42 protein-coding genes and 1 other RNA gene (1 of these 43 cut by a window edge) are annotated in these 47,500 nt (G+C 56.1%); 10 read left to right on the top strand and 33 right to left on the bottom strand.

Annotated elements, in window-relative coordinates:
- The 19 genes from tyrS to BUE18_RS08760 all read right to left on the bottom strand — a co-directional run.
- On the bottom strand, positions 1–423 hold the beginning of the coding sequence (tyrS, locus tag BUE18_RS08850) for a tyrosine--tRNA ligase (RefSeq protein WP_073474975.1). It extends 864 nt beyond the left edge of the window; only the first 423 of its 1,287 coding nucleotides appear in the window; it begins with the start codon at positions 421–423; the stop codon falls past the left edge of the window.
- Positions 424–450: 27 nt separating this feature from the next.
- The gene (gene rny / locus BUE18_RS08845) at positions 451–2,022 is read right to left on the bottom strand and encodes a ribonuclease Y (protein ID WP_073474973.1); all 1,572 of its coding nucleotides are present in this window, start codon (positions 2,020–2,022) and stop codon (positions 451–453) included.
- Positions 2,023–2,257: 235 nt separating this feature from the next.
- Positions 2,258–2,444: non-coding RNA, 6S RNA (gene ssrS / locus BUE18_RS08840), on the bottom strand.
- An 87-nt stretch (positions 2,445–2,531) separates the two neighbouring features.
- On the bottom strand, positions 2,532–2,837 hold the full coding sequence (locus BUE18_RS28755; protein ID WP_073474971.1) for a cell division protein ZapA: 306 nt from the start codon (positions 2,835–2,837) through the stop codon (positions 2,532–2,534).
- A gap of 28 nt (positions 2,838–2,865) precedes the next feature.
- Positions 2,866–3,138, bottom strand: a complete 273-nt coding sequence (locus BUE18_RS08830) for a cell division protein ZapB (protein WP_073474970.1) — start codon at positions 3,136–3,138, stop codon at positions 2,866–2,868.
- A gap of 177 nt (positions 3,139–3,315) precedes the next feature.
- Complete coding sequence (locus BUE18_RS08825; protein WP_073474968.1) at positions 3,316–3,741, bottom strand: F0F1 ATP synthase subunit epsilon; 426 nt, start codon at positions 3,739–3,741, stop codon at positions 3,316–3,318.
- Positions 3,742–3,770: 29 nt separating this feature from the next.
- Complete coding sequence (gene atpD, locus BUE18_RS08820) at positions 3,771–5,189, bottom strand: F0F1 ATP synthase subunit beta (protein ID WP_073474966.1); 1,419 nt, start codon at positions 5,187–5,189, stop codon at positions 3,771–3,773.
- A 51-nt stretch (positions 5,190–5,240) separates the two neighbouring features.
- A complete protein-coding gene (atpG, locus tag BUE18_RS08815; protein WP_073474964.1) occupies positions 5,241–6,128 on the bottom strand; it encodes an ATP synthase F1 subunit gamma in 888 nt (295 codons plus the stop codon).
- Between the two features lie 51 nt (positions 6,129–6,179).
- On the bottom strand, positions 6,180–7,697 hold the full coding sequence (atpA, locus tag BUE18_RS08810; RefSeq protein ID WP_073474962.1) for a F0F1 ATP synthase subunit alpha: 1,518 nt from the start codon (positions 7,695–7,697) through the stop codon (positions 6,180–6,182).
- On the bottom strand, positions 7,697–8,248 hold the full coding sequence (atpH, locus tag BUE18_RS08805; RefSeq protein WP_073474960.1) for an ATP synthase F1 subunit delta: 552 nt from the start codon (positions 8,246–8,248) through the stop codon (positions 7,697–7,699). Before atpH ends, atpA begins: the two co-directional genes overlap by 1 nt.
- Positions 8,245–8,946, bottom strand: a complete 702-nt coding sequence (gene atpF / locus BUE18_RS08800; protein WP_073474958.1) for a F0F1 ATP synthase subunit B — start codon at positions 8,944–8,946, stop codon at positions 8,245–8,247. The genes atpH and atpF overlap by 4 nt, the downstream gene beginning before the upstream one ends.
- Complete coding sequence (locus BUE18_RS08795; protein ID WP_073474956.1) at positions 8,943–9,377, bottom strand: F0F1 ATP synthase subunit B; 435 nt, start codon at positions 9,375–9,377, stop codon at positions 8,943–8,945. The genes atpF and BUE18_RS08795 overlap by 4 nt, the downstream gene beginning before the upstream one ends.
- 181 nt (positions 9,378–9,558) lie before the next feature.
- On the bottom strand, positions 9,559–9,954 hold the full coding sequence (locus BUE18_RS08790; protein ID WP_073474955.1) for a bactofilin family protein: 396 nt from the start codon (positions 9,952–9,954) through the stop codon (positions 9,559–9,561).
- 25 nt (positions 9,955–9,979) lie between these two features.
- Complete coding sequence (rodA, locus tag BUE18_RS08785) at positions 9,980–11,086, bottom strand: rod shape-determining protein RodA (protein WP_073474953.1); 1,107 nt, start codon at positions 11,084–11,086, stop codon at positions 9,980–9,982.
- 8 nt (positions 11,087–11,094) lie between these two features.
- Positions 11,095–12,990, bottom strand: coding sequence for a penicillin-binding protein 2 (mrdA, locus tag BUE18_RS08780; protein WP_073474952.1), 1,896 nt, complete (start codon positions 12,988–12,990; stop codon positions 11,095–11,097).
- Positions 12,983–13,495, bottom strand: a complete 513-nt coding sequence (locus BUE18_RS08775) for a hypothetical protein (protein ID WP_073474950.1) — start codon at positions 13,493–13,495, stop codon at positions 12,983–12,985. Before BUE18_RS08775 ends, mrdA begins: the two co-directional genes overlap by 8 nt.
- Entirely contained in the window at positions 13,492–14,328 is an 837-nt protein-coding gene (gene mreC / locus BUE18_RS08770; protein ID WP_073474949.1) for a rod shape-determining protein MreC, read from the bottom strand. The genes BUE18_RS08775 and mreC overlap by 4 nt, the downstream gene beginning before the upstream one ends.
- A 14-nt stretch (positions 14,329–14,342) precedes the next feature.
- Positions 14,343–15,389: a rod shape-determining protein gene (locus tag BUE18_RS08765; RefSeq protein ID WP_015948382.1), complete on the bottom strand. Its 1,047-nt coding sequence runs from the start codon at positions 15,387–15,389 to the stop codon at positions 14,343–14,345.
- Between the two features lie 116 nt (positions 15,390–15,505).
- Positions 15,506–17,407: a ribonuclease catalytic domain-containing protein gene (locus BUE18_RS08760; protein WP_244549299.1), complete on the bottom strand. Its 1,902-nt coding sequence runs from the start codon at positions 17,405–17,407 to the stop codon at positions 15,506–15,508.
- A gap of 320 nt (positions 17,408–17,727) precedes the next feature.
- Between BUE18_RS08760 and BUE18_RS08755 the strand changes: the two genes are divergently transcribed.
- Together BUE18_RS08755 and BUE18_RS08750 are read left to right on the top strand one after the other, a co-directional pair.
- Entirely contained in the window at positions 17,728–19,491 is a 1,764-nt protein-coding gene (locus BUE18_RS08755) for a formate--tetrahydrofolate ligase (protein ID WP_073474947.1), read from the top strand.
- Between the two features lie 125 nt (positions 19,492–19,616).
- Positions 19,617–20,735 carry a radical SAM protein gene (locus BUE18_RS08750; protein WP_073474946.1) on the top strand — a complete coding sequence of 373 codons (1,119 nt, stop codon included), beginning with the start codon at positions 19,617–19,619 and terminating at the stop codon, positions 20,733–20,735.
- Between the two features lie 141 nt (positions 20,736–20,876).
- On the opposite strand, the gene BUE18_RS08745 is transcribed toward BUE18_RS08750, so the two are convergent.
- The 7 genes from BUE18_RS08745 to modA form a co-directional block, all read right to left on the bottom strand.
- Positions 20,877–22,796 carry a propionyl-CoA synthetase gene (locus BUE18_RS08745; RefSeq protein WP_073474944.1) on the bottom strand — a complete coding sequence of 640 codons (1,920 nt, stop codon included), beginning with the start codon at positions 22,794–22,796 and terminating at the stop codon, positions 20,877–20,879.
- Positions 22,780–23,448 (bottom strand): acetate uptake transporter, encoded by a 669-nt coding sequence (locus BUE18_RS08740; protein ID WP_073474942.1) that lies wholly within the window; start codon positions 23,446–23,448, stop codon positions 22,780–22,782. Before BUE18_RS08740 ends, BUE18_RS08745 begins: the two co-directional genes overlap by 17 nt.
- Positions 23,449–23,700: 252 nt before the next feature.
- On the bottom strand, positions 23,701–25,998 hold the full coding sequence (locus BUE18_RS08735) for a sigma 54-interacting transcriptional regulator (RefSeq protein ID WP_170868306.1): 2,298 nt from the start codon (positions 25,996–25,998) through the stop codon (positions 23,701–23,703).
- 176 nt (positions 25,999–26,174) lie between these two features.
- Positions 26,175–27,209, bottom strand: coding sequence for a TRAP transporter substrate-binding protein (locus BUE18_RS08730; protein ID WP_073474939.1), 1,035 nt, complete (start codon positions 27,207–27,209; stop codon positions 26,175–26,177).
- A gap of 279 nt (positions 27,210–27,488) precedes the next feature.
- Positions 27,489–28,235, bottom strand: coding sequence for a molybdenum ABC transporter ATP-binding protein (gene modC / locus BUE18_RS08725; RefSeq protein ID WP_073474937.1), 747 nt, complete (start codon positions 28,233–28,235; stop codon positions 27,489–27,491).
- Positions 28,236–28,239: 4 nt separating this feature from the next.
- Positions 28,240–28,941, bottom strand: a complete 702-nt coding sequence (gene modB, locus BUE18_RS08720) for a molybdate ABC transporter permease subunit (RefSeq protein ID WP_139264658.1) — start codon at positions 28,939–28,941, stop codon at positions 28,240–28,242.
- The gene (gene modA, locus BUE18_RS08715) at positions 28,938–29,735 is read right to left on the bottom strand and encodes a molybdate ABC transporter substrate-binding protein (protein WP_083610880.1); all 798 of its coding nucleotides are present in this window, start codon (positions 29,733–29,735) and stop codon (positions 28,938–28,940) included. The genes modB and modA overlap by 4 nt, the downstream gene beginning before the upstream one ends.
- 157 nt (positions 29,736–29,892) lie before the next feature.
- On the opposite strand from modA, the gene BUE18_RS08710 reads away from it, so the two are divergent.
- The gene (locus BUE18_RS08710; RefSeq protein WP_073474935.1) at positions 29,893–31,011 is read left to right on the top strand and encodes a substrate-binding domain-containing protein; all 1,119 of its coding nucleotides are present in this window, start codon (positions 29,893–29,895) and stop codon (positions 31,009–31,011) included.
- Here the strand turns inward: BUE18_RS08710 and BUE18_RS08705 are convergent.
- Positions 31,008–31,583, bottom strand: coding sequence for an L-2-amino-thiazoline-4-carboxylic acid hydrolase (locus BUE18_RS08705; protein ID WP_073474933.1), 576 nt, complete (start codon positions 31,581–31,583; stop codon positions 31,008–31,010). The genes BUE18_RS08710 and BUE18_RS08705 overlap by 4 nt on opposite strands.
- A gap of 181 nt (positions 31,584–31,764) precedes the next feature.
- Here BUE18_RS08705 and BUE18_RS08700 point away from each other — a divergent pair, with 181 nt between their 5' ends.
- From BUE18_RS08700 to hisH, 3 genes are read left to right on the top strand one after another with little or no spacing between them, the layout of a single operon-like run.
- Entirely contained in the window at positions 31,765–32,298 is a 534-nt protein-coding gene (locus BUE18_RS08700; RefSeq protein WP_073474931.1) for a CvpA family protein, read from the top strand.
- 3 nt (positions 32,299–32,301) lie between these two features.
- Positions 32,302–33,102 (top strand): nucleoside triphosphate pyrophosphohydrolase, encoded by an 801-nt coding sequence (gene mazG / locus BUE18_RS08695; protein WP_073474929.1) that lies wholly within the window; start codon positions 32,302–32,304, stop codon positions 33,100–33,102.
- Positions 33,099–33,728 carry an imidazole glycerol phosphate synthase subunit HisH gene (gene hisH, locus BUE18_RS08690; protein ID WP_073474927.1) on the top strand — a complete coding sequence of 210 codons (630 nt, stop codon included), beginning with the start codon at positions 33,099–33,101 and terminating at the stop codon, positions 33,726–33,728. The genes mazG and hisH overlap by 4 nt, the downstream gene beginning before the upstream one ends.
- A gap of 101 nt (positions 33,729–33,829) precedes the next feature.
- Here the strand turns inward: hisH and BUE18_RS08685 are convergent, their stop codons facing one another.
- The 3 genes from BUE18_RS08685 to BUE18_RS08675 all read right to left on the bottom strand — a co-directional run bounded on the left by BUE18_RS08685 (position 33,830) and on the right by BUE18_RS08675 (position 37,324).
- On the bottom strand, positions 33,830–35,140 hold the full coding sequence (locus BUE18_RS08685) for an ammonium transporter (protein ID WP_073474926.1): 1,311 nt from the start codon (positions 35,138–35,140) through the stop codon (positions 33,830–33,832).
- 598 nt (positions 35,141–35,738) lie between these two features.
- Complete coding sequence (locus tag BUE18_RS08680; protein WP_073474924.1) at positions 35,739–36,482, bottom strand: TFIIB-type zinc ribbon-containing protein; 744 nt, start codon at positions 36,480–36,482, stop codon at positions 35,739–35,741.
- Entirely contained in the window at positions 36,479–37,324 is an 846-nt protein-coding gene (locus BUE18_RS08675; RefSeq protein WP_073474923.1) for an amidohydrolase family protein, read from the bottom strand. Before BUE18_RS08675 ends, BUE18_RS08680 begins: the two co-directional genes overlap by 4 nt.
- A 305-nt stretch (positions 37,325–37,629) precedes the next feature.
- On the opposite strand from BUE18_RS08675, the gene BUE18_RS08670 reads away from it, so the two are divergent.
- Both BUE18_RS08670 and BUE18_RS08665 read left to right on the top strand, forming a co-directional pair.
- Positions 37,630–37,839, top strand: a complete 210-nt coding sequence (locus tag BUE18_RS08670; RefSeq protein WP_073474921.1) for a hypothetical protein — start codon at positions 37,630–37,632, stop codon at positions 37,837–37,839.
- Positions 37,840–37,842: 3 nt separating this feature from the next.
- Positions 37,843–41,103 (top strand): ATP-binding protein, encoded by a 3,261-nt coding sequence (locus BUE18_RS08665; protein WP_073474919.1) that lies wholly within the window; start codon positions 37,843–37,845, stop codon positions 41,101–41,103.
- 7 nt (positions 41,104–41,110) lie between these two features.
- Here BUE18_RS08665 and BUE18_RS08660 read toward each other — a convergent pair whose 3' ends face one another.
- Entirely contained in the window at positions 41,111–41,470 is a 360-nt protein-coding gene (locus tag BUE18_RS08660) for a cupin domain-containing protein (protein ID WP_083610879.1), read from the bottom strand.
- 109 nt (positions 41,471–41,579) lie between these two features.
- Positions 41,580–42,377 (bottom strand): hypothetical protein, encoded by a 798-nt coding sequence (locus BUE18_RS08655; protein WP_139264657.1) that lies wholly within the window; start codon positions 42,375–42,377, stop codon positions 41,580–41,582.
- A 447-nt stretch (positions 42,378–42,824) separates the two neighbouring features.
- Here BUE18_RS08655 and BUE18_RS08650 point away from each other — a divergent pair, with 447 nt between their 5' ends.
- Both BUE18_RS08650 and BUE18_RS08645 read left to right on the top strand, forming a co-directional pair.
- Complete coding sequence (locus tag BUE18_RS08650; protein WP_073474916.1) at positions 42,825–45,233, top strand: 3-hydroxyacyl-CoA dehydrogenase/enoyl-CoA hydratase family protein; 2,409 nt, start codon at positions 42,825–42,827, stop codon at positions 45,231–45,233.
- Positions 45,234–45,269: 36 nt separating this feature from the next.
- Positions 45,270–46,457 carry a thiolase family protein gene (locus tag BUE18_RS08645; RefSeq protein ID WP_073474914.1) on the top strand — a complete coding sequence of 396 codons (1,188 nt, stop codon included), beginning with the start codon at positions 45,270–45,272 and terminating at the stop codon, positions 46,455–46,457.
- An 845-nt stretch (positions 46,458–47,302) separates the two neighbouring features.
- On the opposite strand, the gene BUE18_RS28260 is transcribed toward BUE18_RS08645, so the two are convergent.
- Positions 47,303–47,500, bottom strand: a 198-nt coding sequence (locus BUE18_RS28260) for a hypothetical protein (protein WP_211482793.1), incomplete at its 5' end; no start/stop codon positions are given.

The raw sequence follows: 47,500 nt of genomic DNA, 5'->3' as shown, positions 1-47,500 counted from the left end.
CGAAAAATGGCGTCCAAAGTCCCGGAGGAATTCTATGTACTTGAGGCCTACCAGCCAATTGGCGTTGTTCTCCTGAACAGCGCCTTTATCAAAATCGATGAACCGGGCCAGTTGAGCCCGGATGCCCTCTGCGTTATTGTTTACGTCTTCCAGGGTGAGCAGCTGGCGCATTTCGGTCTTGCCGCTTGGATCGCCGACAAGGCCGGTCCCGCCGCCGACCAACGCAATCGGCCTGTGCCCCGCCCTTTGCATATGAGCCAGGGACATGATGGGCACCAGACTTCCCACATGGAGGGAGGAGGCCGTAGGATCGAACCCGATGTAGCAGGAGACCTGTTCTCCGGAAAGGAGATCCTCCAGTTCCTGGTCATGGGTGGTTTGCTCTATAAAGCCCCGTTCTTTCAGGGTTTGTAAAACATTCATTTTTATACCTTCGCCTTGATTAAAGCCTTACTTGCTGGCGTAGCTGACCGCTCTGGTCTCCCGAATGACGCAGACCTTGATTTGCCCCGGGAAAGTAAGGCTGTCTTCAATTTTTTTGGCAACATCCCTGGCAAGAAGAACCGACTGCTCATCGGTGATTTTTTCCCCCTGCACGATAATGCGCAACTCCCTGCCCGCCTGAATGGCAAAGGTGTTGCCGACGCCTTCAAAGGAATTGGCGATCTTTTCCAGATCCTCCAACCTTTTAATGTAGCTTTCAAACATCTCGCGGCGCGCGCCGGGTCTGGCGCCGGAGAGTCCGTCCGCGGCCTGGACGAGCACGGCCAGGACCGAACTGGGCGGAATATCCTCGTGGTGAGCGCCCACGGCATGGATAATTTTGGGAGACTCCCCGCATTTCTTACAGAGTCTCTGGCCAATCAGGGCATGGGGCCCTTCTTCTTCATGGTCCACGGCCTTGCCGATGTCATGAAGCAGCCCGGCCCTGCGGGCCTGCTTGACGTTCAGGTTCAGCTCGGAGGCCATGATTCCGCACAGGAACCCCACCTCTATGGAGTGCTGCAGCATATTCTGCGCATAGCTGGTGCGGTATTTCAGCCGGCCGAGATATTTGATCAACTCCGGGTGGATCCCGTGTACGCCAAGGTCGAAAGTGGCCTGTTCGCCGGATTCGCGGATCGTGTTTTCCACCTCGTTTTCGACCTTTTTCACCACTTCCTCTATGCGGGCGGGATGGATGCGGCCGTCCGCAATTAGGCGCAAAAGGGACAAACGGGCGACTTCGCGGCGAACGGGATTGAATCCCGACAAAATAACCGCTTCCGGGGTGTCGTCCACGATCAGGTCTATACCGGTGGCGGCTTCAAGAGCCCTGATGTTGCGCCCTTCCCGGCCGATGATCCTTCCTTTCATTTCCTCAGAGGGAAGATCCACGACGGACACCGTCTTTTCGGCCACATAATCGCCTGCGTATCTTTGGATTGCCGTAGAAATGATTTCCTTGGCTTTTTTATCGGCAATCTCATTGGTTTCCATCTCAATGCGCTTAATGAGCTTGGCCCCTTCGTGTCGGGCTTCGCTTTCCATGGCCTGGACCAATGTGTCTTTGGCCTGCTCGGCGGTGAGTCCGGCGATTCTCTCCAATTCCTGGGTCCTGGCTTCCAAAAGCTGTTGCGCCTGTTCCTCCTGGGCAGCCATTTTTTGTTCTCGTTTTACCAGTCCTTTTTCCCTGCCGGCGACGTCGCCTTCCTTTTTATCAAGCTGCTCCGCCTTACGGTCCAGATTTTCTTCTTTTTGAACCAGACGGGCTTCCAGTTGCTTGATTTCCTTGCGTGCTTCTTTGGCCTCGGCCTCAAAATCCGCTTTTGCCTGAAGAATTACATCCTTTGCTTCGACCTGGGCGGCCTTTAGAGTGTTTTCCGCGGCAATCCGCGCTTCATCCAGTATTTGCTCCGATTTGGCTTTCGCCCTGCCCAACTTATCTGCTGCGGCTTTTTTCCTGATAAGGGCATACACAATGATGCCCACAGCCACCCCGCCAAGGGCGACTAACAACACAACAATTGTATTTCCATCCATATGGTTTCCTCCCAAGCAGGCCGCAGCGTGAAATGTTGCGCAAATATCTAATGCGCCGTAAATCCATAAGATTTACGCCCCCAGCACGCGCGCCTGCCGGCGATTAAGTTGTTGAGGCTCCGGTAATGATTGGGAAGAGTCTGGAAATGAAACAGGCGAGACGACTTTGTATAAGTCAGCCGTAAAGTTGCCCTTATGGGCCTGCAAGAGAAGAAAGAACCCGTTTAAAAAGAGAAAAGCCCCCGCACATTGCCGTGTCCGGCAAAATCCTTGAACCTGTTTTGCACAGGTGGGAGCCTCCCAACATCATTAGGCTTTTCCGTACATTGCGGAACTTGCACACAGAGTACTGGATACCGGCTCCCTTTCGATAAAATGTTGGAGCAAGGGATTTTTGCCGATCACGCACACGGCAGGGGCTCTTCTCCTATAAAATTTCATAGAACCGACTGCGCCCATGCCTAAGACGCGGCTTATACGCCGCCGCTTTTAGGCGTACTCGACCCCCCTCATTCTTCCCCTCCGGGTCCCTTATTTTCCATTCGTTGCAACAGTTTTTCTGACCGGGACCCTATTTGATCCAGAAACCCTTCATGGGACTCTTTAAGTTCCAAATAAGAGTGCGCAAGGTCCAACGCTGCAAGCACCAGGACGCCCATTTTATTAGCAGCCGTATTCGGTCCGTCCAGCGCTTTGCTTGCCGCCTGGACTTTATGGGCCAAAAATTCTGCGGCTCTTTTGGCTTTTTCCCGGTCACCCTGAGTTTCAAAGGTAAAGTTTTGTCCCAGGATCTCTATGTGTAGCTGTCCATCCAACGACGTTTACAGCTCCCTTATGTCTCGCCTACTCGATGTTATACTCTTCTTCCTGTTCCTGTTCCGTGCCTATTGACTCGTTAACCCGGGCCAGAAGGCCGTCAATACGGGACCGCACCAAATTCCGTTCTTCTACGAGCTTTTGTTCAGCTTCAGACTTTTGCAACAACTCCTCGGCCAGAGAATTATTGCTGGCCTCCAGTTGGGCATTGTGCCGTTTTAACGTCTCGCACTGCTGAATGAGTCCGTTAATTTTGCTCTCTAACCTATCGAATTCTTGAAAGATGCTTGCCTCGTCCAAAATACCTCCTATTCTCCCGAGCATGGGCGGAGTATAACGACCCCTGCAAATATAAGTCAAGCGGTTTTTCTCTATGCGTTAATGCGAGCCTATAAACGCAAAAAGGGGGCGGTCACGCGGCGGCAACCAACCCCCTGATTTTTGGTCCGCTCAAGCAAAGAGATTGAGCGGATGTTTTTATTGAAAGCCGTCCATTTTTCTGGATTCGGCAAGGCTCATGCGGGCTTGAGCCCTGGCAAGAGCGCGCTTGGCCCTTTCAAAGTCCACTGCGGTCTCCTTGGATTCGAGCCTTTTCTGGGCTCTCTCCAAAGCCAATCTGCAGCGATCCGCATCAATGTCGCAGCGACGTTCCGCGGATTCGGCCAAGACAGTGACTTTGTTGGGCAAAGTTTCTGCAAAACCGCCGTTGATAAAGACCGCACGCACCTTTCCCGTCTCGTCCTTGAAGTTCAAGGTACCCAGCTTCAAGGTGGCGAGAAAAGGGGTATGACCGACCAGGACGCCGAACTCGCCTTCGCTGCCTGGGGCGGTTACGGTCTGAACAGTCTCACTTACCACGATCTTCTCGGGCGTGACTACTTCGAGTAAAATATTGCCAGCCATAATATCCTCTTTTTTATGCGGTCATGCCGCTAGGCGGCTTCTGCCATGGCCTTGGCGTTTTCGATAGCTTCTTCGATACCGCCGACCATGTAGAAAGCGCGTTCCGGCAGGTCATCATGTTTTCCTTCCACGATTTCCTTGAAGCCGCGAACGGTGTCTTCCAGCTTTACGTATTTGCCGGGCTTGCCAGTGAAGTTCTCGGCCACGAAGAAAGGCTGGGACAGGAATCTCTGGATCTTACGCGCCCTGGCGACGGTGATCTTGTCTTCGTCAGACAGTTCGTCCATACCCAGAATGGCGATGATGTCCTGGAGTTCCTTGTATTTCTGCAGCATCTGCTGCACGGTGCGAGCGACTCCGTAATGTTCGTCGCCCAAGTAACCCGGGTCGAGGATGCGGGACGAGGAGTCCAGGGGATCCACGGCGGGGTAGATGCCCAACTCCACGATTTGACGGGAAAGAACGACGGTTCCGTCCAAGTGAGCAAATGTGGTTGCGGGCGCGGGGTCCGTCAAGTCGTCAGCAGGCACGTACACGCACTGGACAGCCGTAATGGAGCCCTTGTCCGTGGAGGTGATGCGTTCCTGGAGTTCGCCAAGGTCGACGGCCAGAGTAGGTTGGTAACCAACCGCGGAAGGCATACGGCCGAGCAGAGCGGAAACCTCGGAGCCGGCCTGGGTGAACCGGAAAATGTTATCAATGAAGATCAGCACGTCCTGACCTTCCTGATCCCGGAAATATTCGGCGGAAGTCAGAGCGGACAGAGCCACGCGGGCGCGGGCTCCGGGGGGCTCAGTCATCTGGCCGTAAACCAGAGAAGCCTTGGGAAGAACGCCGCCTTCCTTCATTTCGTGGTAAAGGTCGTTTCCTTCACGGGTTCTTTCACCAACGCCCGCGAACACGGAGATACCGCCGTGCTGCATGGCGATGTTATGGACCATTTCCATCATGATAACGGTCTTGCCGACGCCAGCGCCGCCGAACATGCCCATTTTGCCGCCGCGCGGGAAGGGCACCAGCAGGTCGATAACCTTAACGCCGGTTTCAAGAACGCGAACCGTGGTGTCCTGTTCGGTGAACTTGGGAGCTTCCCTATGGATGGGCAGCATTTTTTCCTGGCTGACAGGACCCAAGCCGTCCACGGGGCGGCCCACAACGTTCAGCACGCGGCCGAGAACGGCCTCGCCGACGGGCATCATGATAGGATCGCCGGTGTCCTTTACGGGCATGCCGCGAACCAGACCGTCGGTAACGTCCATAGCAATGGTGCGGACCACGTTATCGCCAAGATGCTGAGCCACTTCGACAACCAGGTTGTCGGGTTCGTCGTTGATGGTCGGGTTGGTGATAAGAAGCGCGGTCAGGATGTTGGGCAGGTTGCCCTGCTCAAACTCCACGTCAACCACCGGTCCCATAACCTGTGTGATTTTTCCTATGTTCTCTCCCATCAAAAGACCTCCTAAAGTCTATTGGAAAACCGTTTGGTATTATTTTATGTGTTAACCCTTGAGGGCCTCAGCGCCGCCCACGATATCCATAAGCTCCGTGGTGACGGCGGCCTGCCTGGCCTTGTTGTACATCAGCGTCAACTCGTCCAGCATGTCGTTGCAAGCCTTGGTGGCGTTGTCCATAGCTGTCATACGAGCGGCTTGCTCACTGGTGGAGGTTTCCAACAGCGCCTTGTAGATCTGAACGTACACGTTGCGAGGCAGCAGGTCTGCCAAAAGAGCGTCTGCAGAAGGTTCGCAAATGTGCTCAGGGAGGTAGCCCTGATCTTCTTCTTCAACCACTTCCTCAGCCTCGATAGGCGGAATGGGGATGATTTGCTGCAGAGTCGGCACTTGCTTGCCCATGCTGACAAATTCGGAGTAGACGATGTGCACTTCGTCATACTCTCCGTCCAGGAACTTTTGGATATAGACGGCGCCGGAGTCGGAAGCCACGCTGAAACCGAACTTTGCACCCACCACTCCCAGGTGTTCCTGAATTCTGTTATATCCTTCCTTTTTGGCCCAGTCGCGTCCCCTCTTGCCGAAGTTGACCAAGTCAAATTCCACGTCCGAGTCCAGCCCGGCCAGGAAGTCTTCAGCCTTTTCGATCAGGTTGATGTTGAACCCGCCGCAGAGGCCGCGGTCAGACGTGCACAAGACCAGAAGGATTTTCTTCACCTTATCCCTAGGCGTAAGAAGAGGACTTGCGTCTTCCCCCGCCCGTTCAGCCAGGCTGCCCAGCACCTGTCCGAACTTGTCGGCGTAAGGCCTGAAGGCTTCCATTTTCAGCTGGGCGCCGCGGAGCCTGGAAGCAGCCACCATGTTCATAGCCTTGGTGATCTGCCTGGTCTTTTTAACGCCGGATATTTTGTTTTGAACATCCTTTAAGCTTGGCATATTTACACCTTCTTCCCGTTCCGGGGCTCAGGGCCCCGGCGAGAGTCATTTTTACTGGATGGTATCCTGAAATTCCTTGCCATACTCTTCCAAAGCCTTCTTGAGCAACGCGTCGGTTTCGTCGGAAATCTTGCGTTCCTTGGCTATGGCGCCCATGGCGTCAGGGTACTTGCTTTCCAGGAAGGAATACATGCCGGCTTCGTATTTAGCCATGCTGTCCGCAGGGAAAGCATCCAGGAAGCCATTTGCGCCGGCAAACAGGATAGCGACCTGTTTTTCCAACGGAAGAGGAGCGTACTGGGGCTGCTTCAGGATCTGCACCAGGCGCTCGCCGCGCTTCAGCTGCTTCTGGGTTGCTGCGTCCAGGTCGGACCCGAAAGCGGCGAAGGCTTCCAGTTCACGGAACTGGGCCAGGTCCATACGCAGGGTGCCGGCCACTTGCTTCATGGCCTTTTCCTGGGCGGCGCCGCCGACGCGGGAGACGGACAGACCAACGTTGATGGCCGGGCGAACACCGGCGAAGAACAGGCCGGGTTCCAGGTAAATCTGGCCATCCGTAATGGAAATAACGTTGGTGGGAATGTAAGCGGACACGTCGCCGGCCTGGGTTTCAATGATAGGCAGGGCGGTCAGAGAACCGGCGCCCAATTCATCGCTCACCTTGGCGGCGCGTTCCAGCAGCCTGGAGTGATTGTAGAAAATGTCGCCGGGGTAGGCTTCACGTCCGGGCGGACGACGGAGCAGCAGGGAGATCTGACGATAAGCGACAGCCTGCTTGGAAAGGTCGTCGTAGATGATGAGGGCGTGTTTGCCCTTATCGCGGAAGTATTCGCCCATGGCGCAACCGGCGTAAGGCGCCAGGTACTGGAGGGTTGCAGGGTCGGAGGCGCAAGCGGAGACCACGGTGGTGTATTCCATGGCGCCGTATTTTTCCAAAACCGCCACAACCTGGGCGACCGTGGACTTTTTCTGTCCGCAGGCCACGTAGATGCAGTAGATGTCCGTGTCTTTCTGGGCGAGAATGGCGTCGACCGCAACCGCGGTTTTGCCAATCTGACGGTCGCCAATGATGAGTTCGCGCTGACCGCGTCCCACCGGGGTCATGGCGTCGACAGCCTTGAGGCCGGTGTAGCAGGGTTCGTGCACGGACTTCCTGGCGATAACGCCGGGAGCCACCATTTCCACCATACGGGTTTCGGTGGCGTCCAGAGGACCTTTGCCGTCGATGGGAGCGCCCACGCCGTCAACAACACGGCCAAGCACGGCTTCACCAACGGGCACCTGGGCGATTTTCCCGGTCCGTTTGACCATGTCGCCCTCTTTGATGTGGATGGTTTCGCCCATAATGGCGACACCCACGTTGTCCTCTTCCAGGTTCAACACTAAACCAAGGATGCCCCCGGGGAATTCCACCAACTCCAGGGCCATGGCCTTTTCAAGGCCGTAGACGCGAGCAATGCCGTCACCGACGGAAAGCACGGTCCCGGTCTCGCTAAGATCCACTTTCTTGTCGTAATCCTTGATCTGCTCCTTGATAATCTGACTGATTTCCTCGGCTCTAATTTCCATCAGACCGCCTCACTCCTTTTTAAAGTTTCTTTTAAGTTGAGTAACTGTGTCCGGATACTCCCATCAAGGACCAAGTCCCCTATTTTGGTCACTATGCCGCCGATGAGAGCGGGGTCTTGCGAGACCGTAAGCACGACCTCTTTGCCCGTGAGCCGGCCCAGTCCCGAACGTATCTTCTCTATGGTTTCGTTCGACAGCTCAGTAGCCGCCGAGACGCTGGCGCGAGCGATTCCCTTGAGTTCGTCGGCCATTTCTTTGTACTCACTCGTAATGACGTCTAAAAACCCGATCCGCCCCTTATCGAAGAGGAGCAGCAGATAGGATGCTGTTACAGCTGAAACCCCGGATTTCTCAACCACGGAGCGCAATAAGGCCTGACGCCCCTTGGCTTCGTAAATGGGGTTGCTGATGGCGGCTTCCAAATCCGGGTTGGCCTTGAGCAAGGAGGAGAACGCCTCAAGTTCCTCGCGATAGACCTCTGCCTGCCCGTCCTCCTTGCCAATCAGGAGCAGAGCCTTTGCGTAACGTCTTGCCACCTTTAGATTTTTCACTGAGTCACCACCTTATCTAAGTATTCACCCACGAGCCGGTCCTGATCCTGCTCGGTAATGTTTTTGGCAATAAGCTGCTCGCCCATGGCAATGGCTTTTTCCAGGATTTCCGCCCGGAGCCTTTTCTTGGCGTCGGCTACTTCGTGCTCCATGTGGCGCTGCGCCTGATCGGTCAGCCTGTCGGCGGCCTTTCTGGCCTCGGCCAGGATCTTTTCCCTGGCGGCTTCGCCCTGGGCTACGTAGTCATCCACGATCTTTTGGGCTTCGCCCTCAAGATTCTGCAGCCTTGCATTGATGGCGGCGACTTCCTCGCTGGCGGCTTTCCGCCGGGCTTCCAGGTCGTCCAGTTCTTTCTGGATGTCCTCGATGCGCCCGGTCAGAGCGGCGCCGGCGGGCTTACGAACAACCCAAAACAAAAACCCGAAAAGAATCGCGAAGTTCAGAACCTTCTGATAATCGATGGCTTTCCAGGTTTTCCAATCGGAGGCGCCGTGTCCGCCTTCTCCTCCGTGAGCGGCTTCGCCATGGGCAGCGTCTGCATGCACTGCTTCCGCATGAGCGGTTTCACCATGGGCGGCGGCCTCTCCATGGGCTGTAGTCTCACCGGCCATTGTCCACGGAGCGAAAATCAACACGGCTGCGAGGCAAAGCCCCAGCCATGCTGTCTTCTTCCGAGGTAAAGCCTTTAACAACTTCATGATAAAGCCCTCCCTAAAATCTTTTCCCCAATGGTTGCAGCAAAGGCGTCAACCTCCTTTTCCAAGGCGGTTTCCGCATTCTTTACCTCACCGGCAATTTTTGCCCGCAATTCTTCCAGATCCTTGGCAGCTTTATCATTAATTTCGTTAATGATGCCTTGTTCCTGTTCCGTTGCCTCGGCGACGATGGCTTCCTTTTTGGCCGCCCCCTCGTTTTTGGCTTTCAACAGGCTGGTGGACAGGGTTTGCTCCTGCTCCGCAGCCTTTGTTTTGTCCGTTTCAATTCCCCTAGCCAGGCCGGAGAACTTGGTCTTCCGTTCCTGGAGCCCCTTACGAATGGGTTTGAAAAGGACCATGTTGAGAACCACTACCAAGACCAGGAAATTGATAATCTGCCATACGACAGTGATGTCTGGGATAACTTTAATCATACGAATTTCCTTCTTGCCCCGCAGATAGTTAAAAATAAAATAAAATTCAAGAACTTATCTACCGCGGCGTCCCGCGCAGGCTAAGCTCGTGAAATTTTCCACTACCCAATTAAAGACGCGGATGTATACCACCGTAAGTCGGGAATTGTCAAAAAGTTTTTTTCGAAACCCGACTTTGCGTCTAGAGTGCATTCTTTTTCAGAGGGAGTTCCACCGTCTTTTCCGATTTGGATTCTTTGTTTTTCATGGAGCAATTTCCATGAAAAAGGGCGCCGCTTTCAATGGTCACCACCGGGGCGACGATATCGCCTTCCACTCTTCCGCTTTTTTGAATTTCCACACACGTGGAGGCTTGGATCATTCCGCGCAGGGTTCCGGCGACCACCACCTTGCCCACTTCCAGATCGCCTTCCACAACCGCTTTTTCCCCCACCACGATTTCTCCGTTCGTGCTCTTGACCCGACCATTGATTTCCCCATCCACCCGGATGGTTCCGTCAAAGGTCAACTCCCCTTCGAATTTGAACCCCTCTCCGATAAAGGTGTTCATGGGCACGTTGACTTTCTTCTGTTTCATGCAACTCTCCTTCGTGTCCTACTTGTTATTCGAACAGGAACCTGCGCATGCTTATGTTCAGCAGCAGGCCTAACCCCATCATGATCGTGAGCACGGACGATCCTCCATAGCTTACCAGAGGCAAGGGCACCCCCACCACCGGCATGAGGCCCATGACCATTCCCACATTAATGAAGACCTGCCAGAAAATCATGGCGGTCACGCCTGTGGCCAGGAGGGCTCCGAAAGGATCCCGGGAGCGGTACGCGATGTTCAGCCCCCAGATCATCAGCATCAAAAACAGGAATAAAAGAACCAGGGAGCCTGCCAAGCCCCATTCTTCGGCGAAAACCGAAAATATAAAATCCGTGTGCTGCTCCGGCAGAAAAGCCAGGGACTTTTGGCTGCCCTGAAGATATCCCTTGCCGGTGAGCATGCCCGAACCAATGGCGATCTTGGACTGTATAATATGATATCCAGCCCCCAACGGGTCCCGGTCCGGGTCCAAAAAGGTGAAAATGCGCTCCTTTTGATAGGGCTTGAGGCCGTAAATCCAGGCGATCGGGCCGATGGCCGCGCAAAACGCGGCCAGCCAGGCCATGGTTCGCTTTCGGATGCCCACAAAAAGCGTCATGGCCCCTCCCACTAGCATAACCAAAAGCCCGGTTCCCAGGTCCGGCTCCATAAAAATGAGCACAAAGGGAATCAGCATATATATAAACGGTTTTATGAGATCCACAAAACCGAGGCCGCCGGTGCGGATGTTCTGCGAATAATGATGGGCCAGAACCACCATGATAGCCAATTTTGCGAACTCGGACGGCTGGTAGGTAAAAGGCCCCAGGCTCAGCCATCTGACCGAGCCGGAAATCTTCTTCCCGACCACCAATACCAGAATCAGCAGAAAAAGGCTAATGGCGTAAACGACCCACACCCAACGATCCAGTACATTATAATGAGGCAAAAAGCAAATGATCATCGCGCCCAGGCCAATGCCGAACCATGTCAACTGCTTGTAATAAATTCGAATTTCAGCCGGATTGGCGCTGGAGGCTACGGCGCTGTACAAGGTCATGAGCCCCACCCCCATTATAATGAGGATGAGGAGCAAAAGCCCCCAATCAAAATACTGCAGCAGTCTTCTATCAAACATGGGCGGCGTCACTCCCTGTCTTGCAAGTCGGTTTCATCGAGATTTTCCGGCGTTTCCGCCGGGGCGGAGGCGTCTTTTGCGCCGGGGGGATTCTTTCCGTCCAAATACTCCTTGATTATATCCCTGGCCAGGGGGGCGCAGGCCGTTCCGTGCCCGCCGTGCTTGATAAAAACCGCCACGGCTATTTTGCAGTCTTCCCTGGGCGCATAGGCGATGAACCATGCATGGTCCTGGTACTTGATTTTGTCGGTCAACTCGTTCAGGAATTTATCCCGATCCTTCCGCCCCACCACCTGGGCCGTTCCGGTCTTTCCCGATATGGCCAGCGACTCGGAGCAGATGCCCCGGGCCGTCCCGCGGGAGCCGTTGACCGCCCCCCACATGCCATCTCGGATCAGTTCCAGGTTGGCCTTGCTTGCCGGCAGCTTTCTTCTTACGGCCGGCGAAAAGGTCTGGATGACGTCCCCTTCCGGGCTTTCCACCCGATCCACCATGATCGGGCTGTACAGAGACCCTCCGTTGCCGATGGCGGCGGCGAACAGGGCCATTTGCAATGGGGTGGTCAGGTTTGCGCCCTGGCCTATGGCTACGGACAGGGTTTCGCCCTGGTACCAGGGTTTGTTGTAAACGCGGCGCTTCCACGCCTTATCCGGGACCACGCCCGGCGACTCGTTGCCCAGGCCCAGGCCCGTAACCTGGCCCAGGCCGCATCCCCTGGCGTATTCGGCTATCTTATCCACGCCCACTTCCAGGCCGACCTTGTAAAAGAAGACGTCGCAAGACTGGGCGATGGCCTCCGTAACCTCCAAAGTCCCATGCCCCCAGTGCCTCCAGCATCTGAAATAGCGATCTCCGAATTTCAGGCGGCCCGAGCAGTTATATTCCGTATGGCTGTCGATTTTCCCTTCTTCCAGGCCGGCCATGGCAGTGATCATCTTGAAGGTGGAGCCGGGGGCATAGCCTCCGTGGATGGCCTTGTTTTCCAGCGGATGATCCGGATCCCTGATCAGCTCATTCCACTGCTTTTGGGTCATGCCGTCCACAAACAGGTTCGGGTCGTACGTGGGGCTGGACACCATGGCCAAAATTCTTCCGGTGTCGGCCTCCACTGCCACGATAGCCCCGGGACGGCCGTCCAGAAGCGCTTCCGCCTTTTTCTGGAGGCGCATGTCCAGGGTGAGGAAAACATTGGCGCCCGGCTTCGGGGGGACGGTGTCCATAATCCGCACGGTCCGGCCCCTGGCGTCGGCTTCCACCTGGCGGCCTCCGTGCCTGCCGGCCAGGTAGGACTCGAATTCCTTTTCCACGCCGTATTTGCCGATAAAGTCGCCGGGCTTCCGGTTGGGATACGAACCGCTGCGCAATTCATCCAAGGAAATCTCGCTCAGGTAGCCCACAATATGGGCTGTGGTGCCCTGGCCGGGAAAATGCCGCTGGGGCTTGACCCGCACCACCACGCCCGGCAGTTCGTACCGCCTGGCTTCCACGATTCCCAAGACGTCCCGGCCCACGTCCCCTTTTATAAGGACCGGCTTGAATGAGGCTGCTTTGCCGATCTTCTTTTCGATTTCCGCCTGATCCATTTCAAGGAGAGAGGCCAAAAGAGGCAGAATGGCGTCCCGGGGTTTGGCGTCCCGGGGAATCAGGCAAATGTCAAAGCGCGGGCGATTGTCCGCCAGGATCTCCCCGCGGGAGTCCATGATCCGCCCCCGGGTCGGATCCAGGCTTTCCAGGCGGATGGCGTTGTTTTCCGAAAGCTGGTGAAGCCGCTCCCCCTGAAAGACCTGAAGATACACCAGCCGAAGGCCGAGCACGCCAAAAGCGACGGCGATGAGGAGCATGGCGTAGGTCACTCTTTGCCTGCACCACTCCGTCCAAACCTCCCTGGAGGTGATATCATACAAAGCGCTCTCTCCTGTCCTGGCGCTTGGTTTCCCGTTCTACAATCGAATTGTGCACCCAGATGACCAGCGGCCCGGTGACAGCCCCGGAGAGCGCCGCCGCTCCCGATTGTTTAAGGCTTTCGATCAGGACGTCCGGCCGGGATTTTAAAAGGAACACGCATAAATGCAAGAAAGACTCCTGGAAAAGCACCCCGCCTCCGCAAAAAAGAGCCATAAAGATTATATTGTCCGCGTGGAGAAAGGAAGGGAGCCAGCGTGCGGCGACGTAGACCCAGCAGTAGGTTACGAAGTAGTACCAGGGCGGCGCTCCTGAGTATACGTCCATGGCCAGGCCGCAGACGACGGCGATGATGACGCCTTCTTTGAGGGGCCTGAAAAGCCCCAGGCCCAGCACGAAAACAACCATCATGTCGTATGAGGATAAAAGCGGGACCGCCTGGCCCGGCGACGTGGTTTGAAAGACCACGATGAACAGCCCCATCATTATTTGCAGAAAGTAAATCATGGCATCTCCTGCTCCGGAGGAGGCTCGGAGTTCAGCAGGACCAGCACCTCCTCAAGCCGGGAAAAGTCCACAAAGGGAGTGACCACAATTCCCTGAAACATTCCCTGCTCCGCTTTTCGCACGCGGGAGACCACGCCCACGGAGATCCCCGGAGGGAAAACCTTGTCCATCCCGGAGGTGACGACCATATCCCCCAGGTTCACGTCCTCCTGCTGCATGACGTATTTAAACTGGCAGGGCCCGTCGGCGGCGCCCTCCAATATGCCCCTGGCGCGGGTGCGGGCCACTCTGGCGTCCATGGCGAAGTTGGGGTCCGTAATCAGCAGGACTTTGCTTTGGTATGGGGAGACGTCAATGATTCGGCCCACCACGCCTGCGGGCGCGGCCACGGCCAGCCCCGGCTCCACGCCGTGTATGCTGCCGCGATTGATGTAGATTGCCTGAAAGGTGTCCGAAGGATCCTCGGCCGTAACCAGGGCGGTCACGACCCGGCCTCCTTCGTCCTGAGCGAAGCCCAAAAGGTTTTTCAAACGGGAATTTTGGCGCCTGGTTTCCCCGCACTCATGGACAATGAGTTGGAGGGACTCCACTTCGCGCCGGAGCTCCTTGTTTTCCCGAGCGGTTTCAACCAAGTCGAAATAATTGGTCCAGGTGGTGGAGACAAAGGAGGAAATCCTGGTGAATCCTTCCTGAAAAGGAGCGATGAGCACCTGGAAGACGCTGTCGGCCGGGTGCTCCTGACCGCCTCTTGCGCCAAAGGTGGGAAGAAGGACAACGGTGAACATAAAAAAAAGAATCAAAGCCAGCGCTGTGCCCATCTTCTTTGAAAACATATTTTGAGCCCGCTTTAGTTGATAACCACCTGCCTGAGGATTTCAATGTCGTCCAATGCCTTGCCGGAGCCCAGGGCGACCGTAGACAAGGGATCGTCGCAGACGGTGATGGGCAGGCTGGTTTCCTCGCGCAGCAGCTTGTCCAGATTTTTCAACAAGGCTCCGCCGCCGGTCAGGGTGATGCCGCGGTCCACGATATCGGCCGCCAACTCCGGAGGAGTTTGTTCCAGGGCGATCTTGACGGTTTCCACAATGGCGTCGATTTGCTCCGAAATGGCGATGCGCACTTCCTCGGAATCAATGGCCAGAATTTTCGGAATGCCCGAAACCAGGTCCCGGCCTTTCACTTCGATGGTCTCGATATTTTCCGGGTCGGGATAGGCGTTGCCGATCATGGTTTTGATGGCTTCAGCCGTCCTGTCCCCAATCAGCAGATTGTACTTGCGTTTGATGTATTGGATGATGGCCCGGTCCATTTTATCGCCGGCCACCCGCAGACTGCGCTTGTAGACGATGCCGGCCATGGATATGACCGCTACTTCCGTTGTGCCGCCGCCAATGTCCACCACCATATTACAGGTGGGCTCGGTGATGGGAAGGCCCGCCCCGATGGCCGCGGCCATGGGCTCCTCGATCAAATACACTTCCCGGGCGCCCGCCTGGCGCGCGGATTCCTCCACGGCCCTTTTTTCCACCTGGGTGATGCCGGAAGGCACGGCCACCACGATGCGCGGCCTGACCGGCCACCAGCGGCGGTTATGGACTTTGGTGATAAAGTACTTGAGCATGCGTTCGGTGACGTCAAAGTCGGCTATAACGCCGTCCCGCATGGGGCGGATGGCGCGGATGTTGCCGGGAGTCCGGCCCAGAGTCCGTTTGGCTTCGGTGCCCACTTTCAGGACTTCCTCCCGGTGTCTGCGGGGATCGTAGCGCACGGCCACGACGGAGGGTTCGGAAAGGACTATCCCTTTGCCTTTGACATAGACCAATGTATTGGCGGTGCCCAAATCAATGGCCAGGTCGTTGGAAAATAAACCATGGATGGCGGTCAGAAAATTCATATGTCACCTTTAGCAAGCAACTCAGCATATCTACAAATAAGCCAAATGCTTATCCGTAACACCTGATTCAGGAATTTTCAAGAGATTTATAACTCTTGTCATTATTCAATAAAAGGTCAGGCCAACTCTACGGCAAGGTATTGCTCCCGGGGGTCCACCTTGACGATCCGCAACTGAACGGCATCCTGCGGCGCCAGGCTGGGATCAGAGGCGACGGGCAGCGTGCACTCCACCAGGCAATCGGTAAGCAGGGCCACAAACCGGTCCTTTCTGCGCTCCAGAATCATGCCCGGCTCGGTCTTCCCCAACTTGGTTTCCAGGTATTTGAGGATCCAGTATCGGTTTCTCACAAACTGGACCCGCGAAACCTTGGATAGGGGAACTTCGGAATTGGCGATAATGTTCTCCACCTCTGTTTGGGTGTATTTCTTGTCCAGCCCCAATACCCCCCGGATTTGCCTTTGCACCGCCAAATCAAAATACTTGCGTATGGGGGAGGTGGCGGTCACGTAGGCGTCCACGCCAAGGCCTGAGTGGGGTTCGGGTTTGGGGCAAAGGATGAAGCGGGAAAGGTGCCGCCTTTGCATCCAATTTTGATACAGAGTGCCGTTATCCCGGTCAAACAAACGGAGGCGCGGCTCGGGCTGAGCCCGAAACACCGCGGGGCTTCCATGATCCGCCAAAAAGGCGGCCATAAGGCGATTGGCCAGGATCATGAACTCCGAAACCAGGATTCTGGAGCGGCTTTCCCGATTGACCTTGTGAAGGGTTACGTTTTTCTCCTCATCCAGCCAGATGTTGATTTCCGGCAGGGAAATGAGGACCGCGCCGTCGTCCAGCCTTTTTTCCCGGAGCTTTTCCGCCAGACCGGACAGGGCTATGATCTCCTTGTCGTCACCGGCCATCATATTCACTTCATGATAGGTGAGCTGGCGGCGCACCCGAACCAGGCTGGGGCAGATCTCGTAGTCCAGGACTACGGCGTCCCGATCCAGGCGGACCATGACGCTGATGGCGGGCCGGACCTGGTCGGCCTTGAGGCTTAGGAGGCCTTCCGCCAAAAGAGGCGGAAACATGGGGATTTTGTCGTCCGGCATATATATGGAGCTTGACCGGGCGAAGGCCTCCTGATCCAGAAGGGAGTCCCTTTCCACATAATGGGAGACGTCGGAAATATGGATTCCCACCCTAAAATAATCGCCGTCCATTTCCAGACTGAGGGCGTCGTCGTAGTCCAGGGTGGCCTGGCCGTCTATGGTCAGCACGGGCAGCCCCGTGAAGTCCCTTCTTTGGCTGGTGTCGGTTCTGAAACCGGACCCGTTGGCCAGGGCGTTGGCTTCCTGGGAGATCTCCGGGGGAAAGTCTATGGGGACGTCCATGCGGTACAGGTCCAGGTTGGCGTGCTCGTCCCAGACTCCCAGGCGGATGAGAAATTCGAACAGCCCGTTGTTGGGATCAATCCCGGCGGCCTGAGCCATTTGCCTGCCCAGGTCGTAAGTGGGGCTGTCCTTTTCAAACAGGTAGAGGCTCCGCATTATGGAGACGAACTGCTCTTTGTCGGGAGGCACTTCCGGGTTTTCCTGGCCGTAAACCCGCTGCAGCCATTCGCCCCCTTCCTGGACCACGGCGGCGCGGCGCGCCATCTCCTGTTCCTGGATTTGAATCTGCTCCACCTTTTCCGGGCTGTGGGGCAAAAAACGGGTTACATCAAACTTGAAATACACCCGGTCATTAAAAAAAGCACGGATGACGGCGGAGACGTGATCCGGCTCCGGGGAAACCCCGAAAGCCAAGCCGGCCATGGTTTCTGCATCGATCCACTGTTCTTCTTCATGGACCACTTCCCACAGGTCATAGACGTTCACTTGGGCCTTAAGAGCCTCTCTCCGGGCGGACGTTTCGGACAGCAGGTCCACAAGGCGGTCCCGTCCCATCTCCGGGTCCAGGCGTCCGGACACGCAAAACAGGCGATGCTCCGACACGCTCACCTCGCGATTAGCCTGAGTGAGTAGCCGCACCTTCTGTTTTTTCGCCTGCATTATGACCGCGCAAATTACTTTTTTCCGGTCGATATATTCTATTAAGGTTCCAAGTTCCATGTTTAACACGAACATAACAACGGGCATTCGGAAAGTCAATTAAAGCTGTGCTTCGGAGCGCATTCCTGTCCGCATTCTTTTAAAATAGCGTTGCAAAGCCCTATTTGCCATGGTATGGGAAATTCCCGTGACATATAGTAAAGGTGGAAAACCTGGGAATTACGGTCAGATTATGAACCTGGGGATAGGTATGCCCGGGTTCAATTTGTGCACAAAGAAACCTTTAAGGAGGAAACAAAATGGCTTACAACGCAGTGGAAATGGCAGACTGGCAGATTTCTGAAGCTGCTGAAGAGAACATGCCTACTCCCGAACAATGGGCGGAAAAACTCGGACTCCAGAGCGACGAAATGCTCCCCATGGGCCGTCTGGCAAAAGTCGACTTTCTGAAAATCATCGACAGGCTGAAAGACAGACCTGACGGAAAGTACATTGAAGTAACCGCCATCACTCCCACCCCCTTGGGAGAAGGCAAAAGCACCACCTCCGTCGGCCTCATGGAAGGCCTTGGCATGCGCGGCAAGAACGTGGGCGGCGCCCTGCGTCAGCCCTCCGGCGGCCCCACCATGAACGTTAAGGGCACGGCGGCCGGCGGCGGAAACTCCCTGCTCATCCCCATGACCGAGTTCTCCCTGGGTCTCACCGGCGACATCAACGACATCATGAACGCCCACAACCTGGGCATGGTCGCCATGACCGCCCGTATGCAGCACGAGCGTAACTACAATGACGAACAGCTCCAGCGTCTGACCGGCATGCGCCGCCTGGACATCGACCCCACCCGCGTGGAGTTCGGCTGGATCATCGACTTCTGCGCCCAGGCCCTGCGCAACATCGTCATCGGCCTCGGCGGCCGTTTTGACGGCTACACCATGCAGAGCAAGTTCGGCATCGCCGTCGGTTCCGAGCTCATGGCCATCCTGGCCGTGGCAACCGACCTGGCCGACCTGAAAGAGCGCATCAATAATATCACCGTGGCATTCGACAAATCCGGCAAGCCCGTCACCTGCGGCGACCTGGAAGTCGGCAACGCCATGGCCGCTTTCATGCGCAACACCATCAACCCCACGCTCATGTGCACCGCCGAGTATCAGCCTTGCTTCGTGCACGCCGGCCCCTTCGCCAACATCGCCGTGGGCCAGAGCTCCATCATCGCCGACCGCGTCGGCCTGAAACTGTTCGACTACCACGTAACCGAGTCCGGCTTCGCCGCTGACATCGGATTCGAGAAGTTCTGGAACGTGAAATGCCGCTTCTCCGGCCTCAAACCCCACGTTTCCGTTCTGACCTCCACCATCCGCGCCCTGAAAATGCACGGCGGCGGACCCAAGGTCGTGGCCGGCAAGGCTCTGGACGACGCTTACACCAAGGAAAATTTGGAACTGGTGGAAAAGGGCTGCGAGAACATGGTGCACATGATCGGCGTTATCCGCAAAGCCGGCATCAACCCCGTTGTCTGCATCAACCGTTTCTACACCGACACCGACGCCGAGTGCGCCATCGTCCGCAAGGCTGCTGAAGCCGCCGGCGCCCGCTGCGCCGAGTCCAAGCACTGGGAAAAGGGCGGCGAAGGCGCTCTGGAATTCGCCGACGCTGTGATCGAAGCTTGCGAAGAAGACAACGACTTTGACTTCCTGTATCCCCTGGAAATGAAACTGCGCGACCGCGTCAACAAGATCGCCACCGAAGTTTACGGCGCCGACGGCGTTGACTGGGCTCCCGAAGCTGCGGCCAAGGCCGAAATGCTGGAAAACGATCCCAAATACGCGGACTTCGCCACCATGATGGTCAAGACCCACCTGTCCCTGTCCCACGACCCCGTCAAGAAGGGCGTGCCCAAGGGATGGCGTCTGCCTATCCGCGACGTGTTGATCTACTCCGGCGCCAAGTTCCTGTGCCCCTGCGCCGGCACCATCAGCCTCATGCCCGGAACCGGCTCCAACCCGGCCTTCCGCCGCATTGACGTGGATCCCGCAACCGGTAAGGTCTCCGGCCTGTTCTAATACCGCGTTCATCTGACTGAGTTCATCTCAGACAAGTGTATATAAAACGCCCGGGGAGAAATCTCCGGGCGTTTTTTAATTGTCCGGCTGGACGGATAAAGCCTTTTTCAAACAGGCTGGACCCTATGATCTTCAAGCCCAAACCCCCTCCCCTTACAAAAATTTATGTGGAGCCCACCACTTTCTGCAACCTGAGCTGCCCCATGTGCATGCGCCATTGCTGGGAAGAGCCCGGGGGCGCCATGACCTGGGATGTTTTCCAGCGCATGATGAAAAGCGCACGCCAGATCAGGACCTTGAAAAGCTTCAGCTTCTGGGGCATTGGCGAACCCCTTATGCACCCGGATATTTTCCGGATGATAAACGCCGCAAAAAAGATAGGCGCCCAAACCGAAATGATCTCCAACGGCCATCTTCTAACCCCTGAGCGCTCCAAAGATCTCATCAAGTCCGGCCTTGACGTCCTGATAGTCTCCCTGGAGGGGACGTCGCCTGAATCCTATGCAGAATCCAGGCAATCGGATTTCCACTTGCTGATGGAAAACATTGATGCGTTGAACAAGCTGAAGGCGAAAGCCTCCTGCCCTAATCCCAAGCTGGGGCTGGAATTTGTGATCACAGCCAAAAACATTCATGAGCTGCCAAAATTGCCTGAGGCGGCCCGGCGCCTTAACGCTGTTTTTCTGATCATAAGCAATCTTCTGCCTTACGGCGACGAGCCCTGTGAAGACATTGCGTACTGGCTGGCCACAGGGGATTTGAACCACTGCAAGGTTCCCGTGGGCCATTATCCTGAGCTAAGACTTCCAAGAATAGACGCAAGGCCCCAATTCACAAGGCCGGTGGAAGCCTTGAAAAACATCCCCCCTTACAACAAACAGGCGGTGGAATTCAACGCCCCGGGATTTTGCCCCTTTGTGGGCAGGGGAGGGATTGCCGTGCGCTGGGACGGCTCCGTAGCCCCGTGCGTTCCCTTGATGCATTCCCACAGATGCTGGATTCACAACCGTCGCAAGACGGTAACCCAGTACCATTTGGGCGCCGTAACGGATCAGGGCCTGGATCAAATCTGGAGGCTGAAGGAATACGTTGACTTTCGAAAACGGGTCCTGACCTGGGATTTTCCTCCCTGTATTCAATGCGACTGCTGCCTGGCCGAGGAAAACAAGGAAGACTGCTGCGGCTCCGCCTTTCCTGCTTGCGGCGACTGCCTGTGGGCCCATAACATAGTGGTGTGCCCTTAATTGGATTGCAGTATACAAAAGCCCGGAGCGCGAAAGCGCTTCGGGCTTTTTTTGTTTTTTCGGCCCGCCCTGGGGGAGGACGGGCCGAAAAACAGGCGTTAATACCTATGGGGGTGGGCGTCAAAGAGGGGTTCCGGGCCGTCAGGAGGGAGTTGCATCAGCCCGGGCGCTGGCATAACCTATAGTATTCAATGCGTTTTCAATCTCCTTGAGAATGGACGGATCATCGATGGTGGCCGGCATGCGGTAGGACTTGTTGTCCGCGATCTGCCGCATGACTCCCCGGAGAATTTTTCCGGACCGGGTTTTGGGCAGGCGGTCCACCACTGTGGCGGTTTTGAAGGCGGACACGGGTCCTATGCGTTCCCGGATCATTTCCACCACTTCCTTGACAATCTCGTCATTGCTGCGGGTGACCCCGGCGTTCAGCACCAGGAAGCCCAGGGGCAATTGTCCCTTCAGGGGATCTTCCACCCCCAGCACGGCGCATTCAGCCACGTCCGGGTGATCCGCCAGAACTTCCTCCATGGCGCCTGTGGACAGGCGGTGCCCGGCGACGTTGATGATGTCGTCGGTGCGGGCCATGACGTAGATGTATCCGTCCTCGTCGATGTATCCTGCGTCGGCCGTGGTGTAATATCCGTCAAAATCCCGCAGATACTTGTTCACAAAGGCCTGGTCGTTGCCCCACAGGGTGGGCAGGGTTCCCGGAGGCAGAGGGAGCTTGACCACCAGGGCGCCGATCTGGCCGGCCGCCGCCGGGCGGCCCATTTCATCCAGCACCTGGACGTTCCAGCCGGGAACCGCCTTGGTGGGGCTGCCGTATTTGACCGGAAAATGATGGAGGCCCATGCAGTTGGCTGCAATGGCCCAACCGGTTTCGGTCTGCCACCAGTGATCGATGACCGGCACGCCCAGGTTGTTTTCGGACCAGGTGATGGTGTCGGGATCGGAACGCTCGCCGGCCAGAAAGAGAATTTTAAAATGGGACAGGTCGTAGTCTTTCATGAGAGCGGCGCCGGGGTCCTCTCTTTTGATGGCCCGGTACGCCGTGGGCGCCGTAAACATGCACTTGACCTTGTGTTCGGAAATGACGCGCCAGAATACGCCGGCGTCGGGCGTTCCCACGGGCTTGCCTTCGAACAGGATGGTGGTGCATCCTTTAAACAGGGGGGCGTACACAATGTAGGAATGGCCGACCACCCAGCCCACGTCCGAGGCCGCCCACCAAACGTCGCCCTCGTCCACGTCGTACACGGCTTTCATGGACCATTTGAGGGCCACCATGTGGCCGCCGTTATCCCGCACCACGCCCTTGGGCTGTCCGGTAGTGCCGGAGGTGTACAGGATGTACAGGGGATCCGTGGCCAGGACGGGCACGCAGTCCCTGGGGGAGGCTTTCTCCATGGCCTGGGTCCAGTCCACGTCCCGGGAGGGGTGCATGTCTGCCGTCTCCATGGGCCTTTGCAAAATAATGCAATTCTTGGGCTTGTGCTCGGAGATTTCGATAGCCGCATCCAACAAGGGTTTGTAGGGGATGACCTTTTTGCCTTCAATGCCGCAGGAGGCGGAGACAATGGCCTTGGGCCTGGCGTCGTTGATGCGGGTGGCCAGTTCGTTGGCGGCGAAGCCCCCGAAAACCACGGAGTGAATGGCGCCCAGGCGGGCGCAGGCCAGCATGGCTATGGCGGCTTCCGCAATCATGGGCATGTACAGAACCACCCGGTCGCCCTTTTCCACGCCGCAGTCGGCCAGGACGCCTGCAAACAGGGCGACTTCGTCCCGGAGCTCGGCGTAGGTGTATTTTTTGATGGTGTTCGTAACCGGGCTGTCGTAAATCAGCGCAACTCTGTCTCCGGCGCCTTTTTCCACATGCATGTCCAGGGCGTTATAGCATGTGTTAGTTACGCCGCCGGTGAACCACCGGTAAAAGGGCTTGTTGGAATCGTCCAGAACCTTGTCCCATTTTTCGTACCAGAAACACTCCTCGGCGTGCCTGCCCCAGAATGCTTCCGGGTTTTCCAGGGACTCCCGATAGGCTTCATCATATGCTTGCGTCATTCTCGCCTCCTTGCGTCTGCTCCTTGGCCACATAGGCCATGTCTTTCGGAATCTGTCCGCCGCCGGCATGGGAGGCCGCCGAAGCAGGGGGACTGATCCAGGGTTTGCCCAAAGGCAGGATGGTCCGGCCGAAAACCTGGGTGTAAATGGCGGAGGCCATCATGTACCAGGCCGCCAAAGCGCAGAAAATCAGGTCGATTGCGGCCACTTTGGTCAGGGCCGGAAATCCGAAATGAGCCAGATCCAGCAGGATAAAACCGATTAACAATGTCGTGAAGGTAATGGCCATGGCGCCGTGGATGCGCATGGCGCCCACCCACATGATGGCGGTGTACAGGGTCCAGGCCACCAGGAACATGCCCACGTCCTGGGCGCCGGCTTTATAAATATTAAAGTGATTTAAAAGAAAAATGATGCCCAGTGCGATCCAGAATGCGCCGTAGGAGACAAAGGCGCTGTATCCGAAATTGTTTCCGCACTTGAATTCCTGATAGCCGGCGATGAGTTGGGCCATGCCTCCGAAGGCCAGGCCCAAGGCCAGCACCGGGCCTATTCCGCATATTCCCAGATTATGAAATTGCAGGACCAGGGTGGTGAGTCCGAAACCTGCCAAACCAACGACTGCCGGATTTCCTTGTTGAGTCTGTGACATGATGGCTCCTTCCTTGTTTTTGGGTGGGGGTGGGATGCTGCAGCCTACGCCCACCTATAAGGCAAAGGGTGTGCCAACGCGAACAGTCAAATATAAAAAGCTGATTTTAAAGCATATAAACAGCAAAAGCAGGAGGCTCTTCAAAATCCGGAGATTGGGACATTATTTTCCCAATTGTGCGATATTCAGACATAAAAACTTGTTTTAACTGCAAAAAGAAAGAATAAGACAAAAATGTCCCATAATGGGTTTTTAAAGCCCGTATTCCTTGATCTTCCGAAATAAGGTCCGCCGATCCACCCCCAAGATCTCCGCCGCCCGGCTCCGGTTCCACTTATACCGCTCCAGCAACTGGAGGATGTACTCCCGCTCCGCCGCGGCCGCCACCTCCTTGAGGGTGGGCTCCTCCTTGCCCAACAGCTTAGGCAGGCGGACAGGAGAGGCAGGCCTGGCGCCTTTGGGGGCGCCGGATCCCGGCGAGGAGTCGGCCAGGCTTTGGGGGGCGGTTTCCCGCAGGGTCGTAAAACGGTGAACGGCGCTTTCCAGTTCACGCACGTTTCCGCGCCAATAGGCCTTTTGCAGGCTTTTCAAAAAATCGGGCGGCATGGGTGGGACGGGCTGATCCCCGGCGTATTTTTCCATGAAATGCCGCACCAAAAGGGGAATATCCTCCCTGCGCTGACGCAAGGGGGGCAGGTGGATGGGCAGGATGTGGATGCGGTAGAAAAAGTCTTCGCGCAGCGCGCCCTGCTCCATCAGATCGAATAGATCCCGGTTGGTGGCCGCCACAAAGCGGATGTCCGGGTATAAGGTTTCCCGTCCGCCCAGGGGCGTATAGCCGTCCCCGGCGATGGCCCGCAGGAGCTTCACCTGCATGGCCGGCGGGATTTCCCCCACCTCGTCCAGAAACAGGGTTCCTTTGTCGGCCGAGGCCAAAAATCCGGGCTTGTCCTGATCGGCGCCGGTGAAGGCCCCTTTTTTGTAGCCGAAAAACTCGCTTTCTATCAGATTAGGGGGAATGGCGCCGCAGTGCACCGGGATAAAGGGGCCTTGGGCGCGTTGGCTCATTTCGTGGATGGTTCTTGCGGCCAGCTCCTTGCCGGTGCCCGACTCCCCGTAGATAATGACGCTGGCCGTGGAAACCGCGGCTTTCAGGATGGTTTCGTACACCTGCTCCATGGCCTCGCTTTTGCCGATGATGCTGCCGAAGCGGCCCGACCTTTTGATGGAGGAGCGCAGGCGGATATTCTCCTCCCGCAGTTGGGCCTCGCTTTTGCGCAAGGCTTCTTCGGCCGTTTTTCTATCCGTGATGTCAATGACAATGGACTGTTTGCAGGAAGCGCCGTCCCCCGCCTCCCTCACGGGGGTGTCCACGGAGTAATACCAGCGGCCGTCCAGGGGCCCCAGGAATTCCTGACGCACGGTTTCGCCGTTGGCCGCCTGGTCCATGGCGCATCGTTCGCAGGGGGAGTCCTGACCGTAAAGCGCCTGGTAACATAACTCACCGACGCAGTCCTTGCCCAGGTGTTGCTGCAATTTCTTATTGGTGAAGGTAATCCGGTAATCCTGGGTGCAGGTGTAGATGAATCCCTCGAACACCTCGATGATGGCGCTCAAACGCGCCTGGCTGTCGCGGAGGGCTTTTTCGGTCCTTTTCAAATCGGTGAGGTCGAACAAAACCCCGCGGGAGCCCACAATCCTCCCTTGGTGAAGCACCGGACTGGAATACATCATGGCCGGGAACTGCGATCCATCCTTCCGAAGAGCCGTGTACTCGTTGGGGGATATGACCTCGCCTTTCAAAAGCCTGGAAAATATTTGGCCGATGCGTTTCCTGTCTTCCGGCGAGACCATCTGAATGGCCTGAATATCCCTCTCAATATCCTCTTGCGCATATCCCAGGGTGCGGAGGCCGTGCTTGTTTATGAACACCAGCTTGCCCGGCCCGTCTATTTCGAACACCGTCTGAGGCAGCAGGTCCGCAAGCTCCCGAAACCGCGCCTCGCTGGCCCTGAGGGCTTCCTCGGTCTTTTTCCGGTGGGTCATCTCCTCGGTCAAATGGGCGTTGGCCTCTTCCAAAGCCTGGGTGCGCTGCCGGAGGGCTTCCGTACGCGTGAGGACAAGGTCTTCCAGTCGCTCGGAATAGTCCTTGTTCTCCCTTTTCAGCCTGGAGTGCTCCAGGGCCCGCTTGACGGAGTTCTCCACCACGGCCATGTCCAGAATGGGCTTGGTGATGTAGTCCACCGCCCCCAGCCTGGAAGCCTCCACCGCATCCTCCAGGTGGCCGGTCCCTGAAACCACGATCATAGGAGTCTCCGGAGCAATCTCCCTGGCCCGGGCCAAAAACTCCAAGCCTCCCATGCCCGGCATGGCGAGGTCCACCAAAACGGCGTCCGGCCTGCACTCCAGCAGCACATCCAGGCCTTCCAGACCTGCATCCGCCTGATAAGCAATAAAGCCCAGGTCTTCAAAATAATTGCCCAAAGCCTTGCAGATGGCTTCGTCGTCGTCAATTATCAATACGGACATTTGACCGGAATAGGGATCCATTCTTGCATCCTGAAGGCGAAGGAGGGAATAAGAGGAGGCGCCTTGCGGCCCCATGGGGCGCCTCGCATTTATTCTCCCTCTTTACTTCCTGCTTGGCAAGGGCATTTTTCAATGCATTCCTGGAGGGAGCATCCATCAAAAATCTGGCATGCCAGACCGTCAGGGCACGGCTTTGTTCAGTTCCCCGCCCGATATTCTTTAAGATGCGCCAGGACCTGATCATAAATTTCCCGGGAATAAAGCTCCCCGGCCAAAGGCTCCCAAATCCCTCTGGCGCGATCCTGGATGCGCCTCAACTCTCCGGGCGGGGTTTCGGTCAACACCATGCCGTACTTGATCATGGCTTCCAGGCACTTTTCCGTATCCTGACGGGTCAGCGCATTAAAGGTTTTTGTCCATCCCCTGCGTTCCCTATGGATGGTTTCCTTGTGCTCATCCGAAAGCATGTCCCAGGCGTTTTGGGTGACCACCGGAAAGGCCGGCACATAGCGTATGTGCATGGCGTTGACATTATGCATGGTCGCATACAACTGGGCGCCCAGCACCCAGATGGCGGGCGCAATCACCCCCTCTGCAATGTTGGATCTGAGGGAGGAGGGAATTTCCATGACGCTCATGGGGGTGGCCGTGGCGCCCATGGTTTCCAGGAGCCTGCCTTCCAGAGGGCCGAACCAGGTGATGAAAGAGGATTTGGAAAAATCCTCCAAAACGAATATGGGGTGCTTAGCCGTGTAAATCTGGTCGAAATCCTGATCCAGCCAGGTCAGCAGCTTAAGGCCCTTCTCCTCCACAATGGCATCGAACTCGTCCGTCATTTGCTCGCGCAGATAGTCCACTTCATCATAAGACTCAAACAGGAAGGGAAGCCCCAGAACGCTGATGTCGTCGGCGAGTTTAAAGGTGCCTTCGCCGGAAAGCCCGGAGCCCTGCAACTGGCCGATCCTCATCTTTTTAAGGGTTTCTTCATCATTGCCCATGACCCCGCCCCAGTACACCTTGACCGACAGGGCGCCTGCCGTGGCTTTTTCCACTTCGGGGATCAGAATTTCGCGCACGCGCACTGCATAGCCCACGTCTTTGGGCGCCAGACATGCCAGCTTCCACTGGATGCGAGACTCTTCCTTGCCCGCCGACGCATAGGGCGTAGCGGCTAACAAAGCTATTGCAACTGCAGAAAAAACAAAAATGCGGGTGAAAAATTGAGACGCCATGGAACACCTCCCTAGCAAGTTTCCATCCTTGGATAAAATGTTTGGTGCGGCGTTGGTCGGAAAATTTAAATGTTGAACAAAGCAGAAAATGCAGGCCTAAGAACAGGCGCATCCGCGTCGAAATGAACTATGAGCGATTTGCAAAAAGGAAATTTTCAAGGCGCTTATGGGAGGATATTAAATCAGCAAAAATACGGGGTCAAGCATTTTTCCGTGGAGTTGAGGAGGCCGCAGCCGCCAGCGGGCGGCCAAGGTTTTGGAATTCATCAAAAACGGGCGTCAGGAAGCCAACTTAATATTCAGGGCGTGCAACGCCCCCCGGGATTCTCCGCCGCCCCTCATTTCCGCCAGAGTCCTGCTGCTTTTCAACGCCTCGAAAGGTCCGGAAGCGGCAACGCCTCCGTTTTCCAGCAAAACCAGGTTGTCCGCCAGTTTTTCAATTTCACTCAACATGTGGCTTACATACAGGATGGGGATGGAAAAGCCCTGGCTGAGCCTGCTTATAAAAGGAAGCACCTCGGACTTTCTGTTTTCGTCCAGGGACGCCAATGGTTCGTCCATCAGCAGCAACGAGGGGCTGCACAACAAGGCCCTGCCGATAGCCACGCGCTGTTTTTCCCCGCCGGAAAGCCGGGCCGGGCGGCGGCTTAATAAAGGGCCTATGCCCAGCATGTCCACCACTTCGTCAAAATCCACGTACAAGCTGCCCTTGGGCGCCAGTTTCATGCCGAATATCAGATTCCCCTTGACCGTCAAATGGGGAAACAGGCGTGCGTCCTGAAACACATAGCCCACCCTGCGCTGCTCCGGAGGAAGGTTGATTCCTTGCTCCGAATCAAACAGCTTGCGGCCGTTCATTTCGATCACTCCGGAATCGGGGGCGGAAAGGCCGGCCACCATGTTGACGATGGAGGTTTTTCCCGCGCCGGAATATCCAAACAGGGCCGTAACCCCGGAATCCTCAATGGTAAAGCCGGCTTGGATGGAAAACTCGCCCTGGTTTTTCCGGACCCTTACTTTCAACATAGTGCTATCCTTTTATATATTCGGCGAATCGTCCGGACATCCATTCGGAGGCCAGGAGCGCCGCCATGGCCAGGACAACGGCCACGATGCATAACCTTAAAGCGCCCATTTCTCCGTCCGGGATCTGGGTTAATGAGTACAGGGCCAGGGGAAGGGTTTGGGTTTCCCCCTGGATATTGGACACAAAGGTGATGGTGGCGCCGAACTCGCCCAGGCTTCTGGCGAAGGCCAAAATGGCGCCCGTGATGATTCCGGGAATCATAAGGGGCAAAGACACGGTGAAAAACACCCGGAGCGGACCGGCCCCCAAAGTGCGGGCCGCCTTTTCCAGGCCCTGATCCACGGAATCCACCGAAAGCCTCACGGCGCGCACCAGCAGGGGGAAAGCCATGACCGCGGAGGCGACGACGGCCCCCTTCCAGGTGAAGGCCACGGTAAATCCGAAAGCCTCATACAGAAACTTGCCGATAAATCCCTGGCGGCCCAGGGCCAGCAGCAAAATATATCCGGTAACCACAGGGGGAAGCACCAGGGGCAGATGGATTATCCCGTCCAGAACCCGCTTGCCGGGAAACTGCTTCCTGGAAAGGACCCAGGCTAAAAAAATCCCGGGGGGCAGGCTGCCGAAGACGGCCCACCCCGAAACTTTTAAGCTCAGTTTGACGGCGGTCCATTCCGCCGGCGATATGTTCCACAATTCATTCATCGAACGGCGAATCCGTATTCGGCGAAAACCTCGGCGGCCTCCGGCGACCCGAGATATTTCAAAAATTCCCGTGCAGGCGCCGAATCCTGCACCAGCGCCGCCGGGTAAACAATGGGCGGATGGCTGGACTCGGGAAATACGCCCACGACCTTCACCTTCTTGCTGATGGCCGCGTCCGTGGCGTACACCTGGCCCAAAGGCGCCTCGCCCCGTTCTACAAGCACCAGGGCCGCACGCACGTCCTTGGAGCGGGCGATCCTATTCTGCACGCCTTCCCACAAGCCCAGATTCTCCATGGCTTTTTTACCGTACATGCCTGCAGGCACATGGTCCGGGTCGCCCATGGAGAGGCGCCCGTCGCCGAGCAGCGCGGGAAGATCCAGACCGGAATCCACAGCCACCTTGTCTATGGCGCTGGATTCAGGAGCGATGAACACGATCCGGTTGCCCAGCAGATCCACCCGGGTCCCCTTTTGCGTTACGCCCCTTTCGTCCAAATAATTCATCCACTTGGGATTCGCCGATAGATACACGTCAGCCGGGGCGCCTTTCTCTATCTGCTTCGCCAATGTGGAGGAGGAGGCGAAGGAGAGCCTGATTTTGACTGCGTGTGTTTTTTCGAACATTTTGGCGATATCCGTCATAGCATTGGTTGTGGATGCGGCGGCGTAGACGGTGAGGTCTTGTTTTTCCGCGGCGGCGTTCCGGGGCGCGAGCCCTGCAATAAATAAAAACACGAAAAACAAAATTGTCAAGCAAATTCTAATATTATACTTTTTTGTAGATTTCAACATGCACTTCTTCCTTTCCTGGCTGGCTGGTTAAACAAACGCAAATCTTTCCCGCCCATGGGTCTTGCATAAAAGACGTTTGTACGGTACATTAGTCATGTACAGACGTCAACAGTATTTTTTAGACGACAGGCGTGTTTTTTAACGGGAAGGGCGGCGCATGCGCAAACAAAACGACTCCATTAGCTGCAAGGTCAAACAATTCCGGCAGGAAGCCGGCGTTTCGCAGGCTCAGCTCGCCGATCTTGTGGGGGTGAAACGGCAGGCCATATACGACATCGAGTCCGGCAAGTATCTCCCCAACACGGGGGTCGCCCTTAAACTGGCCAGGCATTTGGGTAGAACCGTGGAGGAGCTTTTTGTGGAGGAATGCCAGGAGGAAGCCAGCGAGGTTGTGCTGCCTGAAGGCGGCGAAGAGGGCGGGGGGCGGGTTTCCCTGGCCCGGGTGCGGGACAAGCTGGTGGGCTATCCCCTGGAGGGGGAGTACGCCTTTTCTCATGAGCTTAAAGCCGCGGACGGGGTGATTGACTCCAAAGGCAAGGGCCTTAAAATCCTGGGGACGGGATCGGCTGCGGAAAATTCGGTGTTTCTCATGGGGTGCGATCCGGCTTTTACGCTGTTGGCCGCTCACGTTTCCCGGAAGGATCCCAAAGCCCGGGTGTTATGCCGATTCGCCTCCAGCCACGCCTCCTTGAACGCCCTGGCCAGGGGGGAAACCCATATAGCCGGAACCCATTTGCACGACAAGCCGGGATTTTGCGCCAACGTATCGGCGGCCCGGGAGAAAATCGCCGAGACAGGAGGGCTTGTCATGGGTTTTTCCATGATGGAGGAGGGGTTTATGGTGGCGCCCGGCAATCCTCTGGGGCTGCGCTCGGCCGCTGATCTGGCGTCCGGCATGGTCCGCATCGTCAACCGGGAGCCCGGGGCCGCGCTCAGGGTGTTGCTGGATGACGAACTGGCCAAGGCCGGCGTTCCCGGGTCTGCAATCCCGGGATACGAAACAACGGTCAAGTCTCACAACCAGGGCGCCCAAATGGTGGCCTGCGGCGCAGCGGACGCCGCTTTGGGGCTCAGGCCCATCGCCCGCGCATTCGGCCTGGACTTCGCGCCCATTGCCGAGGTTCGGTGCGATTTGGTAATTCCTTCGGACCTGATTGAACATCCCACCATCCGGGTGATGCTGGACGTTATGCAGACCCGGCGTTTCCGCGAGGAGATCGACCTGTTGAGAGGCTATCATCCGGGACAGACCGGCGCGGTCATCGCCCGGTTTTAGGCGCCGGCGCCATCAGAGCCCTGCTTGTCGCCCTGTTTCATGATATATCGGAACAGGCAGTAGTCCCGGCCGGTTTCATGCCGGGTTTCCAGCTTCAAGACAATATCCGGGTTATAGCCCTCCAGAATGGCGTGATCGGCGTATTTGCAATACAAGGCGCCGTAATCGCCGAGCCCCCATTGCCGGGCGGCCTGGATGAACGTGCAGTTCCGCACTTTAAGCACCAGGTCCCCGTTGTCTATATTGGGCAAAAACCCGAAGTTGTCGGAGGATATATCCGAATAAATCAGCCAGTTTTTAAATGACAGGGGCTTGCCCATCGCCATAACCGCCTTGGCGATGCTTCGCCCCCGCTCCCTGCCGAAATGCTGAACCGCCTGCTTGACGACGGCCTCGCCTTGCTCGGCCCCCAGACGCTCCATGGCTTCCTTGGCAAAAGCCGCAAACAACTGGGCGGCAAGGCCGAAGCCCGGAGTGTGATACCGGGTTCCCGCAATTTTTTTCCTGGGCAGAACGTCTTTTAAATACCACCACGAAAAGCCCTGAAGTTTCTCCCTCTCCAAATCTTTCATTATCTGCTCCTGTTTTTATAAGCGTTTCATGAGAAGCTATACCCGGCCCGGGCGTGAATTCATAGTATTTTATTCAAAGAGTCCCTGCTTTGGAGCGCTTGGGCTTTATCGTCCTTGACTTGATCAGGGGCATCTGATAGCCCAATTTGCAGTTTTTTTTCCACGCCGCCTGGAGAGATTTATGAATGCATTGGACCTATTTATCTGTGTTGTCATCGCTATCGGGCTTGCTCGAGGGGTAATGCGGGGCTTGATTAAAGAGGCCGCCTCCATTGTAGGCGTCGTAACGGGCTTCTACGTGGCCATAGGCCATTACCAAATCCTGACGCCTTTGCTTTCACAGTATATCGATACGCCGGAAACCGTGAATCTTTTGGCTTTTTTCCTGCTTTTTTTCGGCGTGCTGATTGGAGTGGCGGCCATTGGCTCCATTTTAAAATACGTCTTGAAAATAGCGCACTTGGGCAATGTGGATAAAGTCTTCGGCGGCCTTTTGGGGCTTATAAAAGGCATTCTGGTTTCCGCGGCGGTGGTCTTTGCACTAACCCTGTTTTTGCCCAGCAATGAATCAGGGAGCGTCGGCAGGTCCAGGCTGGCCCCTGTGGTAACCAAGTCCTCCAAATTCATTATTGCGCTGGTTCCTGAAAAGGTCATGCAGGGTTTTTCGGACAAGACGGCGGAAATGAAGAAAAAATGGGAGGCCCAGGACGAGTAAACAGTGAATCAACCATTCCCCTCAAACGAATCCCCTTTTCAGGGGCTGCGAGAGCTTATAGCAACCCTGCGGGGTGAAAACGGCTGCCCGTGGGACCGGAAGCAGACGCCTGAGTCCATGCGCGTGTATCTGGTGGAGGAAATGTACGAGCTTCTGGACGCCCTGGAGTCGGACGAGCCTTCCGCTGCATTGGAAGAGTTGGGCGACGTGCTATTTCACGTCTTTTTCCTTTCCTGCATGTTCGAGGAAAGGGGCGAGTTTACGGCCATGGACGTGGCCAAAGCCAACACGGAGAAAATGATCGCCCGCCATCCCCACGTGTTCGGCGACGACCAAGCCAAGACGGCGGAGGAGGTCAGGGCGCGCTGGCATCAATTCAAGAAAAACCAGCAAAAGCCGAAACCGGAAAAACGGCTTTTGGACGCTGTGCCCAAAAGCATGCCCGCCCTGATGAGGGCGTACCGGATTATTGAACGGGCGTCCCGCGTGGGCGTGGATCGTCCGCCCATGGGAGCGGGCGTGGACGCGTTGGATCAAAAATGGGCTGGTTTAAGGCAGGCCTTTGACTCCGGCGATAAGGAAACCATATCGGAAAAGCTCGGCCCCTTTCTGTTGGAGTTGTCAGGACTCTCCAGACAGGCCGGAGTGCACCCGGAGAATTGCTTGACCCGGGCCGCGAACGAGTTTTGCCGATGCTTTTCCCACGCCGAAGAGGAATTGAAGGAAGCCGGCAAGGACTTGGAAGACGTCAACCCGGAAGAAATCAACCGGATTATCAAAAAATACGAAGAGGAAAAACCGTGATTGCCATAATTGACTACGATGCAGGCAACCTCACCAGCGTAGAGAGGGCCGTCCGCTTTTTGGGAGAAGATTGCACGGTCACCCGCGACCTGGATCTCATCTCCAACGCGGAGCGGGTTATCTTTCCCGGGGTGGGCGCAGCAGGCTCAGCCATGGAAAGCCTGAAAAAATACGGGCTGGACAAGGCCTTGCATGAGGCGATGAAGGCCGGGAAGCCCGTCCTGGGCATCTGCCTGGGCACCCAGATCATCACTTCGTTCAGCGAAGAAAACCAGGGAACCCAATGTCTTGGCCTGGTGGAAGGAGAAGTGCTTTGCTTTCCCGATGACATGAAGTCGCCGGATGGGGAAAAGCTGAAGGTCCCCCACATGGGGTGGAATAACGTGAAGGTTTTAAAAGATCACCCGGTGCTGGCCGGCCTCAAGCCCGAGCATCAGTTTTACTTTGTCCACAGTTACTATCCCATGGCCAAGGAAGCCGGGAACGTGCTGGCTCAAACCGAGTACGGGCTGACTTTTTCCTCCGTGATGGGGCGGGACAACCTGATCGCCACCCAGTTTCACCCGGAAAAAAGCGGCAAGCCGGGATTGGCGCTTTTAAAGAATTTCATCGCCTGGAAGCCTTAGGGCGAAAGCCATAACGTAAAAAAGGGGCCGGCGAAAACTCGCCGGCCCCTTTTTTTGTTCCTTTTCAACCTGAGGACTTTGCGACCCCTCAAATCAGGCTGTTAGGCCAGGTTGTATCCGTGCTCGGCATGGAGGGAATGATCCAGGCCGGTCAGCTCCATTTCTTCATCCAGACGGAAGCCCACGGTTTTTTCCACCAGCAGACAGATCACGACTGTACCGGCGGCGGCCAGGGCGACGGTGGCGCCCATGCCCAGGGCCTGGACGCCGAACTGGCTGATTGCAGACCATCCCGGAGAAGCGGCTGCTGCATCGGCCATCCAGGAATCCCGAATGAAAAAGGCCAGTAGCAAAACGCCCAGGCCGCTGCCCACGCCGTGGATGCCGAAGCAGTCCAGGCTGTCGTCGTATCCGTATTTATCCTTTGCCTGCAAAGCGATGAAGCAGGCGACGGAGGACAAGGCGCCCAGCACGATGGCGCCCCAGGGCTCCACCACGCCGGCGGCCGGGGTGATGACTACCAGCCCGGCCAGGATGCCGGAAACGAAGCCCAGGGAGGTTGCTTTATTGAATTTTACGGCTTCAATGAGCATCCAGGTGCAAGCGCCGGCGGAGGCGGACACCTGAGTCATGGTAAGCGCCCTGGCGGTGTCCAGGCCGCTGGAGACGGTGGAGCCGGCGTTGAATCCAAACCAACCCACCCACAAAAGGCCCGCGCCCATCATGGTCATGACCATGTTGTTGGGCTGCATGGGGCGCTCCGGATAGCCATGCCTTCTGCCCAGGAACAAAGCGGCCGCAAGGGCGGAAACGCCTGCGGAAACGTGAATGACAAGCCCGCCCGCCAGATCGATGACCCCCGCGGCGCCGGAATTGAACAGCCAGCCGTCGGAAGCCCAGACCCAATGGGCCAGAGGGCAGTAGATTCCCAGAAACCAGAGCACGATAAACAGGATGTAGCCCCTGAAATACACGCGTTCGGCCACGGCGCCGGAAATCAGGGCCGGCGTGATGATGGCGAACTTGCCCTGGAACATGGCCAGGACGTATTCCGGCACGCCGTTGGTAATGGTTTCATCAATGCCCTTTAAAAAAAAATAATCGCTGTTCCAGCCGACAAATCCCCCCAGAATGTTTTTACCGAAAGCCAGGGAGTAGCCGCACACCACCCACAACACGCCGATGACGGCAATGGACACAAAGCTGTGCATCATGGTGCCCAAAACGTTCTTTTTACGAACCAGGCCGCCGTAAAACATGGCCAGGCCGGGAACCATGAGCAAAACCAGGGCGGTTGACGTGAGCATCCAGGCGGTTGTGCCGGAATCGCACGGCGCCCCCTCCTGGGCGAGAGCGGCCTGGGGCAGCGCCAGGGCGATAAAAAGCAACAATAAGGCTATCCTTTTTTTCATTCTATTCCTCCTCATTTGTGAACTCGGTCTTTCAATAGGCTGGGTTAGGCCAAACGGAGTATGGTATGGCAAGGATTGGGCCAAACCAGATAAATAGTTATAACATTCTGTAATTTTGAAGTATAATTATCAAAGCAATGATTATCCCGCCGGCAGAGAAATTACATTAACGTAATAATAAATGATTAATTAATACATAAACGTTATAAAATGGCGCCATCGATACGAATTAGGCGTATATTGCACCCAAGAGCCCTGGCCCCGCCCAGGGACAGGGCCGAAAACAGGCCCCGAGCGATCAAGGACCCGGTTTTTCTTCGCGCGCTGCATAGATATAACATACTGTTTATATAATAAAAAATCGACTTCATCCACGGGCTGGACAAAGGACGGGCCAGCCGGAAGAGAGCCTGCCGGGGGAAGGGGATTGGGCCTCCGGAAAGAAAGGAGGAAAAGAAGCAGCCATGCAATTCCGTATTGGCAAGACGTTCAATTGACGAAAATTACTTTTAAATAGTTAGTTATTACAAATTTGTCATCAAAAGAGGCGGGGAAACCCTTGGGGCGTGCGGCGGCCAGCGCAATCCCCCGGCGAAGATTAAAAACGGCCCAAATAATACATGCCGTTCTTCCAGGCCCACCACAGCCGCCAGCCTGAATAGGCCATTAAAACCCAACCCGCAAATTGAATGATATGCCCATGAAGATTATGCAGCCTGTAGGCGGCGCCTTTGGAAGCAAAGGAAACGGCCTGCTCATTGTCCGTCATGAAAGCAGCGCCCCATATAAAGGCGAGGGAGAACCCCATGCGCACGGCCCCCTCGGCAAAGCCTGCGAGACCGCCCAGATAAAGCATTGCGCAAATAATGTAGATAATGGCCGCGGCTCCGGCCAGCCATACGGACAGCCCGCCCGGGATCGATTGGGAAGCGACGGCTTTTTCCGCCATGGTTGCAGCGCGCTCCCTGAAAATTTCGGAGCCGCTAAGGAATTGGGCGACCATGGGGAACTCGCCGCCGTCCAGCCAGACTCCTTCGCAGGCGGGGCATTTATCCACCATGACATTGGAATTGTAGGCGTAGTTGGTCTCCTCCAAGGAGGCTTTGTTGCATCGGGGGCAGGGGCGCTTTTCCGGCCCCGGGCGCTCCCGGGGATAGGTGGAAGTGTTGAGACGGCTGGAGAAATCAAGATACAGGGGCGCCTTTCCTGCGTCCATTACCTTGACGCTGGAAACCAGCTCCCCGGGATCGAACCAGCCGCCCTTGCATTTAGGGCACTGAAAAATGCGATAGCTGCTGGTTCGCTCTTCCTCCAAAGGGATCCCGCATGCGGGGCATTTCATGATTCTATTCCCAGAACCTTTGCTGCACTTTCCCCTAAAATCTTTTTGGCTTCCTCTTCGCTGAGGCCTGCGCCTGCAATTTCCTTAAAGTAGCGCATGGGCCTTAACAGGGGAAAATCGCTGCCGTAAAGCACTTTTTCCGGCCCGATGATGTCGCAGGCTTCTCTGTAAATCCTTTTGTCGTAAAGATAAGGGGAGGCTGCAGTATCGTAGTACACGTTTTCCAACAACTCCTTAGCCTGTTTTTTCAACATATGAAAAAAGAAGATGCCTCCGCCCCAGTGGGCGAGGACTACCTTGTTTTCAGGAAACCTGGCGACCAAATTCCAAATTTGATCGGGGGTGACGGGAGTCTTGCCCGGATACATATGGCCCACCGGCTCGTTGGTGTGAATCAAGACGGGAGCGTCAAACTCCCTGGCTGCGTCCATGATAGGCGCAAGGCGGTCCAGAGCCTCGCCGTCAATACCCGAACGATACAAAGCCAGTTCGCCGATGCCTCCGGCGCCCGCCTCCAGGCAGCGCCGGGCTTCGGATAAGGCATTTTCAGCCATGACGTCAAAGCAGGCGAAGCCGATCAGGCGGCCGTTGCTTCGTTCCGCCGTGGCCAGGATGTAATCGTTATGGCGGCGGCTCAAATCTTCGTCCTGCCAGGGGAAGCCGAAGACCACGGACTTGTCCACCCCGTCTTCATCCATGGCGGCGATGATGTCCGTTCCGCCGCACAACTTGGATTTTTCAGGCTTGTAAAGCAGCTCAAAAGCCGGTTCACCGGAAAAAAACCGCTCCCGGTTTTCCCGGATCTGGCGCGGAAACAAATGCGTATGAAAGTCGATAATCATGACATATCCTTTAGTCTTTTCGTTGATTCGCCGATTCAGCCCCGCCTTTGCAAGCGCATCGGCCGGAGACTAACCAAGTAAAAATATAGCTATTGCGGTTGACTTTGGCAAAGAATATTGAGCATAATGCCGGGCGGGGTTGACGATAGACGAGGGTCTATCCAACCAACGCCTAACCATATTCAATCAATACCCTTAACTCCCTGTACAAGTTTTTTCAAGGCTCCTTTAGAAGGCACGCAAGTTGCATATTATGCAATTTAACAAAACCTTTCTAATTAAGGAACTTAGGAATCGAAAACGTCATGCGTCGGATCTTAAAACACAAAGGGGCCGGAGTCTTGCTTTTTATCCTGGCTTTTTTGGCAATATGCTGGCCGTTTATGGCGCACTCTTTGTACCAGGTTGTGGAAGAACGGTATGTGCATCTTTTTATCGCCTGGGCGGTTATTATCGTCCTTCTGTTTTTCCTGAGCAAGACAGCCGTGCAAGACGATGACAACCCCGAGGGATAGTGCATGTTCCAACCCGCAACAATCCTTGTTGTGATTATCCTCTACGTAGGCGCCTTGCTTTTGGTCGCCACCAAAGTGGAGCGCATGGCTTCCAGGGGCTCCAATCCCTCCAACACCCCGCTTGTTTACACCCTTTCCCTGGCCGTCTATTGCACCACCTGGACCTATTACGGCAGCGTGGAAAGCGCGGCTTTCTCCGGCATGCTTTTTCTGACCATTTATCTTGGCCCGACCCTTGGCGCGATTTTTTGGGGAACCGTTCTGCGCAAGCTGGTCAGAATCAAAAAACAGCATAGAATCAGCAGCATAGCCGATTTTATAGCCGCCCGGTACGGGGCATCCCAGAGGCTGGCGGCCCTCACGACCGTTATCGCCCTGGTGGGCATAGCGCCGTACATTGCCCTTCAATTCAAGTCCGTGGTCAACACCTTTGAACTGATTTCCGCCCATCAGGGGCTGACGCCTTCGTGGATTGAAGCCAACGCCGGACCGATAATGGCCGTATTGCTGATTATCTTTACGATCATGTTCGGAATGCGGCGCCTGGACCCGACGGAGCAGCATCAGGGCATGGTGATGGCCGTAGCCATTCAATCGGTGATCAAGCTGGTTTCCTTTCTGGCCGCGGGAATCTTTGTGGTCTTTTTTCTGTTTGACGGCGTGGGCGATTTGGCCGCCCAAATGCCCAACGCCCATATCGGGAAGGCCGTTTCCGGCATGCAGGCCGATGCATCCACGTTTCTCACATGGTGCACCTATCTGCTTTTGGCCATGTCCGCCATTTTGTTCCTGCCGCGCCAATTCCATGTCGCGGTTGTGGAAAATTCTGAGGAAAGCCACATTCGCACAGCCATGTGGGGCTTCCCGCTTTACGTATTTCTCATTAACATTTTCGTGCTGCCTATCGCCGCCGCCGGGCTGATCAAAGGTCTGCCCGAGGTTAACGCCGACACCTTTGTCCTGGGTCTTCCCCTCCAATACGGAAGCCCCCTGCTGGTCATGATTGTTTTCATCGGCGGGTTTTCCGCCGCCATGAGCATGATCATGATTTCCGCCATGACCATGGCGACCATGATCACCAACCACCTGCTTTTGCCGGTCATCGAGTTTTTCGGCTGGCTCGGGTTCATGCGCAAACAGATCCTCAAGGCGAGATGGGCTTCGGTGGCGCTGGTCATTTTATTGGGCTACTCGTTTGAAGCCTCCATAGGGCACAGCTACACCCTCATCAACATGGGCATGATCTCCTTTGGCGCCGCTCTCCAGTTCGCTCCTCCCATCCTGGGAGGAATCATGTGGGAGCGGGGCAATCGCAGAGGGGCCTTGTGGGGCCTGAACATCGGCTTTGCAACCTGGGCGTACACCTTGCTCCTCCCCTCCTTCGTCCGCAGCGGCTGGCTGCCCGTGTCGTTCTTGATAGAAGGGCCCTTTGGAATCTTCCTGCTGAAACCCGAGGCTCTTTTAGGGCTATCCAGCCTGAGCCCCCTGACCCATGCCGTCTTCTGGACCATGCTTTTGAATTGCAGCTTTTACATTATTTTTTCCCTCCTCCACGAACCCGCGGACGAAGAAGCCAGGGTGGCCCAATCCTACGTAAACGCCCTCTCGCCGACCACATTGCAAAAAGCGCTGAGCCGCTCCGAGCCGACCATTGCGCTGGAGGAAAAATCCCAGGACATCCTCAAATTGTTCAAACGCTATTTTTACGCCAACATCAGCCGCAACATGCTGGATCTCTGCATTGAACAGGCGGGGCTGCAAAGCCGGGAAAAAATCAATGTGCTGGAATGGGCGGATTTATGCTCCCGGGCGGAAACCCTGCTCGCTGGATCCATTGGGGCAGCCACGGCGGGCAAAGTTTTCCGCCAGGCCAATCTCTATTCTCAAAATGAATCCATGGAGCTTTCCGCGATTTACGGAAAAATACTGGCGGACCTGCGGCTCACTCCGGAAGACCTGAAGGAAAAAATTGACTATTACAAAGAAAAGGAATCCCTGATCCAGGAGCACGCCAAAGACCTGGAGGCGAAAATCCAACTGCTGCAGGAGCAAATACAAAAGCGCAAGGAAACGGAACAGGCCCTGAAAAAAAGCGAGGAGCGCTACCGCACCCTTTTGGGCACGACGCCGGACGCCGTGGTCGCTTATGACGAAGAGGGTTTGGTGCAATACGTGAATGCAGCCTTTGTCCAAACCTACGGATGGTCGGAGGACGAGCTCATGGGAAAAAGGATCGACTTCGTTCCGCCCCATGAAGCGGAAAGAACCCGCCAGGCCCTCGGCGAACTTTCCAGCGGAAAATTCCTGGACCTGGAAACTCAGCGCCTGACCAAGTCTGGGGAGATCCTGGACGTTCTGCTGAAAAGCGCCCCGTTTTTCAACCACGAAGGCAAGGTCATCGGAAGCATGGTCATCCACCATGACATCACGCAGCGGAAAAAAGCCCAGGAGATGATGGTGCAAACCGAAAAGATGGTTTCTCTGGGGGGATTGGCCGCAGGCATGGCGCACGAAATCAACAACCCTCTGGCCGGCATCATCCAGAACGTCCAGGTGATCATCAACCGGCTGACCCAGCGCATCCCCGCCAATATCAGGGCGGCCCAACAATGCGGAACCACCATGGAGGCCATCTCGCACTATGTGGAATTGCGCGGATTGACCGGCATGTTTCAATCGGTGGTGGATTCAGGCAGCCGGGCGGCGCGCATCGTGGACAACATGCTGAGTTTCAGCCGCATGAACCAGCAGCCGGTCATGAAGGCCGTGGATATGTGCGCTCTCATCGACAAAACCGTGGACATTGCTTCCAGCGACTATAATATCAAGAAAAAGTATGACTTCAGACAAATCCGCATTGTTCGGGATTACGAGGCGAACCTTCCCCCCGTCCCTTGCGAAGAAGGCAAGATACAGCAGGTCATCCTGAATCTGCTGCGCAACGCCGCCCAGGCCATGGCCGAGCAAAAAGGCCGGCAGACCCTGCCCACCATCACCCTGAGAGTGGGCGCCTATGACGCCAAAAACGTCCGGGTGGAGGTGAGCGACAACGGCCCCGGCATGCAGGAGGACGTCCGCAGGCGAATTTTCGAGCCTTTTTACACCACCAAGGCCGTGGGCCAAGGCACGGGTCTGGGGCTGTCGGTTTCCTTCTTCATCATCACCGAAAACCACAAAGGCGCCATGTGGGTGGAGTCCAACCCCGGGCAGGGCGCATCCTTCATCATCACCCTGCCCTTTGAATCTCTTGTCAAATACAAATAGCCTTTTTTTATTTCTTGGGAACGTAGCGGTCTGCGTCCGCAAAATAATCCATGGCTGCGGAGCGTTCCAGGAATAAGGCTGAGTGAGGCGTGCCGGCCGGGATGTGGTAGTAATCCCCGGGGCCGTAGGTTTTGGTCTCGCCGCCGATGGTCAGGTCGATTTTTCCCGCGATGACCATGCCCCATTGCTCCCCGTGCGAGTGCTCGGGAATGGCCAGGCCCTTGGGCAAGTCGAAAAACACCACTTGCTGATTGGCGCCCTGAAGCAGCCACCCGCGCACCCCTTCCACCGGGATGTCGATTTCAGGCAGCGTGCGGACAAAGTCGGGGTATGGGGTTCCGTCCCACAAGGGCAGATCTTTCATCATGGCGCGTTCTCCTTATAAAAATTCAGGTAAAAAAAAGGTCTGGCTTTATAAACGGCCTCATTACAGCACCGGGCCTGGGAATAATCAAGGCGAAACGTTTTGGCATCGCCTAAAGCCCGGGCAAGGGCGGCATGGAATACAGGATGCGGTCGATGAGGGCGATCTGCCCGCGGAGCCGGCGCTCGTCGGCATAGGCGGTGCGAACGCCTGAAAGCAGCCGGGTTTCCATGTTCTGGCCCGCCAGCTCCCTTTCCTGGGTCCGGGCCTTGTCCAAGTGAAAAAGGCACCAGGTCCGCTTTTCGGCCAGGTATTCCTCCGGGTCCCTGTCCGTTGGAATTTCCTTGAACAAGGCGAGAATCTTTTGCAGTACAGCCGGAAAATCCTCTTTTTCCGCATTTTTTTCAATAAATTTTTGGGCCAAGGCAAGCAAATCGCCGGTCCAGCAGATGCCCGAGGAACGAAGCAGGGCCAGGGCGTTATTTACGGATTCCTTGTTGCTGCAAAACGCCAACGCCCGGACAAGAGGCTCCGGAATTTCCACGGTCAAATGCAGTCTTTTGATATAAGCCGCCAAATCAGCCGCACCGACCCCAATCATAATATTTTTTAAAGCGCCGGGTAAAATAAGCTCTGTTTTTTGGACTCTTCCTTTTAAAAAGGCCGTGATTTCATCCTGCTCCTCTTGGGAAAGACCTTTTCCTTGCAGAACCGACTCCAGGCGAGCCCTTGACTCCAGGTCGGGAAAAAGCAACAGTTCCCGGGCAGTTTCCGCTTCCTCCCAATCCGGATCGGCCAAAAGGACGGCCAACTCCCCCCTGCTTACGCAGCCGGCCACGGCCTCCAAAAATTCCAGGTCACGGTCTTTAACCGTGATCCCCTTGGTGAAAAAGTCACCCCCAAGTTGCATTATTTCAACCAATTCCTGTTTCACGTCAATCCTATGAGAGCTACTTCTCTGTGGTTGTTTTAGTACGCCTTTTCAACGTTATTTCAGGCATATCAGAAGCATTTGAAATGTGCAACGCCCGGGTGACTGAGGAAGGCTTCATATTTTGATGCGTTGTTGCAAGGCCGCTCAGAGGCAGTTTCACGGCCGTAAAAACCGAACGGAATATTTTTGTAAATGATTCAATTTAAATGCTAATAATGCTATTTTTTGGACCCAAAAGGGCTTATTCCAAGCTTTTCACTTGACATGGGTCCATCATCCTTGTAAAAGCTGAATTTGTCCTCATTTTTCTCCGGCATGGCAAGGAAAAATGAATATAAACGAATGGTTAAGGTAGGTAACCGCAAATTCGGACTCCGGCTTTTAAGCCGCGACAATAAAAAGGTTATACTAAAGGAGGATTTTATGGTGAGACGGATTCGTAAGGCAGCCGTTCTGGGCTCTGGAGTCATGGGTGGAGGCATTGCCGCCCTGCTGGCCAGCGCCGGAATCAAGACTCTGCTTCTGGATATCGTGCCCTTTGACCTCACGGACGAGGAAAAGAACGATCCCAAGGCCAGAAACCGCATCGTGCAAGCCGGATTTGACGGCATTGTCAAATCCAAACCGTCCCTGTTCATGAACGCCAAGGATGAAAAGGCGTTGGTGCAAGTCGGCAACTTTGAAGACGACTGGGACAAATTGGCCGAGTGCGACTGGATTGTGGAAGTGGTCGTTGAAAACCTCAAGATCAAGCAAGAAGTTCTTGCCAAGGTGGAAAAGGTCCGTAAGGCCGATGCTATCGTCAGCACCAACACCTCCGGCATTCCGCTTGAAGCCATGAGCAAGGAGCTGAGCTCCGAGTTCCGCCAAAATTTCATGGGCACCCACTTCTTCAACCCGGTCCGTTACATGAAGCTCCTCGAGCTCATCCCCGGCGCTGAGACCAAACCGGAAGTCCTGGACTTCATGAAGGACTTTGGCGAACGCATCCTGGGCAAGGGCATCGTGTGGGCCAAGGACACCCCCAACTTCATCGGCAACCGCATTGGCGTGCAGGGCATGGTGCAGGCAATGCAGCTCATGGTGGAAGACGGCATGAGCATTCCCGAAGTGGACGCTCTGTTCGGCCCCGTTCTGGGCCGCCCCAAGACCGCCATGTTCAAGACCGCCGACCTGGTGGGCCTGGACACCCTGGGACACGTCGCCAGCAACACCTACGAGCTGGTGGTGGACGACGAGGCTCGCGAAACCTTCAAGGTGCCCGAGTTCGTCAGCCAGATGATCGAAAAGAAAATGCTGGGCAACAAGACCAAGGGCGGCTTCTACAAAAAGGACATGACTCCTGAGTGGAAACTGATTCCCAAGGTTCTGAACCCCCAGACCATGGAATACGAAGAGTTTGAAAGACCGACCTTCCCCTGCCTGGACGCCGCCAAGAGCGCCAAGGGCCTGGCCGAAAAAATCAAGACCGTGGCATACGCCGACGACAAAGGCGGAAAATTTGTATGGAAGGTCCTTTCCAACGGTCTGATCTACGCGGCCAACCGCATTCCCGAGATTTCCGACACCATCGTGGAAATCGACAACGCCATGAAATGGGGCTACAACTTCACCCTCGGGCCCTTCGAGACCTGGGACGCCCTGGGAGTCAAAGAGTCCGTTGCCAAGATGGAAGCCGAAGGCCTGACCGTTCCCGCCAAGGTGAAAGACATGCTGGCCGCCGGCGTAGAGTCCTTCTACAAGTTTGAAAACGGCATTGACTACTACTTTGATTTCGCAGCCGGCGAGTACAAAGCCATCGAGCTGAGCCCCACGATCATCTCTTTGAAGGGCCTCAAGGGCGCCGGCAAAAAGGTCATGGGCAACAACTCCGTGTCCCTGGTGGACCTGGAAGACGGCGTGTTCTGCGTGGAATTCCACACCAAGATGAACGCCATCAACGCCGAACTGGTGGACGGCATGGGCGAAGCCCTGGCTTACGTGGATGACAACGGCATCGGCGTGGTCATCGGCAACCAGTCCCCCGGCTTCCCCGGAGCTTTCTCCGCGGGCGGCGACCTGGCTTACATGCTGGGCCTTGCCAAAGCCGGCAAATACGCGGACATCGACGCTTTCCTGGCTCGCGCTCAGGGCGGCATGATGAATGCGCTGTACTCTTCCTTCCCCGTTGTGGCGGCGCCCTTTGGCATGACCTTGGGCGGCGGTTGCGAAACCTGCCTGGCGGCCGACAAAATCGTGGCCCATTCCGAGCTGTTCATGGGTCTGGTGGAAGTGGGCGTCGGCCTCATCCCCGGCGGCGGCGGATGCATGAACACCTGGAAGAAGTTCGTCCTGTCCACGCCTCCCTGCGTCAAGGTGAACGACTTGCTCCCCTACTTCATGCACGTCTTCCAAAACATCGCCATGGCCAAGTTCTCCAACTCCGCTGCTCAGGCCCGCACCATGGGCTTCCTGGGACCCAAGGACCGGATCGTCATGAACCGCGACTACCTCATCGGCGAAGCCAAGAAAGAGGTTCTGCGCATGGTGGACGCCGGTTATGCACCGCCCCAAAAGAAACCCATCCCCGTGCTTGGCAAGGCGGCTCAGGGTCTTGCGGATCAGCAGCTTTTCGACATGCTGGCCGCCGGTTATATCAGCGAACATGACGCTCTCATCGCCAAGAAAGTCGCCTACATCATCGGCGGCGGCGACGTCCGCGACAACAGCACGGTTGACGAAGACTACATCCTGAGGCTGGAGCGCGAAGCTTTCGTGTCCCTGTTCAAGGAAGAAAAGACCATCGCCCGCGTCGAACACATGCTGGCCACTGGCAAACCTCTTCGCAATTAATGAACTACTTTTCCCAACATCAGGAGGGATAGATATATGAGAGATGCATACATAGTCAGCGCAGTGAGAACCCCGGGATGCCGCAGGAACAAGGGCGCCTTCAAGGACACCCGCCCCGAGGCCCTGCTGTCCCACATTCTGAACGCCGCCGTGGATAAGGTTCCTGGCATGGAAAAAGGCGACGTAGACGACGTTATGATGGGCTGCTCCTTCCCCGAAGCCGAACAGGGATTGAACATAGGCCGCGTGGCCAACCAGATCGCCGGCTTCCCCATTGAAGTCTCGGGCGCCACGGTCAACCGCTTCTGCTCCTCCGGACTGGAAGCCATCGCGCTGGCCAGCTCCCGCGTTATGGTGGGTTGGTCCGACGTCACCATGGCCGGCGGCGTGGAATCCATGACCTTCGTGCCCATGGGCGGCAACATGCCCCGTCCGTACCCGAACCACACTCAGGCCGGCGGCGCCGACCTGTACTGCTCCATGGGAACCACCGCGGAAAACGTGGCCAACCGCTACGGCGTATCCCGCGAAGCCCAGGATGAGTTCGCCTACAATTCCCAGATGAAGGCCGCCAAGGCTCAGAAGGAAGGCCTGTTCGGCGAAATCGTTCCCACTCCGGCCGTCAAGTACGTGATCGGCGAAGACGGACTGTCCAAGCAGGAAACCTTCCTCCAGGATTTTGACGACGGCGTCCGCGCCTCCACCACCCTGGAAGGCCTGGGCAAACTCCGCCCCGTGTTTGCAGCCGCCGGCTCCGTCACCGCGGGCAACTCTTCCCAGACCACGGACGGCGCAGCCGCCTGCGTGATCATGTCCGAAAACAAGGTCAAGGAACTGGGCGTCAAGCCTCTGGCCAAGCTGGTGTGCTACACCACCGTGGGCTGCCGCGCAGACGAAATGGGCGTAGGCCCCCGTTACGCCATTCCCAAGCTGCTGGACAAAGTGGGCATGACCATTGACGACATCGGGCTCTGGGAAATCAACGAGGCCTTCGCGTCCCAGGCCTTGTACTCCATCCGCGAAATCGGACTGGAAAAGTACATGGACAGAATCAACATCAACGGCGGCGCCATCGCTCTGGGCCATCCCCTGGGATGCACCGGCGCCAAGCTGGCCGCCACCCTGCTGTACAACATGAACAAACACGGCGTGAAATACGGCGTGGAGTCCATGTGCATCGGCGGCGGCATGGGCGCGGCAGCTCTGTTCGAGCTGTGCGACTAATTCCGCCCGTGGCTGCACGCAGCCAAATTGCATAAAGAAATACAAAACAGGGCCGGTTTTCCGGCCCTGTTTCATTTTTAAGCGGCATAGGCCGGGATTTGGGGGTATAGTCTCCCGCAACGGGATAATGGAGCCCTCTTCATAGGAAGCGCGAAACATGGAAACGCCCCAGCTGACGGCAAGGGCCTTGGTTATCCCTCCCTGAATAAAGATCCTCCATGCCCGGAAAAAACCGGTAAGTTAATGCGCCCAATCCGGAGGCCTTCCGGGCGCCGCCGTTTTTCCGACGATTTCATAACTCGGGAATCCGGGGCGCCGCTTTTCCTTGGGCGGAACTGGCAGAGCAGTATCCTGCCTGGGTGCGTCAGCACAACAGGCGCGGCCTAATCTCTTCCCCAAACCCAAAAATGTTTTACCTCCCTTGAATGCATCCTTATTCTCATTCCCATGTTGCACGTGGGAATGCATACCGTGGCGCCATCCTCCATTCGAATAAAAATACGGCCGACAAATATCCCTGTTCTTTCGCCGTCATTCCCGAGTGTCTTTATCGGGAATCCAGCGTCCCTATCCCTGGCCGCCCCAACATCGTAGGTTGGGTAGAGCTTGCGAAACCCAACAAATGCAGGCGCGAAGCGGCATCCTTATTTTTTGGTCGCCCGCGCAGGGGTTGGGTCTCCCAATCCTTTGGCAGGGGAACCCTGCCCCTACGTCCCTTCCCCACTGGCGGGGGAAGGTCAGGATGGGGGGGACTCGTTCCCATGTTGTACGTGGGAATGCATACCGTGGCGCCATCCTCCATTCGAACAAAAATACGGCCGTCAAATATCCCTGTTCTTTCGCCGTCATTCCCGAGCGTCTTTATCGGGAATCCAGCGTCCCTGGTTTTGTCTCTGGGCGGCGTCGGCAGAGCAGTATCCTGCCTGGGTGCGTAGCATTCTTTGTTCAAGCAGGGTTGATTCCTTAGCCAGGGCTTTCAACAAGCCTTTGCCTTTTGAAAAAAGAGTCCTTACGGACCCCGGCAGCACACTACGCTGCCGCGG

Origin of the sequence: Desulfatibacillum alkenivorans DSM 16219 (assembly GCF_900142135.1) — a bacterium.
Taxonomy (GTDB): Bacteria; Desulfobacterota; Desulfobacteria; order Desulfobacterales; family Desulfatibacillaceae; genus Desulfatibacillum; species Desulfatibacillum alkenivorans.
The sequence above is the reverse complement of the archived record's forward strand: the minus strand, read 5'-3'. Positions and strand labels throughout refer to the sequence as shown.

Bases quoted from the DNA above. Each gene is read 5' to 3' on its own strand.
- BUE18_RS08685 (WP_073474926.1), bottom strand. From the start codon at position 35,140: ATGAAAAAAAGGATAGCCTTATTGTTGCTTTTTATCGCCCTGGCGCTG.
- BUE18_RS08755 (WP_073474947.1), top strand. From the start codon at position 17,728: ATGGCTTACAACGCAGTGGAAATGGCAGACTGGCAGATTTCTGAAGCT.
- BUE18_RS08700 (WP_073474931.1), top strand. From the start codon at position 31,765: ATGAATGCATTGGACCTATTTATCTGTGTTGTCATCGCTATCGGGCTT.
- BUE18_RS08750 (WP_073474946.1), top strand. From the start codon at position 19,617: ATGATCTTCAAGCCCAAACCCCCTCCCCTTACAAAAATTTATGTGGAG.
- BUE18_RS08705 (WP_073474933.1), bottom strand. From the start codon at position 31,583: ATGAAAGATTTGGAGAGGGAGAAACTTCAGGGCTTTTCGTGGTGGTAT.
- BUE18_RS08680 (WP_073474924.1), bottom strand. From the start codon at position 36,482: ATGAAATGCCCCGCATGCGGGATCCCTTTGGAGGAAGAGCGAACCAGC.
- modC (WP_073474937.1), bottom strand. From the start codon at position 28,235: ATGTTGAAAGTAAGGGTCCGGAAAAACCAGGGCGAGTTTTCCATCCAA.
- BUE18_RS08775 (WP_073474950.1), bottom strand. From the start codon at position 13,495: ATGATTTACTTTCTGCAAATAATGATGGGGCTGTTCATCGTGGTCTTT.
- atpD (WP_073474966.1), bottom strand. From the start codon at position 5,189: ATGGGAGAGAACATAGGAAAAATCACACAGGTTATGGGACCGGTGGTT.
- rodA (WP_073474953.1), bottom strand. From the start codon at position 11,086: ATGTTTGATAGAAGACTGCTGCAGTATTTTGATTGGGGGCTTTTGCTC.
- BUE18_RS08660 (WP_083610879.1), bottom strand. From the start codon at position 41,470: ATGATGAAAGATCTGCCCTTGTGGGACGGAACCCCATACCCCGACTTT.
- mreC (WP_073474949.1), bottom strand. From the start codon at position 14,328: ATGTTTTCAAAGAAGATGGGCACAGCGCTGGCTTTGATTCTTTTTTTT.
- BUE18_RS08655 (WP_139264657.1), bottom strand. From the start codon at position 42,377: ATGCAACTTGGGGGTGACTTTTTCACCAAGGGGATCACGGTTAAAGAC.
- atpA (WP_073474962.1), bottom strand. From the start codon at position 7,697: ATGGAAATTAGAGCCGAGGAAATCAGTCAGATTATCAAGGAGCAGATC.
- BUE18_RS08650 (WP_073474916.1), top strand. From the start codon at position 42,825: ATGGTGAGACGGATTCGTAAGGCAGCCGTTCTGGGCTCTGGAGTCATG.
- modB (WP_139264658.1), bottom strand. From the start codon at position 28,941: ATGAATGAATTGTGGAACATATCGCCGGCGGAATGGACCGCCGTCAAA.
- BUE18_RS08790 (WP_073474955.1), bottom strand. From the start codon at position 9,954: ATGAAACAGAAGAAAGTCAACGTGCCCATGAACACCTTTATCGGAGAG.
- modA (WP_083610880.1), bottom strand. From the start codon at position 29,735: ATGTTGAAATCTACAAAAAAGTATAATATTAGAATTTGCTTGACAATT.
- BUE18_RS08795 (WP_073474956.1), bottom strand. From the start codon at position 9,377: ATGATTAAAGTTATCCCAGACATCACTGTCGTATGGCAGATTATCAAT.
- atpF (WP_073474958.1), bottom strand. From the start codon at position 8,946: ATGAAGTTGTTAAAGGCTTTACCTCGGAAGAAGACAGCATGGCTGGGG.
- BUE18_RS08670 (WP_073474921.1), top strand. From the start codon at position 37,630: ATGCGTCGGATCTTAAAACACAAAGGGGCCGGAGTCTTGCTTTTTATC.
- atpG (WP_073474964.1), bottom strand. From the start codon at position 6,128: ATGCCAAGCTTAAAGGATGTTCAAAACAAAATATCCGGCGTTAAAAAG.
- BUE18_RS08745 (WP_073474944.1), bottom strand. From the start codon at position 22,796: ATGACGCAAGCATATGATGAAGCCTATCGGGAGTCCCTGGAAAACCCG.
- BUE18_RS08740 (WP_073474942.1), bottom strand. From the start codon at position 23,448: ATGTCACAGACTCAACAAGGAAATCCGGCAGTCGTTGGTTTGGCAGGT.
- rny (WP_073474973.1), bottom strand. From the start codon at position 2,022: ATGGATGGAAATACAATTGTTGTGTTGTTAGTCGCCCTTGGCGGGGTG.
- BUE18_RS08675 (WP_073474923.1), bottom strand. From the start codon at position 37,324: ATGATTATCGACTTTCATACGCATTTGTTTCCGCGCCAGATCCGGGAA.
- BUE18_RS08665 (WP_073474919.1), top strand. From the start codon at position 37,843: ATGTTCCAACCCGCAACAATCCTTGTTGTGATTATCCTCTACGTAGGC.
- BUE18_RS08765 (WP_015948382.1), bottom strand. From the start codon at position 15,389: ATGAATTTTCTGACCGCCATCCATGGTTTATTTTCCAACGACCTGGCC.
- BUE18_RS08825 (WP_073474968.1), bottom strand. From the start codon at position 3,741: ATGGCTGGCAATATTTTACTCGAAGTAGTCACGCCCGAGAAGATCGTG.
- BUE18_RS08735 (WP_170868306.1), bottom strand. From the start codon at position 25,998: ATGGATCCCTATTCCGGTCAAATGTCCGTATTGATAATTGACGACGAC.
- BUE18_RS08710 (WP_073474935.1), top strand. From the start codon at position 29,893: ATGCGCAAACAAAACGACTCCATTAGCTGCAAGGTCAAACAATTCCGG.
- BUE18_RS08645 (WP_073474914.1), top strand. From the start codon at position 45,270: ATGAGAGATGCATACATAGTCAGCGCAGTGAGAACCCCGGGATGCCGC.
- BUE18_RS08730 (WP_073474939.1), bottom strand. From the start codon at position 27,209: ATGGCGTCTCAATTTTTCACCCGCATTTTTGTTTTTTCTGCAGTTGCA.